This is a genomic window from Pedobacter sp. (genome assembly GCF_037719805.1).
Lineage (GTDB): Bacteria > Bacteroidota > Bacteroidia > Sphingobacteriales > Sphingobacteriaceae > Pedobacter.
The window spans coordinates 807,403-865,073 of the sequence record NZ_JBBJLZ010000002.1 but is presented as its reverse complement, the minus strand read 5'-3'; the positions used below and the strand labels follow the sequence as shown (position 1 = coordinate 865,073).

The window sequence follows — 57,671 nt, the reverse complement described above, 5'->3', positions numbered from 1 at the left end:
AAACAATAACCCTTTGGTTGTAAATATGTATTACGAAAAGGAACTGTTTGAAAGAAGAGGGAAAATAGGACTCCAGGTATTCGACGTTTTTAACCAGAACAATTACATCAATCGTGATCAAAGTACCGATGGAGGTTATACTGATACGAAGTCGAACGCTTTAAGCCGATATTTCATGGTAAGACTTAGCATGAGACTCCAAAAATGGTCGGGCGCAAGAGGACGTAACGGTGGAGATGTTCGAAGAAGAGGTGACGGAAGTTTCCAATAAAATTTCTAAATTGTAGTCCTGTTTTTAACTTGACTAAACACATGCATGGATTTAAGCGCCTGATAGTAATTCTAACCGCTATTGGGTTGTTGGTAGTACTATTTTCCCGCTGTCTCGACACTAGCACTGACGAAGGCTACAAACTGGTGGCTACTGACAGTACAAAAGCAGGCTCGGCAACTTGCATACAATGCCATAAGGCGGTCTATGACAACTACCTGGCTAGTCCGCATCAGAAGACATCCAGACTTATTGAAGGCCATGATCTCTTACAGGCAGACAGTGCAAGGTCCAACCGGTTTTCTTTCGATGATCATCTATCAATCGCTATTGAACGCAGGGATAGTGGATCCTATCAAGTTGCCTATGTGGACGGTGAGGAACAGTTGTCAAGAAGGTTTGATGTTGCTTTTGGATCTGGTAAAGACGCCATTACTTTTGCTACCTGGCGCGGCACAAAGTTGAATCAAATGCAGCTTACTTACTTTAGCAGGATCAAGAGTTGGGCGAATAGCCCGGGTTACCGCGATAAGCAACTTTATTTTTCCAGGCAGATAGATATGAGGTGCTTAGAATGCCACACTTCTTATGCGGAACAAAAGGTGGAATCAAGCGGAACTCTTGTGACCTCCCAGGAATTGGTGAGGAGCTCGGTCGCTTATGGTATTGATTGTGAGCGATGCCACGGGCCAGCTGGAAAGCATGCCGAATTTCAACTTAAGCACCCGGAACAGAAGACTGCCAAATTTATGACCGTCTATAAATCCCTTACCAGAAAACAGAGAACTGATGCTTGTTCCGCTTGTCACTCAGGTAGCGATCGTAAATCGATTAAATCCACCTTTGCGTTCAAAGCGGGGGACAACTTAGATGAATTTATTGATAAAAGCTCTGAAACGGTTCCTGATCCTGACGTTCATGGTCAGCAAATGCAAATGCTGGCTGCGAGTGCCTGTTATATTCAAAGCAAAACGTTGGATTGTAATACTTGCCATACGATTCATGGGGATCAAACTCAGGGCCTAACGGCATATTCGAAGCAGTGTGTTAACTGCCACCAATCAGTGAAGCATTCAGCAAAGACCTTAACAAGTCAAATGGTGGAAACGAATTGTATCGACTGTCATATGCCCCTGAAACCCTCAAAAGCGATTAGTTTCAAACTTCAGGGACAATCAAAAATTGCGGCCTATCTGCTTAGGTCGCACAAAATAGCCGTATACTAAAAAACCCCATGTGACAATAGGGTTGTATAGGTATAGACTAGGAAGTCATTATCTAAAAAGTGAAATCCTCATTTTGAGCTCTTGACACAACCTCTTGGTTCTCTGAGTATTCATAACGTTTTTCAACTACTTCCTGGTGGTTCTTAATATATTCAACAGTTTCATTTAAGCCTTCTGCGAACTTTTCAAAGTCTTCTTTGTAAAGGAAAATCTTATGTTTTACAAATACGCCGTCTTCCAGTCTTTTCTTACTTTCGGTTAAGGTTAGGTAGTAGTCTCCTGATCTTGTCGCTTTTACATCGAAAAAATAAGTTCTTTTTCCGGCCCTTACTTTCTTAGAAAAAACCTCTTCTCTCTCTTTGTTGTCAAATTCTCCCATGGTTGCTATAGCTCTTTGTTATTGGTTTTGGTAAATATAAAGCAATAATTATTAAAGTTCAAAATAGAAATTACACAGAATGGTTTTCCTCTTCCAGTAGTTGATTTTGATACATTTCTGCGTAAGCACCGTCTAACTTTAACAGTTGATCATGAGTTCCTTGCTCTACTAAAGTTCCATTGTCAAGAACAAGGATTTTGTCTGCGTTTTTAATAGTTGAAATCCTATGGGCTATTAGAATACTGGTCTTTCCGTTCATCACTTTACCAAGATTTGTCAAAATCTCTTCCTCAGTTCTAGTGTCTACTGCAGAAAGACAATCGTCGAAGATCAATATTGCAGGTTCCTTAATCAAAGCACGGGCAATCGATACCCTTTGTTTTTGTCCCCCTGAAAGCGTAATTCCCCGTTCGCCTAACATCGTCTCAAACTTGAGCTCGAAATCGATAATGTTGCTATAAACAGCGGCATTTTTAGCTGCCTGTTCCACTTCCTCGTCTTTTACCTGCTCCAATCCAAAGGCGATATTATTCCTGATCGTATCTGAAAAAAGAAATACTTCTTGCGGAACAAAGCCGATTTGGTTTCTAAAACCTTGCAGATTGATCGCTTTAATAGGGGTATCATCGATTAAGATGTCACCGCCATCTACGTCATACATACGCATGATAAGGTTGGCTAAAGTAGACTTTCCAGATCCGGTACGACCGATGATTGCAACAAATTGTCCTGCTTCAATCTGGAAACTTATGTTTTTTAACGCTTGGATACCGGTATCCGGATAGGTGAAACTCACATCTTTAAACTCGACATTTCCCTCAATTTTAATAATGTCATCAGTTGAAGAAACGATATCGGGCTGCAGCTCTAGAAATTCATTGATTCTTTTTTGCGATGCTGATGCGCGTTGTATTAAAGTGGTTACCCAACCGAGCATGGATACGGGGAACGTTAACTGATTCACATACACTATAAACTCTGCTATATTTCCTGGAGTGATGGACCCTTTCATAACTTGTATTCCACCAACATATATAGTAAGTATGGTGCTCAACCCTACAAGTAACAGCATCGTTGGGTAAAAGAGGGCTTGAACCTTTACCAGATTCATCGCGTTCTTTTTATAGGCCTCGCTTTCAGAAGCGAATACAGTTTTAGTATGATCTTCTCTGACATACGATTTTATGACCCGAATGCCAGAAAAACGCTCCTGAACAAAGCTAGACAGTCTGGACAATTGCTCCTGAATCTGCTCGCTCTTGTGATTGATCATGGTATTTACATAGTAGATAATGACTACAAGTATGGGCAATGGCAGTAAGCAAAAAATTGCCAGTGTAACATTGACAGAAAGCATCGCATATATTACCAACAGAAACAGCACTGCGGTATTGATGGCATACATGATCGCAGGGCCCACATACATTCTTACCCTGTTGACATCTTCGGTCGCCCTGTTCATTAAATCTCCGGTGTTGTTCCGGCGATAAAAACCAAGACTTAACTTTTGATAGTGGCCATAGATTTCATTTTTCATGTCATACTCTATATGGCGTGACATCAGAATTATCGTCTGACGCATGAAAAAGAGGAACAAGCCTCTAAGGAGATACAGAAACAGCACTAAAACACCGAAATATAACAGGCTGTAACTAAAAATATCATAGACCACCTCCCGACGGTCAAATCCTTCAAATAAACTATATATAAGGATGTTCTCCGATATTAAATTGAATGCATGGCCGATTACCTGCGCGGGTATGACACCGAAGATGTTTGAAATGACTACGAAGAAGACCCCCGGTATCAACCACCACTTATATTTATAAAAGTATTTGTTTAATATTTTTAGGTGTTTCATGAGTCTGTAAAGTTAGCCAATTGAAACATTAAATTTTTAAAGACTTAAGTTTATGCAATGTAAATATTGTTTTTTTGAGTAGTTTTGCGCAATAGCTGATAACAATCATCATATGTCTGATAATAGTTCTAGTGTACATTCTGTTTTAGATCAAATTGGTGCCTCAGGGCATAAGAAAGTGGTTTATTGTAACGACGCAGATACAGGATTAAGAGCTATAATTGCTATTCACGACACTACATTAGGTCCTGCTCTGGGTGGTACACGTATGTGGAGCTACGCAACAGAAGCCGAAGCCCTTGAAGATGTATTAAGATTATCTAGAGCTATGACTTATAAAGCTGCAATTACCGGTCTTAATCTAGGCGGCGGAAATGCAGTGATCATCGGAGATTCCAGAAAGGGAAAGTCGGAAGCAATGATGAGAAGTTATGGCCGCTTCATCAAAAATCTAAACGGAGAGTTTATTACTGCAGAAGATGTGGGTACCAATACGAGAGATATGGAATATATCCGTATGGAGACTACACATGTTACAGGCGTTCCAGAATCAATGGGCGGTGCAGGTGATCCAGCGCCTACTACTGCAAAAGGAGTCTTCTTAGGTATTAAAGCTTGTGTTAAGGAAGTTTTCGGTACAGATATGCTGGCTGGAAGATCTGTAGTTGTACAAGGAATTGGAAATGTTGGAGCTCACCTGGTAGAGCTGTTAAGAGCTGAAAACGTTGAGGTCTACGTAAGTGATATCGATGAGGAGCGTTTACAGCATGTAGCACGTACCTTTAAAGCCAAGCCAATTGCTGCGGACAAGATCTTTGCACTAAACGCCGATATATATGCTCCATGTGCGCTGGGGGCGACGTTGAACGACAAAACCATCAGTAAGATGAACTTCGCAATTATTGCGGGTTCTGCAAACAACCAGCTTGCTAATGAACAGGTTCACGGTCAACTTTTGCTTGATAAAGGTATTTTGTTTGCACCTGACTATCTGATCAACGCAGGCGGTTTAATCAGCTGTTATTCTGAGCTTACTGGTTACGGTAAAAAGCGTACCATTCAGCTTACAGAGAATATATATAACGCTACACGTGATGTGATCAAAATGTCGAAAAAGGAGAACATCCCTACAGTTTTGGCAGCTAACCGGATCGCAGAACAAAGAATTATTGATATCAAAAAAATAAAATCATCATTTTAAATAACAAGGTAATTTACCACTCGTTCTTACATTCATGTTAAATAGAAGGCACTTAAGAATTAAAGCTTTGCAAAGCATTTTTGCATGGCACATGACCGACAAAAGAGACACTACTTCTTCAAAGAAGCAGTTAATGCAGAACATCGACAATGTATATGAAATGTACATATGGATGCTTTCTCTTTTGGTTGAAGTTACAGAATACACAGAAATAGACGCTGCCGAACGCGCTAACAAACATCTTCCGACAGCTGAAGACTTGAATCCTAATCTTAAACTACTGAACAACAACTTTGCAGTAGTACTCAAGAAAAACCCAGAATTTATCTCTGCTGTTAGCAAATACAAGATTAACTGGATGTCTGATCCAGAATTTGTAAAAGCTATATTCAATACTTTAAAAGTTACTCCGGAATATCTCGCTTACCTTGCAGAGGACAAAGATGGTCTTGAAGATTCTAAAAGCATCATTAAGTTTGTTTTTAGAAAAGTTATTTTGAAGAGCCACAATATCATTCAGGCCTTTGAAGATAAATTCATAAGCTGGTCTGTAGACAAAGAAGTGATGCAGGGTATGGTTGCCAAAACCATTAAAAACTTTACTTCAGAAGATCCCTCTGCTAACAAACTGACTCCTATCAGTCCGGATTGGGAGGAAGATGGAAAGTTTGTTGAAGACCTTTTTGTTTACACCCTAAGAAATGATAAAGAATATCAGGCTTATATTGCAGAGAGAACGAAGAACTGGGAATCTGAGAGGATTGCTTTGATGGATACTATCTTAATGAAAATGGCCATCTGTGAGCTGCTAAACTTCCCCTCGATACCTGTTAAGGTAACGATCAATGAGTATCTTGATCTTTCAAAAGATTACAGTACACCGAAAAGTAATTCTTTCATTAACGGTATCTTAGATAAGATTATGGGAGATCTTAAAAGAAACAACAGTATTAAAAAACTCGGTCGCGGACTTATAGAAGAATAAACATGAAAAAAACCCTGTTATTGGCATTCGCAGCATTATCTCTTGCATCATGTCAACCAAGCACAAAAACTGCTGAAACAATTTCATCAGACAGTACCAGCACTGCTGCTACAGCAACTCCTGCTGTAAAAGCAAGCACTGCAGAGATCTTATTTACTAACGATATTTACAACTTCGGTGAGATAAAAAAAGGTGAAATTGTAACCTACGATTTTAAGTTCAAGAACACCGGTAAAGAACCATTGATCATTAAAGATGCCTTGGCGACCTGCGGTTGTACCGTTCCTGAAATTCCAAAAGAGCCGATTCTTCCTGGAGCTGAAGGCGTACTTAAAGTGGTGTTCAATAGCGCGGGCAAACCTGCTGGGCCATTAAGAAAACAAGTTACAGTAAGTTCAAATGCCCTCAATAGTCCAGTTGCCATTCAGCTTTTAGGTACAATTAAAGAATAACTAATTTATAAACACAATATGATATCAACAATAATCTTGCAAGTGGGTGGCGGTAACATGATTAGTACTTTAGTACCAATGGTGCTAATTATGATCGTTTTCTACTTCTTTATGATCAGACCTCAGGTTAAAAAAGCTAAAGACCACAAAAAGTTGGTTGCAGATCTTAAAAAAGGCGATAAAATAGTAACAACGGCAGGTATTCACGGCCGGATCGTAGACATGAACGAACTTACTTTCTTAATCGAAGTTGAAAGTGGTACTAAGATTCGTTTCGATAAATCTGCTATTTCTTTAGACGCTACAAAAGCTGCAGTTCCTAAAATAGATACCGTTAAAGCATAAGCTTCTTTCAGAATTACAAAGCCGCTTCAATATTTGGAGCGGCTTTTTAGTTTTGTTATTTTTCACTACTTTACAGCCATGCCCCTGATACGACTTACAAAGATCGAGCGAAAGCGTTTTCTGGTAGTAATAACCTGTTTGTTACTGGCAATAGGAGCATGGCTATTCATGGCCCTGAGTAAAAAATACCTTTATACCGCCAAAACGGTACTTTACTATAAAAACTTTCCGTTAAAGAAGGCCTTCCATCCTTTGCAATCGGACACAGTGGATTTGCAGGTGGAAGGCACGGGCTGGCAATTGTTATTTGCAAGGCTAAGGGTCAAGCCACAATCTATATCTATCGACCTCGATAAACTCAATTCAAGGAATTACGTCTTATTCGCTGAACAGCTTGCTAATGTCAATCGTCAGCTGGAAACCTCACAGAAGATTATATCAGTAATCCCTGACACCTTATACTTTGACTTCACTTTGCGGACTGTTAAACGTGTGCCCGTGAAACTGGTTTCTAACATTTCGTTTGTAAAGCAATACGGTATTTCGGGCGATATCTCCATTATTCCGGAGTATGTTACCCTCTCCGGCCCGAATGATAAGTTAGAGAAAATTAGTGAGTGGCCAACTGATACGCTTCAGTTAAAGGATGTCCGCACAACGCGGGTAACACGCGTTGCCATCGCTCAGAATAAAATGAAGAACGTGAGCGTCTTTCCCACTAGTGCTGAAGTAACCGTTCCTGTAGATGAGTTCACAGAGAAAACAATCGAAATACCTGTCAAGGTGATCAATAACAGGCAGTACTACGACGTAAAACTTTATCCTAAAAAAGTAAAGGTTACATTCATGGTTGCGCTTTCTAAGTATCAGCAGATTAATGAAACGTATATTGATGCCGTAGCGGACCTTAATGAATGGAAAATCTCTAATCATAATAAGCTTCGTGTGATTTTAAGCAGGGTTCCTGACTTTTGTAAAGTGGTAAGTATTGTACCTGCTAAAGTTGATTTTATAATTGAGAAGTAATGCTTAAAATAGGAATTACGGGTGGTATAGGAAGTGGTAAAACCACGGTGTGCAAGGTGTTTGAGACCTTAGGTATTCCTGTATTCTATGCAGATACGGTCGCGAAAAGTATTATGGTGGTTGACCCAATGCTTATTACTGGTGTCAAGGAGGCATTCGGTCCCCTAAGCTACTTCGATGACGGTCGTCTTAACAATAAGCATATAGCAAGCATAGTTTTTTCAAACCCTGCAGAACTTGCGAAGTTGAACAACCTGGTCCATCCCGCCGTATTTAGGGCATTTGACAGTTGGGTAGCAGAAGTAGATAGTAAAGCCCCATATATACTAAAGGAGGCGGCACTGTTATTTGAAAGTGAATCTTACAAAATGTGTGACCAAAGTATTTTGGTGATTGCACCACATGAGCTAAAACTGGAACGCGTTGTTGCCCGGGATTCAGTCAGCGCTGATCAGGTTATCGCCAGGATGGATAAGCAGTTTTCTGACGAACAGAAAATAGAATTGGCCGATCATGTCCTATACAACAATGAATCACAATCCGTCATCACCCAGGTAATGGAGCTGCACAAGCTTTTCCTTAACTAATAAACCTTTAATGATTTTAGAAGATTTTATCATCATAGACAAAACAGGTCTGTATTGCCGTTATGGCAACTTTTATTTGGATCCAAAAGAACCGACCATTGATGCTGTTATTTCACATGCGCATGGTGACCATGCAATAGGTGGGCACCAAGCCGTTTACTGTACGGAAGCGACGTCGCTTTTTATGAAGCATAGGTATAAAAAGAATGCCGGAGCAACGTTTAATCTCTCTCCATACCGTGAAAGTTTTAACATCAGAGGCGTCAGCATTACTTTCATACCCGCAGGTCATATGCTAGGTTCCGCAATGATATTAATGGAGTATCAGGGTATAAAATATCTTTATACTGGTGATTATAAATTGCAACCTGATGCGACATGTGAGCCGATTGAGTTCGTCAAGGCGCATGTTTTGATCACAGAAACTACATTTGCAGATTCAAATACTCAACACCCTGACGCAGAAAGCGAGATTCTTAAATTGAACTCCACGCAAAGTAACATCATGCTCGGTGCCTATGTATTGGGGAAGAGTCAGCGGCTTATTGATCTGATGACTAAACACTGCCCGCAAAAGCGCATACTCGTCCATTATAGCATGATGCCTTTTCTAAAGATTTACGAACAAATGGGAATCAACCCCGGGAAGTACGAGATCTACGATAGAAAGGTGATGAAAGCAAACCAGACAAATTTGGTGTATATGGTACCGCCAATGGTGTATAACAGCTACTCGAGAGCAGTAAATGTTGTTCGCGTATTCGCAACTGGTTGGAAGCATCTACAAAAAGGCAACGAAATCCAATTGCTCGTGTCTGACCATGCCGACTGGAATGATATTCTCAAGTCCGTTGAGAATATTGAACCGTTAGAGGTTTGGACCAACCATGGGGATGGGAAGGAACTGAAGTCTCATTTTGAAAACAGGTTAATTGTTAAGTCACTGAACTGATGATTGAGGGTGATGACTATTATCTAAACGAAGAGGGATTTATGGTTTTTACAGAAACATATCACAAAAAACGTGGTTATTGCTGTAAGAATAAGTGTAAGCACTGTCCATGGGATTACGGGAAGATTAAACCCGACAAACCGGAAGGCAATAAGGATCAGGACTAAAGATGAATATACATCAACAGGCAATTGGAAAGCTATTTTTAACGTACAACTGGTATAGTGACAGGCTGAAGAAATCAGTAGCTCCTTATGATATTACTACACAGCAATTCAATGTACTGCGTATTTTACAAGGGCAGTATCCGCGACCGTCTACCGTTAGTTTTGTTAAAGAGACCATGCTGGATAAAATGTGTGATGCTTCTAGAATCGTAGACAGGCTTGTGCAAAAAAAGCTGATCATAAAAGATAACAATTCCCGGGACAAGCGTGCGGTAGACATCATCATCAGCGAAAAAGGATTGTCCCTTTTAGAAAGAATCGATCATGAAGTAAGCATTCCAGACATTATCTCTAAAAACTTAACCTTAAAGGAGGCGCAAGAGCTAAATCAGCTTCTGGATAAGGTCCGCGGCTAAAAGGCGTGCGTGTGGCCTGAACTAAAATAACCGATCAAGGCGATCGAGATCCCCAACAAAACAGCAACCATCTTTCTCTTACTCACTTTGTGTTCAACACTTGACTCGAATAGAATCGTTGTAGAGATATGTAGAAATATACCAATCACTATTCCCATTATTCTGTTGAAGTAATTTTCCACTCCTCCAATGCTGCCGTTGCTGATTCCATTACTAACATAAAACCCAAGAGGTGCCATCACCGCGAAAACGCTGATGTACATAATAATCTTTGTTTTATTGAAATGATTCTGCATTAGAATACTCGCTAATGCAAACGCAGCAGGAATATGGTGTAGCGCAATTCCATAGATTAGCGCGTTATGTTGGTCTTTTGCCAAGGGCATACCTTCTAAAAAAGCATGTAAACATAAACTGATCATTATGCCCCAGGGGAACACCTGGTTTTCATGGTGCTTATGGATGTGTCCGTGTTCCACTCCTTCAGAAAACTGCTCCAGGAACACCTGCAATAGAAAGCCGATCAATATGAAAATGCCGATATCTTCATGTTCACCACCATGGTAAGCATCGGGGATCAGGTGCAAGACGGTGATGGCGAAAAGATAGGCACCACTAAAGGAGAGGATTAGTTTCAGCAACTGCGATTTATCGCTTTTGACAAGAAAGATAGCGGTACCACCAAAAAACGCGCACAGAAAAAGAGTAAGTAACTTCCAGATCTCCATTATATTTTCGTTTGTAGCTTGTTGTATAGTTTAGTCGTTAGCAGGCCAATCATTGTGCCCAGAATAGCGCCAGAGATGACATCTATGGGGTAATGTACACCAACGTAAATCTGAGAAAACGATATTAGGAATGCCCATGCCAAAGCTAAAGGTAAAATTGGTTTCCATCTCCGATAAAAAAGAAAAATCAGAAACACAGCAATTGCAAAATGGTTGGTAGCATGAGCCGAGGGAAAGCTGTAGCCGCTCCCACAGGGAACACGGTGAATTATTTCGTCGGTTAGATTTATGGCGTTACATGGCCTGATCCGACCAACGCTGTATTTAATCAACCTGGAAGCCGTTATATCGCTAATTGCGAAGGAGAGCAAAAGCATTGCAATCATTAACCAGCCTTTTCTTTGATACTCCTTAACGCAAAAAACTATTATAAAAAGATAAAGGGGAGCCCAGAAGTACCTGTTCCGCATCAGTGGTGCCAACCAATCTAAAAAAGGATTTGAAAGCCCCTTGTGGATCATTAAGAATAGATCCACATCAAACTGTTGCAAGCTCTCGATCATTCCTTGGTACAAACTAAGACTAAGCGGTCTGATTTAACCTCATCATAGGGATCAAGTCCATAACTTCCAAACACGTGCTTAATATACAAACCGCTCTTTACACACATCCTTTCAAAATCTGCTAATGTAAAGGCTTGAACTCTCTCTTCAAAGGCATAAGCCTTGCTTTTATGTTCAAAATTTATGTGCTTAATGATCTTACCCTCAGAGACAAACTTATGAAGGTGAAACTCGATACCCTCAACGGTCTTAATCTCCTGATTAGTAAGGTTCTTAAGGATCTTTTGTGTGTTAAAATAATCGATAACTAACGTTCCATCCGACTTAATTCCTTTTCTGAAAGACTTTAAAGCATTGACATGTTCTTTTTCTGTTTCGAAATAACCAAAGCTTGTAAAAAGATTCATTGCAATATCGAAATAGTTAATGAAAGCAAGCTTACGCATATCATGAACAAAAAAGTGTAGATTCTTCTGCTCAAACTGCTGCGCATACTTGATGCTTTGCTCTGAAAGATCAATTCCGGTTACATCATATCCTTTTTTGTTAAGATAAATGGAGTGTCGTCCACGACCACAGGCGATATCGAGAATCTTAGACTGTGCTGGTGGTTTTAAGAATGCAGATAGGTTATCAATCAGGTATTCTGCTTCTTCATCGTTTCGCTGACTATAAAGTATGTGATAAAATGGAGAGTTGAACCAGTACTGAAACCACTTACGCTGCATAGAGCCTTCTTTGAGTATTTTTTAGAAAGCACAAATATAGTATTTGTAACGCATTTGACAGGATTATGCGCCTCTATATGTTATAATCCCTAGGTTTGCTCTTTTTTTGCTAATTTTGAAAAAACTGAATACATTGACTTTAATAAAATCTATCTCTGGCATTAGGGGAACCATAGGCGGCATTGCCGGAAATGGCCTCACTCCAATCGACATCGTAAAATTTACAGCTGCTTATGGTTTCTGGGTAATTAGTAAGACAAATAATCGAAAGATTGTTTTAGGTCGTGATGCCAGGATTTCTGGTGATATGGTAAACAATCTCGTTACTGGCACTTTACAAGGTCTTGGTATCGAGGTTATTGATCTTGGCTTGTCTACAACTCCTACTGTCGAAATTGCTGTTCCGATGGAGCAGGCCGGTGGAGGTATTATTCTGACAGCCAGCCATAATCCTAAACAATGGAATGCTTTAAAACTATTAAACCAGGACGGCGAATTTATAAGTGATGCAGACGGCAAAGAAGTGCTTGATCTGGCGGAGAAGGCCGATTTCAATTTCGCCGAGGTAGATAAGCTTGGTAAAGTGACATTTAATGACAGTTACCTCCAAAAGCATATAGACATCATCTTAAACTTGCCACTTGTAGATGTTGCCGCTATTAAGGCCGCCAATTTTAAGATAGTAATCGATTGTGTGAACTCCACTGGAGGAATATTCGTTCCTGTGTTGTTGAGCGCGTTAGGCGTAGAAACCGTTCATGAGCTGTATTGCGAGCCGAACGGACAATTTCCACATAATCCTGAGCCACTTCCAGAGAATCTAACGGAGATAGCTAAAGTAGTACAAAGCAAAAATGCAGACCTTGGAATAGTCGTGGATCCGGATGTTGACAGACTATGTTTCGTATGTGAAGATGGTTCCATGTTCGGTGAGGAATATACCTTGGTTGCTGTTGCAGACTATATATTGCGCAACACTCCTGGTAATTCAGTCTCGAATCTTTCCTCCACAAGAGCGCTAAGAGATGTAACTGAAAAGGCTGGAGGTAGCTACAATGCAGCCGCAGTAGGGGAGGTGAACGTGGTGAACAAGATGAAAGAGACCAATGCAGTTATTGGTGGAGAAGGCAATGGTGGAATTATCTACCCTGAACTCCATTATGGACGTGATGCCCTCGTTGGTATTGCACTCTTTTTAACTCATCTGGCCAAGTTTGGAAAACAAATTTCTCTTCTGCGCAAAACCTATCCTGAATATTATATCTCTAAAAACAAGATCACATTAACGCCTGAAATGGATATCGATGCCTTGTTGCTAAAGGTGCAAGAGAAGTATAAGAATCAGCCAAATAGTACGATAGATGGGCTAAAGATCGAATTTGAGAAAGAATGGGTTCATTTAAGGCGTTCAAATACGGAGCCTATCATCCGGATTTATAGCGAGGCAGGCAGTGAGACTGTAGCTGAAGCGTTGGCCCGGAAGATCATTTCCGACATAAAAGAAATTCTAAAACTGAGCTAAAATGAATCGAATATATTTAGATAATGCCGCAACTACACCACTCGATCCAATTGTGATTGCCGAGATGGTGAACGTGATGAATACTTACTACGGAAATCCATCGTCGATACATGCACAGGGCCGGGAAGTCCGGACATTGATAGAAAACGCAAGAAAATCTGTTTCCGCGACGTTAAACGCGACGCCTGCAGAAATCTTTTTTACTTCTGGAGGTACTGAGGCCGATAATACGGCAATTCGTTGTGGAATAGCTGCTTTCAACATCAAACATGCAATTACTTCCAAAATTGAACACCATGCTGTGGAGCAGACATTAAAAATGTTGCTAAAAGATGGGACTATAGATAAGCTCAGCTTCGTGAACGTTGATGCTAAGGGCAATATTGATTATGAGCATCTCGAAGAGCTTCTTCAAAACAATGAACGCTCATTTGTATCCTTAATGCAAGCTAATAATGAGCTGGGTACGCTGACTGATATTGACCGCATCGGTGATATTTGTGAGCAATACAACGCGATATACCACTGTGATACCGTGCAAACAATGGGACATTACAAACATGATGTAAGAAAATTGAAAGCTCATTTTATCGTTTGTGCGGCTCATAAATTGCATGGCCCTAAGGGAGTAGGCTTTTTATACGTAAACCATACCGTTAAGATTAGTCCAATGATCTTCGGCGGCGCACAGGAACGTAATATGCGTGGCGGAACGGAAAATGTGTATGGTATTGTAGGTTTAGCCAAAGCTCTTGAAATCGCTTATCGGGAGATGGACAGCCACCAGGCGCATATTCAGGGCTTGAAGGACTACATGAAAGAGAAATTAACGAGGGAAATTTCTGACTTGTTTTTCAATGGAGAAACAGATGCCGATAAAAGCTTGTATACCGTATTAAATGTTTCTTTTCCTGCAATGGATATGTCAGACATGTTGCTTTTCAACCTTGACATAAACGGAATTTCCGCATCAGGAGGCAGTGCATGCTCTTCAGGGTCAAACATTGGTTCTCATGTGCTTACTGGGATAGGCGCAGATCCCAACCGCCCATCTGTCAGGTTTTCTTTCAGCAAGTACAACACCCGGGAAGAGATAGATTTTGTTGTGGAGAAGGTAAAGGAGATTGTTGAGCAGAATGTCGCAGTTTAGTTTTAAAACAATCAGTTAGCTGAGATTGTTATCCCTGTATAATCCATTTATAACTAAACTTTGAATTATGAATACTACAGAGAACGAAGACGACAAAAAGAATATAGCAAGAACGGATATTGATGAAACGCTAGGTGAAACAAATGAGGAATCTACTGGCGAAACTTCAACGGTGAAGGGTACAGAAAGAACATCTTTCTCCGGCGCCCCTAAACGTAAAAGTACATCTTTAGGATCAAGCCATGAGCCAGGTACTACGCCAGGCAGAGAATTTTAAACTATTTATACCATTTTTGAAACACAGTCTTGAAACAAGGCTGTGTTTTTTTGTTTTTGATACCCTATGTGAAAATCTTATATTGCAACTGCATTGTAACACATAGATGATTCAAATAACATGATTAAAAAACTTTTAACCGCTGCAGCACTTGTGGCATCCTTCAGTGTTTCAGCACAGACGGTAGGTAAGATTACCAATCCTGAAGAATGGATTAATCCATTAATGGGTACACTGAGTAAACCTTCTCTTTCAAACGGAAACACGTATCCTTCGATCGCAGTGCCATGGGGGATGAATTTTTGGACACCACAAACAGGTAAAATGGGCGATGGTTGGGCATATACGTATGATGCCGATAAGATCAGAGGTTTCAAGCAAACTCACCAACCTTCACCATGGATGAACGATTATGGACAGTTCTCGATCATGCCAGTAACCGGCAAGAAAAGATTTGTTCAGGATGAAAGAGCCAGTTGGTATTCCCACAAAGCAGAAGTTGTTAAACCATATTACTATAGTGTTTATCTGGCTGATGCTGATGTTACCACAGAGATCACACCAACTGAAAGAGCTGCACAATTCCGCTTCACTTTCCCTAAAGCAGATACATCGTTTGTAGTTGTTGATGCTTTTGACAAAGGATCATACATTAAGATCATTCCTGGAGAGCGCAAAATCGTTGGTTACAGCACCAGACACGCGCATAAAGTTCCTGCAAACTTCAAGAATTACTTCGTTATTTACTTTGACAAACCGTTCCTCTCCGCTGATGGCTGGAAAGGTGCAGAGCTTTTAAAAGGAGAAATGGAAGTCAAAGCCGATCACTCGGGCGCTATTATCGGTTTCAAAACCGCAAAAGGTGAGCAGGTGAACATGAAAGTTGCTTCTTCGTTTATCAGCATTGAGCAGGCAGACATCTCTTTGAAGCGCGAATTGGCTAATGACAGCTTTGACGCTACAAAAGCAAAAGCAAAAGCAATCTGGAATAAGACGTTGAGTAGAGTGAGTGTTGAAGGCGGTACTATAGATCAGACCCGTACTTTCTACTCTTGTTTGTACCGTACTTTGTTCTTCCCGAACAAGTTGTATGAAATGGATGCTAACAATAAAATAATGCACTGGAGCCCATATAACGGCAAAGTTCTACCAGGCTATATGTTTGCTGGTACAGGATTCTGGGATACCTTCAGAGCTTTGTATCCTTTCTTAAACTTAATGTATCCATCCATCAATAAAGAGATGCAAGAAGGTTTAGCCAATGACTATAAAGAAGGTGGTTTCCTTCCAGAATGGTCTAGTCCTGGTTACTCGAACATCATGGTTGGTAACAACAGTGCTTCAGTAGTTTCAGACGCATATATTAAAGGAATGCGTGGTTACGACATTAACACTTTATGGTCTGCTCTTAAAAACGGTGCGAATAACGAAGGACCTGAAGGTACTGGTCGTACAGGTGTTAAGTACTACAATGATTTAGGTTACGTACCTTATGATGTAAAAATCAATGAGAATGCTGCAAGAACATTGGAGTATTCTTACGATGACTTTGCTATCTATCAATTGGGTAGAGCGTTAGGTAAGCCAGCTTCGGAGATTGAGATCTTCAAAACCCGTGCGATGAACTACAAAAAACTATTTGATCCTGCTTCCGGATTAATGCGTGGTAAAAATGCAGATGGAAAGTTCCAGTCTCCATTTAACCCATTCAAATGGGGTGATGCATTTACTGAAGGTAACAGCTGGCACTATTCCTGGTCGGTATTTCAGGATATTGATGGCTTATCTAAGTTAATGGGTGGTAAAGATAAGTTTGTTCAGAAGTTAGATTCTGTATTCTCCTTGCCTCCTGTATTTGATGATAGCTATTATGGTGGTGTTATTCACGAGATCCGTGAGATGCAGATTGCCAACATGGGTCAGTATGCTCATGGTAATCAGCCGATTCAGCACATGATTTATTTATACAACTATGGCGGTGCGCCTTGGAAAACTCAGTATTGGGTTCGCGAAACGATGAACAGGATGTATAAAGCTACACCTGATGGCTATTGTGGAGATGAAGATAATGGTCAGACTTCTGCATGGTATGTCTTCTCTGCTTTAGGATTCTATCCGGTAACACCTGCTACAGATCAATACGTACTGGGAGCACCCTTGTTCAAAAAGGTGACCATCAGTTTGGAGAACGGTAAGCAAATTGTGATAAATGCACCAAAGAATAGCGATGAGAACAGATATGTAAACGCGTTGAAGTACAATGGCAGCGTGCAGAGCAAAAGCTGGTTGAGCCACGCTAACTTGTTAAAAGGGGCAGTGCTTGACTTTGACATGATTGGTACGCCAAACAAAACAAGAGGTGCTAAGGAAACAGATTTCCCGTACTCTTTGTCTACGGAGAAATAATACGGTTTGTTATCAACATGATAACGGATCGTCATATTATAACCTCGTCATCCTGAATTTATTTCAGGACCTCGACCTTGCTAATCTGAGGTACCGGCCTTCGCCGGCATGACGTATGGCAAAACCGCATGACGTGCTTTATAAAGCCCCTTTCAAAGTTGAAAGGGGCTTTTTTTACAACCTAAACGCTCAACCAAACCTCATTTTCCACCATACCATGAACAGACTGCTACTCCTAATCACTCTGACGTTTGTCGCTCTAACCACCAAAGCGCAACAGGTCGACACACTTATTCGGATGGCCGCTTACAAATCCTACTATTCTTACCAGGTGAAAAGTCCTTTATACGTCACCTATACCCTCTCAAAAGGTGGAGGCGACTGTAACCGTGCCAAGTTTAGCTTCAAGAAATGTGGCATAAAAACAGCGGATGATGATGACTACTCTGAAACTGGCTACGATAAAGGCCATCTCGCGAACGCGGAAGACTTTGCCTACAACTGCAGCCTCGATAAAGAGACTTTTTGCTACTACAACTGCGTACCGCAAACCACAAAACTAAACAGAGGGATCTGGAAAACATGGGAAACAAAAGTCAGGAAACTTTCACAGTCTAAGCCCGTATTCGTTATTGCCGGCGCAATCTACACTAACAAACTTTTAAAGAAAGGTCATTCTGTAGTAACGCCAGATTATTGCTACAAGATCATTGTAGATCCACCCACTGGAAATATTATCCATTGCCTGTTGTTTCCAAACGACAACAGTGGGAGGGTGGAAGCACTTAGCTTAACCGCTTTAAAGGCGAAGCTGAAATATCCATTAGTGCCTTGAAAGGCTAGTTCTTAACCATTCTCAAAAAAGAAGTCAACTTCGCCTTCATCTCTCTACGGTCCACAATAAAGTCCAGGAAGCCGTGCTCTAATACAAACTCTGCAGTCTGAAAGCCTTTAGGCAAATCCTTTTTAATGGTTTCCTTGATTACCCTCGGACCGGCAAACCCGATCAAAGCACCCGGCTCAGCAACATTGATATCGCCCAGCATTGCATAAGATGCAGTGACGCCACCAGTTGTAGGATCGGTTAATAATGAAATGTATGGTATTTTAGCCTGACTTAACAGCGCTAATTTTGCTGATGTCTTTGCCATTTGCATTAACGAAAACGCCGCTTCCATCATTCTTGCGCCACCTGATTTTGAGATCATCAGGAAGGGTATGTTATGTTTTATTGAATAGTCAATTGAACGTGCAATTTTCTCACCTACAACGGAGCCCATTGAACCACCTATGAAGTTAAAATCCATACAGGCGATCACAAGGTCTTCGCCATCAACCTTTCCGTGTCCGGCTCTGATCGCATCTTTTAAACCTGTTTTAGCTTGACTTTCGAGCAGTCTATCAGCATAAGGCTTGGTATCTGTAAACTGTAAAGGATCACCTGATGTCAAGTTCGCGAAGAGCTCAGTAAACTGGTTGTCGTCAAAAAGGACCTGAAAATACTCTTTACTGCCAACCCTTAAATGGTAATCACAATACTGGCAAACGTATTTATTTTCCAAAAGGTCTGCAGTGTGAAGTGCTTTTTTACAATTCGGACACTTGTTCCATAAACCGTCTGGAGCTTCCTTTTTCTCTTCGGTAGATGTACTGATACCTTTCTTTTCTCTCTTAAACCAAGCCATGTTATTTCCTGAAAAATGCGAGTACAAAGAAACAAAAAAAATCAATAGTAAATGGCCGGACTTATCGTGTTTGTCAGATGCGTTCTAAATGACAGAAATAATGACGTTTACACTTGTCCAAAGTGATATTTTTCCTAACTTCGGCTTATATATAAATTATTAAAGATGAGTTTAAAAGGCTATAAAGGCGTAATTTACGGAGATGCTGTTCAAGAGTTATTTGAGCAGGCTAAAAAACACCAGTTTGCATTACCTGCGGTTAACGTTACAGGAACCAATACCATCAATGCGGTAATGGAAACTGCTAAGGCAGTTAATTCGCCAGTAATTATTCAGTTGTCTAACGGTGGAGCGCAGTTCTACGCTGGTAAAACCTTAAACAACGATAACCTTAATGCATGTGTATTAGGAGCGGTTTCTGCTGCTAAACATGTTCATTTATTGGCTGAGCACTATGGTGTTGCCGTTATTTTGCATACTGACCACGCTGCTAAAAAACTGTTACCATGGATTGACGGATTGTTAGATCATGGAGAAAAGTTCTTTGCTGAAACAGGGAAACCATTGTTTTCATCTCACATGTTAGACCTGTCTGAAGAGTCTATCGAAGAGAATATGGAGATCTGTGTGAAGTACTTTGAGCGCATGGCGAAGATAGGTATGACCATTGAAATTGAACTTGGTGTTACAGGTGGAGAAGAAGATGGCGTTGATAACAGCGATGTTGACAGCTCTAAATTATACACTCAACCATCTGAAGTTGCATATGCTTACGAAGAATTGAGTAAAGTAAGTGACAAGTTTACTGTTGCTGCGGCATTCGGTAACGTTCACGGTGTTTACAAACCAGGCAATGTTAAGTTACAACCGGTTATTCTAAAGAATTCTCAGGACTACCTTAAAGAGAAGCTGAATTTAACTGCTGAGAAGCCGATCAATTTTGTATTCCATGGTGGTTCAGGTTCTTCTCAGGAAGAGATCAGAGAGGCTATTTCTTATGGAGCAATCAAAATGAACATCGATACGGATATGCAATGGGCATTCTGGGAAGGTATCTTAGATTACTATAAAGCAAACGAAGGTTATCTTCAAGCGCAAATCGGTAATGTTGATGGAGATGATAAGCCAAACAAAAAATACTATGATCCTCGCGTATGGTTGCGTAAAGGTGAAGAGCAATTCGTTGCACGTTTAAAACAAGCATTCGAAGATCTTAACTGTAAAGACGCCAGCGATAAAATATAATCGTTTCTATTGAAAAAGCGTCGTAGAAGAACTCTACGACGCTTTTTCTATTAATGCACGAGTCATCAATTGCCATCATCAACCGTCATTATCGTCATCCTGAATTTATTTCAGGACCTCAGACTTGCTCTTCCGAGATTCTGAAATAAATTCAGGATGACGGCTTTAGCCTAAACCAATCTAAATGCAACTCATCCAAATCTCTAAAATCGGAAGTCAAACTGCCCTCGAACAAGCGTTCCTGATACGCAGAACGGTGTTTGTCGAGGAACAGGGCTGCCCACCAGAGCTGGAACTAGCGAACGAAGAAGAGTCTACGCATTTCCTGGCTACGATAAAAGACCAACCTTGCGGTGCCTGCAGGTGGAGAAAAACAGATAAGGGTTATAAATTAGAACGGTTCGCTGTGCTTAAAGACTTTAGGGGAAAAGGAGTCGGACAAGCCCTGGTCGCTGCCGTCCTTGCAGATTTACCTGAAGAAGCGCATCACATTTACCTTAACTCGCAACTGGACGCTATTGGCCTTTACGCTAAATTTGGTTTCCAAAAAGAAGGTGACCAATTTGAAGAAGCTGGCATTCAACACTTTAAAATGGTGAAAACACCCGCTGGGATAAAGCCATAGCCTCATTCCATTTGCCCATATCCAAACCCAAAGCTTCCCCTTTAGATTCCAAAAATAAGATGAGTTCTTCTGTCGCCAAATTGCCAGTAAGTTCATCGCTTGCCATAGGGCATCCCCCGTATCCTTTCAAAGCGCTGTCAAAGCGCCTGCAGCCCGCGCCATAAGCGGCTTCCAGCTTCTCCAGACGAGTATCAGGTGTACTGTGCAGATGGACCCCAATTTCTACCTCCGAAAAGTCACTTAGGAGAGGAGTAAGCAACAAATCGATCTTTTCAGGCGTAGAAACGCCCGTAGTATCCGACAACGACAATATAGAAGCCCCTGCCTGAACCAACCTCGATGACCAATAGGCAACTATGGCTTCATCCCAGGGATCACCGTAAGGGTTGCCGAAACCCATCGACAAATAGATCACTGCCTCCTTACCAGAGACGGCGCAGAGCTCCAGCATGCGCTCTACCGTTTCCATAGACTCTTCGATGCTCGAATTAGTATTGCGCTGCTGAAAGGTCTCAGAGATTGAAAAAGGGAAACCCAGGTAACTAATCTCTTCATTTAGAATAGCTGCTTCAGCGCCTCTTATATTAGCAACTATCGCTAACAACTTCGACTTAGATACAGACAAATCTAAAAGCGATAAAACCTCTGCTGTGTCTTTCAACTGAGGTATCGCTTTTTCAGAGACAAAGCTTCCGAAATCGATGGTGTCAAAGCCCACCTCTAAAAGCAAATTAATGTATTCTGCCTTTAACGAAGTGTCTATGAAATGATGAATGCCTTGCATGGCATCGCGTGGACATTCAATAAGTTTGATCGCACTCATAAAACTAAAGCTAACAAATAAACCCCTAAAACAGAAAAAGGCATCCCATAAATGGAATGCCTTAGCTATATTTTTATAAGCAATAGTTACTTTTTGCTGCTTCCTAAGTCAATTACAACAGGAGTAGAGATACATAATGATGAGTACGTACCGATGATACGACCGATCAACAGCGCAAAGATAAACCCGCGAATACTGTCTCCACCAAAGATGAAGATAACTAACAATACGAAGAACACAGTTAATGAAGTCAGGATAGTACGACTCAATGTGCTGTTCAAAGCAAAGTTGATTAATGTATTGCGTTCTTCGCCATGCAGATCTTCTTTACCTGATTCTTTTAAACGCTCACGGATTCTATCAAACACAACTACCGTTTCCGTCATGGTGTAACCCATTACCGTTAAAATCGCTGCGATGAAATCCTGACCGATCTCCAATGAGAATGGCATAATACCATCTAGAATCGTATAGAATGATAATACCATTAACACATCATGGAACAGGGCGATAACCGCTCCTAAACCATATTGCCATTTCTTAAACCTGATCACGATATAGATAAACATGAACAGACAGGATACCAATACCGCATAGAAGGCACCGTTAACGATGTCACTCGCAATAATAGGAGTCACCTTCTGCGAGCTCATGATTTCAAACTTGTTGTTCAATGGAGTCAAACCTTTCTTCAACGCATCTTCAACCACTTTATCCGTCTTAGGATCCTGATCTTCAATATGGAAAGTAGTAGTGATCTTCACCTGACTATCTTCACCTGCAGTCTTAACCTCTGGAGTTTCGTTTCCGAATGCCGGGTTTAACTGTGTTTTAAGATCTTCCGTGTTTACCCCTTTATCAAAGTGAACTAAATACGTTCTACCACCTTTAAAATCAACACCTAGGTTCAATCCACCATTTTTAAAGTAGAAGATGAAACCTAGAACGATAACAACTGTAGAGATGATATAGTAGATCTTACGACGGCCTACAAAGTTGAACGCAACGTTTTTGAAGGCGTTACGAGTCATGCTATTATCAAACGTGATCTCCGCTTTGCGATTTAACATAGAATCAAATACCACTCTTGAGATCGCTACAGCAGCGAACAATGAAGAAAGGATACCGATACACAAAGTAGTTGCGAAACCTTGAACAGGTCCGCTACCGAATACATAAAGAATAGCACCTAATATAAACAGGGTAACGTTGGAGTCAATAATTGACGGCATCGCGTGTTTGAAACCTTCTTTAATCGCTAGTGCAGTCGTTTTCCCCTGAGCAAGTTCCTCACGGATCCGCTCAAAGATCAGGATGTTCGCATCTACCGCTAAACCAATTGTTAATACGATACCAGCGATACCAGGAAGCGTCAATACAGCTCCAAGAGAGATCAGCGTACCGATAATGAAAAACAAGTTCAGTAATAACGCAAAGTTAGCAACCCATCCTGCACGGTTATAATAAAATGCCATGAAGATCAGGATCACAATAAACGCAATTACAAAGGAGATTAAACCGTCATGAATCGCCTGAGCACCTAGCGTTGGACCAACCACATAACTACCTGCAATACGAGCAGGAGCGGGCAATTTACCAGCTTTTAATATGTTCGCTAAATCCTGCGTATCCTCAACAGTGAAGTTACCTGTGATAGAAGAGTTACCACCAGAGATCTCATCCTGTACAGTAGGAGCAGAGTAAACTGTGTTATCTAATACGATAGCAATTGCTTGTTTTTCCTGACCAGATGATGCTTCAGCAGTGATCTTTTTCCATTTTTCAGCACCTTCACCAGTCATCCTCATGGTAACCTCTGGTTTATTTCCATCCTGGAAGTCAGCACGTGCATCAGCAATCGCTTCACCACCTAAATCTGGCTTGCCATCCGTAGAGGTAACTTTGATTGCATATAAGTCGTAGATCTTTACAGAAGAACCAGGGCCAGTATTCACGCCCATATCAGTAGGCTTAACGCTCCACATGAATTTCATGCTCTGAGGGATAATAGCAGCTACTTCTGGTCTTTTGAAGTATGCATTTACTTTAGCTGTATCTTTTCTGGCAACCCAACCTACCACTGCTCCCGGACGCAATTGCTGCTGACCGTTTTCACCTGGATATGTTGGAACATTTAATACTGCAAATAATGGGTTGTTAGCCATAGACTCCGCTCTTAAAGCTGAAGTATCAGTAACAGATTTATTTTTAGCAAGACCTGCTAGTTTACCACCGGCAGCAGCGGTATCGCCTGCTTTTTTAGTAGTATCAGAAGATTTTAATGTAGATGCAAGGGTAGTATTGATGTTTTGAAGGATTGGATAGACTTCCTGATTGTTGTAAACTTTCCAGAATTGCAACTCGGCTGATCCTTGAAGTAAACGCGAAACACGTTCTTGATCCTGAACTCCTGGCATTTCAATAAGGATACGGTTCGTACCTTCTTGTTTCTGCATATTCGGACTAACTACACCAAAACCGTCAATACGACTTCTTATGATGTCGAACGAACGATCGATAGCACTTGTAGCTTCCCTTGATAAATACTTCTTAACGTCTGAGTTAGATGCATCAGCTTTTAAAGTGGTTGCATTATCCTGATTGGAAAAGAAATCAGCTAACTTAACATTTGGGGAAAGTCTTTCGAATTCATTGATAAATAAGCCGATGTAATCTTTACCACCAGCGTTCAATTGAACCTGAGCAGTTTTCAATGCCTGATTAAAGTTAGCATCATCGGTATTGTTAGCCAGTGATTTAACCAACTCAGATAACGATATCTCCATCGTTACGTTCATACCACCTTTAAGGTCTAGCCCAAGGTTAATTTCTTTTGATTTACAAAACTGATAGTCAAATCCAAACAAAGGATAGACTTCTACTGTTGCCATAGAATCTAAATAAGCTTTCTCCTTACTTAAATCACCTTTGGCGTATGCTTTAGCGTCATTTTCAACTTTCGAAGTCACGAAGTTAAATGAGAGAGAATACACACAGACAATCCCTAAAAGGATTGCCATAAATTTAATAAAACCTTTACCCTGCATTTGTTTGTAATTATTAGTCTATATCAGCTATATATTTTTTTAACAAGTCGGCAAATCTAATTATTTTTTTAATTAATAGACCACGTTGTCAGATTTTTATTCGAGTGGTACTTTATTTGCGCTCGAGTGTGGAAAAAGTGAAGCTAAGGTTGTTTTTCTCGTCTGGAAGGTGCTTTTCGGAAGCCGTTTCTACCCACAGATTCTTGTCTATTTCGGGGAAAAAAGCATCTGCTTCAAAGGTCTCATGAACCACCGTTAAAAAGATCTTATCCGTGTGTTTCATGGCCATTTTATAGATCTCGGCGCCGCCGATGATAAACACTTCGCCATCTTCCTTAGCCAATTCCAAAGCATCTTCAATGGTATGAACCACTTCAGTACCTTCAATTTGTAGGTCTGTATTGCGGGTGATGATGATGTTTCTTCTGTTTCGCAACGGTTTCCCGACAGATTCAAAGGTTTTGCGGCCCATGATCACAGTGTGACCGTTGGTGATCGTTTTAAAATGCCTTAAGTCCTTTGGCAGATACCAAAGCAGTTCGTTATCCTTGCCAATGGCGTTGTTCTCGCCGATTGCTACTACCATTGTTACCGTCATACCGCTACTACTCCTTTAATATGAGGGTGCGCTTCATAATCCTTTAACGTAAAGTCTTCGAATTTAAAGTTGAAGATATCTTTTACCTCGGGATTAAGCTCCATGGTCGGTAATTTTTTCGGATCTCTGCTCAACTGAAGTTTTGCCTGTTCGATGTGGTTATTATATAGATGTGCATCGCCGAGCGTATGAATGAACTCACCATATTCCAACCCGCAAACTTGCGCTACCATCATCGTTAGGAGCGCATAGGAAGCAATATTAAATGGTACGCCTAAAAAAATATCGGCACTGCGTTGGTACAGCTGGCAACTCAATTTACCGTCCGCCACGTAAAACTGGAACAGCGCGTGGCATGCCGGCAAAGCCATATGCTCAATTTCAGCAACGTTCCATGCGGAGACAATAATTCTTCTGGAATCAGGATTTGTCTTGATCGTATTGATGATCTGACTGATCTGGTCTATTTTGCCACCATCTGGTTTAGGCCATGAACGCCATTGAGAACCGTACACTGGTCCGAGCTCACCATTTTCGTCTGCCCATTCGTCCCAGATTCGGACGCCGTTATCTTTTAAATATTTAATGTTGGTATCACCGCTTAAAAACCAGATCAGCTCGTGTATGATAGACTTAAGATGTAGCTTTTTGGTAGTAACCATAGGAAAGCCCTCCTGAAGGTTAAACCGCATCTGATAGCCAAAAACGCTGATAGTCCCAGTGCCGGTACGATCGTGTTTTTGTGCGCCGTGATCCAGCACATGTTGCATTAAATCTAGATATTGCTTCATTAAAACTTTTATAGGGTTATTACCAGCTGCAAAAGTAAGAATTATAACTTTACTTTTGAAAGGTAAGTCCACTGATTAGTCGCGAAGATGTGATGTCTTCTATCCGAAAAAAGCCGGCCTTTTACAAAAGCCGGCTGTATAGGTCTCTTAAAACTTAAAGAGTGATTGGCACCTTCCCTTCGGCAATCCTACACAGGTCTGCTATCGTAAAATGCTTATTGCTTCTATATGGTTCCCAACATGGCAAACAGGGTTTCCAGAATGGGTTTTGGTTTAAGAACGAAGTATTGTCACCCTCCAGCAACCCCACAAACACTTCCGTTACAATTCTTGCACCCACATCACCTAGCTTTAAGCCCATTTGTTGCACCTCGGCTTCTTTAAGGATGTAAAACCAAAGTGGGGTACTATGCTCAAAACCAACCTTGTACGCTTTAAGATCATCGAAGACTTCTGCATCCAATGGTTTAAAGCGCATTGCATGGGCTACCCTTTGACCGGAAGGAAGACTAAAGGTTAGGCTTCTGAGCAGGTTTCGAGAAGCCAATGAAATCACATCTGCGGAAGCGAAACCTGGCAGCTGGAAGAGGGGTGAAGACAGCTTGGTGTCTATCAACTTGTTTGGTCGCACGCTCCCGTCACCGAGGTTGAAAAAGGTGTGCCAGTCCAGGAATCTTCGTTCAGCACGTTTTCCTCCACGGAGATCATTTGGGTCGGCATGCATTGGATCAGCAGCAAAATCAAAGATGTCGGCAAAGAAAGGCGTAGGGTTTGGCTGGTTTGATATACCAAAGTTGGCTCTGTAAGATGGCCTAATCTGGCTGTGACCGAATCTATAGGCGGCAACCGAGAATTCGACAGGAATAAATGGATCGTTATTCCAGCCATAAAACTTCCTGCCATTGTTGATTACGTCATCCACTACCTCCTGGCCACAGAGTAGGGGCAGGAATTCATGTAGTAAAATCCATTGATAATGCCATCGTACTTGTTCCTGAGCTTCTCTAAAAATCACAGATGGAGATTTTGTGGGATATTTAGTCCTTATAGCATCGACAACCACATTGTGAAAGCGAAGGAAAAGGACCTGCAGCTGGGAAACAATTAAGTTTTCATCGTTTCTTGGATCCCCAATCAGTGCCGTATTCTGAGAATTTCTGGGTAGGTCACATTTTTCTATATCCTCTTTGCCCTTGACTCCTAAGGAGTGCAAAAGCATTTTTATACCCATGCCGTCTGACTGGTCGTACAGGTGAGGCGAAGCGCCTGGCCCGCTTCCATAGACATTGTCAAGGGCAAGGCTGGGTGTGCGGAAGTTTTCGATGAACTCCGGATCACTCTGACGCTCCAGGCTGGAGGTCGGATCAAAGGTGATGTCGTGGTCAAGAAACTGCCCCAGAAACGTCATTCCTGCGGTCATGGTTGGTGAGTTGGGATTATTGACCTGTAGTGAGGCGTTGACAATAAGATCAACAGGATTCTGGGTAAGGTCATCCTTGGCATCCATAATGCCGCCTTTTCTTCCAATGTCTGTAAGGGCTTCCCTCACCTTTTTGGTGTCCTGTGCAAATGCTGGAAGTGAGGGAAAGATCCTTCCGAATTTTCCTTTGTCATAAAAGCGGGAAGTGAAAGGAACGATGTCCTGGTAAAGTGCGCCGTGTCTACTCATGATTTTTATATTTGGTTACTTAAATATAAAGATTAAAATATATAGCACGAAGAAATATTATACACAACAAACTGAGGGATTGAATATTACGACAAGATGAGTCTCTGAGTTGCTGAATAACTAGAAGCGCGCTCGGCACATTTACTTTCTGAACTTATTTACTTTCTGAACTCATTTAATTCTTCAGGAAACCAGGGCTTCATAGCCCTAACGTTTTGTTGTGCCTGTGCGGAAACAGGGATCTGCCAGACTTTGAAAAAGTCAGTCAGGTTTCGATCGGTGGTTTTACAAATAGTGTTGAACCATAGATCGCACTTCTCCTGGTTGGTTTGGGGATACTCGCTCGTTGGCAAGTTGCGGTAAATCTTGTTTGCGTCTAATATCGACTGCCATCCGAATTTATCTATGATCTGGATGTACATGCTCAGTGCGAGAAAAGGATTCTCCTGCCACTTCTCATAGGAAGGCTTATCTTTTATAAACTCTTTAATTTTAGTGATGGCAGTCGCCCGGTCCGGGATGTTTTCATGGTTGTAAAGGCCCTTGTTGAGCACTTTGTCGTAGATATAGGCAGTGAAAAGGTTTACTGTCACTTCTATTGTACCTTCAAGTTCGAGATCAACGAATTGATGGCGATGCCCCAGTTCATGAAAGGTACCCCAAGAACCATTTTTACGCATGAAGTCAGCATCCAGCATCCATTCGCAACTTTGATCATCCGGTACAACTATTCTTCCCCGGGTGGTATACATATATCCATGGGCAACATCCCGATCTACAATTATCCTTTCGTTATGAGTCCTTTTCCGCGAAATCACTGCCAGGTCTGCATCTGCATCCATTACTTCGTCCCAAAATTGCATGAGTTTGACTGGATTGTTTAAGTGTCGAATGCGGTAGGAGGGCACAGTAAGCACTATTTTATCTGTTGCCAATTCCGCCCAGGGCGCAGGATTGTTGCGAACTTTGGTAACCCATTCTTCTTCGGTAGTTTCGCCAAGTTTAAAGTAAGGCGCTTCTACTGCACCTTCTACTTTCACATCAAGCACTTTGATGGATGTCGTATCGGCAATATTAATCATGAGTAGTCCGCCATAAGGAGAGTAAATCTCCGTTGTACCTTGCTTTAACCCAAACTTTTTAATAAGGCTGGGGCCGATACGTGTAATTTGGTCGAGATCTGTTACATCATCAATGTGCAAGCCAATTTGTGCCTCCATAAACTGATTTAAATCTGGTATGGTTATCTTAATGGTTTCGCCAGCAGTTACATAAAGGCCTGTGGTATGCGGTCTTAAAAAGACATCATTATATTCAGGCAGGCCTTGTTTACCCGATTGTACAGGAATGCGAACAGTTTTAACGACTCTTTTAGCATCTGTGGGAACAGAGCCGGGAAAAGACTCATGACCCGGATATTTCGCTTTTGGATCCGTCTCTAGATGATGTTCCAGGTCGTACAGCCAATAGCCCATCTTCATCCCGTTTTTCTTTTCCTCATTTTGCAGGGATACCGGATGTTCCAGCGAGGGAATCGGCAAAGGTTCCGGAACCTTGTAATCAGATTTGAGTTTATCTATTACCGGGTAGCTATATTCTTTGTATTTAAACACAAACTCCATTGTTGGCCTGGTCAGCGATTCATCAATATATAGCTCTCGAAGTGTTTTCGGTTTGATAAAGCCTGGTTGCATCGTATTTATCTTTAGGTATTCAGGTATAGTATCCGTAATCATTGTTTGGCTCTCGCTTGACGTGGCGATTAGGAGGTTCGCATTTGTTATTCCTGCCTTTGCAAACAAATTATTGATACCAAGAAAAGCAGGTTTAGCAGTACTTTTTGGCAGACGGTCCCTATTCATGGTATAATACGGTGATCCGAATATCAGCGTGCCTCCATTAGAAATAAATGCCTCTATATCTTTTAGCGCTTCCGGACTAATTACATCTTCAGTAAGGAATAAAATGTCTGTGTTATTTTTGAACTTAAAGTCTTTGAGTGTATAGACTTCAGTGGAAAGCCCCCGAATAAAAGTATTCAGTTCTTTAGCTGCACCTGCTGCGATCGCTATTTTTGGATTTGATTTTCCCGGTCTAGCCCATTTTATACTATTTTCAATGAAAGTTTGTACCTCCGTTTTCTGTAGGAGTGGTGCTCTGTAATAGGCGTTTGTTCCGGTTAGTAGTAATTTGCCTTTGCCAATTGTTGAAGTCACGACAACAGCAGCTTTCATTTCTACTTCCACAGATACTTTTGCTACAGCTTCGATCTCCGGTTGTAGCCCGATGATATAGAAAACAGAAGTTTGCTCACCTGCTGGAAGTGGCATTCCGGACAAATTTAGGTCAGGTTTGACAGTTTGGGCTTGCAAAGCGCCAAATAGAAACAGGATAAAGGAGGATAGAACTAAAATTTTTAAGCGCATTTGAAAGAGGTTATTGAATGACTAATATAGTCGCAATAACGGCTCTGCTGAAAAATTTAACATTTAAGTTTTATTGACAATATCTCTTAGCACCAGATCAAGCTCATTGGCCGCATTGGCAAGGTAGTTTGTTAATTCTTTTGCTTCTGGATTGAGCAGTTCTCCTTCATTCAGAAGAGTAGTCAATCCGAGAATGCTTGAAAGCGGCCCACGTACTTTATGTGCCTGTATCCAGGAGATTTCCTTGAGTTTGGCGTTTTGGTCTTCTATCGCCTTAATGTGAGTCATCCGCTCAGTAATGTCCTGCATAGAGCCGATGATGCGAATAGGTTTGCCATCATTATTGAACAATATAAAGGCACGGTCCAGTACACAACAGTAGGACCCATCTGCCCGCTGGAACCTGTATTCAACACTTAGCCGTGTCCGTTGTCGTTCTACAAGCCGGCTCAGTTTATGAACTACCCGTTCCAGGTCTTCCGGATGTACCCGGCTTTGCCACCAGCTTTCATCAAAACTGGTGGTTTGATAGCCGAATATATCTTTGATTCCCTGATTCCAGATCATTTGACCTGTAAGCATGTCCCAATCCCATATGGCGTCGCTGGTAGCCTTAGACACGATATTGAACCGGGCAATACTATCTTCCATAGCCTGAGTGGCCCTTAGTTCTACCGTACGGTCTATGACCATTACGAGTCTTGCATTTTTGCCTTCAAAGCAGACCGTATTCCCTTCAACGAAGACTTCAATTATTTCGCCATTCTTTTTTAGGTGCTTAACACTGCTCTTGCTCGGTATGCCGACCGTGATGCATGTCTTTAGATTTTCAACAAAGCAGGAGAAGTCATTAACCGGCCGAATATCGGCGATAGTCATCGCTAAAAATTCTTGTCTGGTATAACCATAATGATTAATAGCTGCTTCGTTGACGTCGAGGAATTTCAGGCTATCTATGTCGTAAACCCATTGGGGAAGGGGACTTAGACTAAATAGGTCGCTATATTTTTTTTTCTCCTGTTCAAGCTCCATGGTGGAATATTTTCTGGCTGTGATATCTTTAAAATATATTGATAGGCCATTACCCGAAGGGAATGCTGCTACTTCCAACCAAACTTTCCTCGGCTCATAGTATTCCTCAAACCTCACGGAGATGTTATTTTCCATTGCACAATGATATTCTTTGAAAAACTTAAGATCAATAGCGTTATCATAAGCTTGCCATAGGTTCTTTCCTACAATCTCATCTCGCGGCATCAATAATAGCCGCTCAGCTTCTTTATTCCAATAAGTCACAATCCAATTGGAATTCACTTCGAAAAATGCATCTGTGAAACTTTCGAGGATGTTTGATATCCGCTGCTGATATTCCTGTAATATCACACGATAATCCTGCTGATCGCTACTAACGGAGGGTAAGGTGTCTGTCAATTTGTTCATACGGTGTGGTCATGATATCAAGGTAGAAAAAATGTTGGGTAAAGCGCTTAAGATCAACAAGAAAAAACTTGTGGCAGAGGAGCCAATTAGTTGCGAACGTTGAAGCATTTTTATCCTTATACAAGGATGCTTAAAGCTTTCATACAAAATCTCCGAACATTATTCTAAAAGGCGTCTTAAGAAACGTTTTGTACCTATTTTTTTATAAGTTTGTCTATAGGGGGAGTGAATGTATAATGTTAGTTTAGATAGTGCTGAGGATTCTGTGCTTTTAACTCGTTTGAGTGAAGGTAGTAAGCCTGCATTTGATGCAATCTACAATAGGTATTGGAAGCTTGTCTATCAGTTAGCACTAAAAAGACTTAACGATTCGGAAAAAGCTCAGGATGTTGCTCAGGATGTATTCGTTCAGCTTTGGACGCGGGGAAGCAAGTCAGTCATTGAAAACTTACCAGCGTATTTATTGATTTCCTCCAGAAATGGAGTCTTTAAAGTAATGGAGAAAGAAGCGCGGCTAGTCGCTGTTCCTGTGGAGGCTTCGCAAGATTTTGAGAGCCCATTCGATAGGGCGGATTCAGCTATGCTTCACAGAGAATTTTTAGATGCATTTAACAAATTAGTGGAGGCTCTGCCTGATCAGCAACGATTGATATTTAAAATGCGCTTTGAAGAGGACTTAAGTAGTCAACAAATAGCAGATGCCCTAAATATATCACCTAAAACAGTAAGAAATCAGATTGGGAAGGTGCTTTCTACGTTAAGGCAAAGCTTATTGGTGCTAAATATTCTAATTATTGCCTATTCTTTTCATTAAAAGGGAAGAATTATAGATTATAATCTGCGTCTTGTGCCCATAATGGCTATAAACTTGAGCGCTATCTCATTTTTATTAAATATATTTTTAATCTGCATGGGCTATCTGAGTTTTTTTGACTCATATAGTTAGGAATAGCACCATGACCAGCCAATACAAACAACTTTTTCTTAAGATTTTAGAACGTTATCGACTTGGTAAAGCAAGTTATGATGAAATCACCTTTTTAGAAAAGTACTACAATCTCTTTGAAACAGATGAAGATGTCGTCCTTACTGTGGAAGAGTATTCATTGATAAAAAATGCTATTAAAGCGAAGGTCGACCGCAAGATTGCCTTGCTTTCAAAGCACAAACCGGCTAGACGACTTTGGCCTTCCTGGGCGAAGTATTCGGCCGTGGCAGCAGTGTTCTTAGTGATTTCTACTTCTATTTTAGTTTTCAGAAACCACCAGCTCAATGGAAAGTATGCGTTGACGGCCGCTGATGATCTCGAACCAGGTGGACATCGGGCAATTCTAACACTCGCTAATGGCAAGAAGATAATATTGGATACTGCGGGTACAGGTGAAATCGCCAGTGAGTCTGGTATTACTGTTACCAAAACAAAAGATGGACAGTTGGTTTATACTGTTGCTAATGTTAGCGGCGATGATGGTGGTATAGTTAGCAATACGATTACTACGCCCAATGGTGGAAACTATCAGGTCATTCTACCCGATGGAACAGATGTGATATTAAACGCAGCTTCATCATTAACTTTTCCTACGAGCTTCAAAGGAGCAGAGCGGGCGGTAACTCTTGATGGAGAGGCTTATTTTGAAGTGACTAAAAATGAGGCTTTCCCTTTTAAAGTAGAGTCGGGGAAGCAGACAGTTGAAGTTCTGGGGACCCACTTCAATATCAATGCTTATCATGACGAACCGATTGTTAAGACTACGCTTTTAGAAGGATCGGTTAAGGTGCATTCTGGAACTGCCCATGCATTGATCAAACCGGGACAACAGACCTTAGTTACATGGACTGATGTTAACCACATAAATACCCGTGAGGCCGATTTGGACAAAGAAATGGCATGGAAGAATGGGGCATTTTCTTTTGACAACGATGACTTGAAGTCTGTGATGCGACAAATTGCCCGCTGGTATGATGCAGAGGTTATTTACGAAGGTGAGTTTCCGAACGATACTTTTATTGGAGGGATATCCAGAAACAGTAAGTTATCTCAAGTTGCTCAAATCTTAGCGTTAAATAATATCAATCTCAAAATAATTGGCAAGACCATCAGGGTTTCTTACAAGACCCCTGCGCCATAATTAAATAAGCAATTAACTAAATAAATCACAACTAAACCACCAACAAGCTTATGAAAACACGACTACTTCAGATTTAGAGCCAGATAGTACAAGAGACTAGAAAGCCGAAAGTGTCTCACCACTTCCGGCTGTAAAAAAAGGTCGGCAGCAAGCGTCTAAACCAGCTGCATTTATTTAACCCTTATCTTATTCAAAAGTATGAAATTAACTTTTCTTTACAACCCTGCATTTGACATGCGGAAGGTAAAGTACAAATTCCTAATAGTGATGAAGTTAACCGCTATTTTGTTACTCCTCGGCACGCTGCACTTATCAGCAGCGAGCTATTCTCAAAGCATCACGATTTCTAAGCGGAACACCACTTTAAGCGCACTTTTTAAAGATGTAAAAAAGCAGACCGGTTATCTTTTCTTTTACAATGGAAAGGTAAAGATCAGTAACCAGCCGGTTGATATAGAGCTTAAAAATGTACCACTGGAGGACGCGCTAACTGCTGTTCTTAAAAACTTTCCATTAAATTTCAATATTGTAGACAAGACAATAGTTATCACGAACAAACTGCCTGAGAAAGCGGGCTTTGCGAGTTCTGCTAATTTCATTGAAGTCACTGGAAAGGTCATTGACAGTAAGACCCAGTTACCTATTCCGGGAGTTAATATCTATGTAAAGGGCAAAAAGGCTACCAGAACCTCTACCAATGATAAGGGGGAATTTAAGATCAATAGCAATCCTGATGATGTATTGGTTTTCGTTTATGTTGGCTTTAAAGAAAAAGAAGTCAAAGTTGGTGACGAAAAATACCTTACAATAAGTCTGGAAGATCAGGTAAACCAGATGGAAGATGTTGTCATCACCGGTTATCAAACTATCAAAAAAGAAAGTTATACGGGTAACGCGATTGTGATCAAGGGAGAGGATTTGAAGAGAACTAATCCTCAAAACCTGCTTAAGGCGATTCAGTCATTTGATCCTTCATTTAGAATTGCAACAAACAACCTTGCAGGTTCTGATCCAAATGCTCTGCCCCGAATTAATGTTAGGGGAGTAACAGCGTTACCAGGCATTCCAACCAACAAAGATGATGTGTTAGACAGAAATAATATCGCTGCTTCATTTAATCTGCCAGCCTTTATTTTGGATGGATTTGAAGTGAATGTGCAAAAGGTAATAGATCTTGATATTAATCGTATTGAATCAGTTACGTTGCTAAAAGATGCTGCGGCTTCTGCAGTATATGGTTCCAGAGCAGCAAATGGTGTAATGGTTATTACCACTAAAGCACCTGTGGCAGGAAAACTCCAGTTGTTTTATAACTACGAGATGAACTTCACAGCTCCTGATCTTTCAGACTATCATGTTTTGAATGCAGAACAGAAGGTTCAGTATGAGCAACTAGCTGGTCTTTACACTTATGGAGCTGGAGCAAACGGTCCTACTCAACAGGATGTTTTAGATGCTCAATTGTTTTCGAGATTAAAGAATGTAGCAGGTGGTGTTAATACTTATTGGTTGTCACAACCTTTAAGAAATACCTACGGTCAGAAGCATTCCTTGAACGCACAAGGTGGAGACCAAACCTTCCGTTATGGAGTAGATGCACGTTACCAAACAAGGCCTGGAGTAATGAAAGGAACTACCCGCGATCAATATAGTGGTGGCATGAACTTCATTTACAGTCCTAATTCCCGGTTAATCATAAGGAACGATTTAAGCATCGCTCAAAATAACGGAGCTAATTCTCCATATGGAAGCTTTTCAACTTACGCTAAAATGAATCCTTACTATCCTAAGACAGATAGCACTGGCAGAATAATACAAGAGCTAGGACGATGGAGTGTAAATACTTTCCAGAATGAAGATGGTAAACAGTATGTAAGTGAAAATGTATTTAATCCATTGTTTGAATCTAGTCTAAGCAACTTTTCAAAAGATGCGTCTACCGAAATTTTGAACGCCTTTACTGCAGATTATAAGCTATCGCCAAGCTTCCGCTTGAGAGCATTGTTGAGTTACACTAAAACTGATTACAAGTTTGATGAATTCAAATCTCCATTGAGTAATGAATTTTTCAATTATGAAACGCAGAACTTAAACAACCGCGGAAGCTATAATTTCAACAGCAGAGCAACAGATAAACTTGATGCAAACTCTACGCTTAGCTATTTTAAGCAGGTGAATGATCATTCCTTCAATTTGGTTGTAGGAGTGAACGTATTGTCAAGTACAGAAAATTACAAAGCATTTAGCGCACAAGGCTTTTCAAACGATCGGTTTAGCAATGTTGGATTTGCAAGAATTTACAAAGAGAACTCGAGGCCAGATGGAAATGTATTGATCAAACGAACCTTAAGTTCATTTTTCTCAGGTAATTATTCTTATAAAAACAAATACTTATTTGATGGATCATTTAGAATGGACGGTTCGTCCAGCTTTGGTTCCAATAAGCGCTTTGCGCCATTCGGTTCTGTTGGTATAGGTTGGAACATGCACAATGAAGATTTCCTGAAGGACTCAGAAGTGATCAGTCAGATAAGATTGAAAGGTAGTGTTGGGTTATTAGGCTCCATTGCATTTGATCCCTATCTATCCAGGTCTATCTACACCTATCAAAATGACAACTGGTATTCTACAGGTGTAGGTGCTACTGCAATGGGTTATGGAAATAGTAATCTGGAATGGCAAAAGACACAGACGTTTGATATAGGCGCTGATTTAGGCTTTTTCAAAGACAGAGTGATCATTTCTCCACGGTACTATAACAAGCTTACCAAGGGTTTGATTACTGACATCAACCTTGTTCCATCCACAGGTTTCACCAGTTATAAAGAAAACCTGGGTGACATGGAGAATAAGGGATATGAGGTGTATTTGCAAGCAAATGTTCTCAGAGCAAACGATTTGAATATCAATATTACGGGTAATGCTGCCCATAACACGAATACGTTGGTTAAGATCTCTAATTCTTTAAAGGCCTTTAATAGTAAGATTGATGATTTGCAGAGTGATGATGACAACGAGCTATATACCATTCCTTTGGTAAGATACAATGAGGGTCAGTCTATGAATACAATCTATGCCGTCAGATCTCTTGGTATTGATCCTGAGAATGGTAAAGAAATTTACGTAAAAAATGATGGGTCGCTTACTTACGATTATGACATCAAGGACACAAGAGCTGTTGGGAATACTACACCGACACTGGATGGAAATATTGGTGGGAACATTTTATATAAGGGTTTTACGATGAGTTTCAGCCTTTATTTCAAATTTGGGGGTCAGTTGTATAATCAGACATTAATTGACAGGATTGAAAACGCTAATCCCAGAGAAAATGTGGATAGCAGAGCATTGTCTCAGCGATGGATTAAGCCAGGAGATAATGCGCTTTATAAGAACATTCAGGATCTAACATTAACTCGTGCCAGCTCCCGGTTTGTGCAGAAAGACAATCTGATTGATCTGCAGTCGGTATACCTGTCTTATGATTTTAAAAGGGACCTGATTAAAAAAGCAGGCTTTCAGAATCTCCGTGCGGCAATCTCTATGAATGATATCTATCGCCTATCTAGCGTAGACATTGAGAGGGGTATAGATTATCCATTTGCACGCAGCTTTACATTTTCACTACAAGCATCATTTTAATCTCTAGCAATATGAAAAAATACTTATATATCATCGCGATTTCTCTGCTAGTCTGCTCGTCCTGCAAGAAGTTTCTTGATGTGCAGCCTGAATCTGATATCACTAAAGAGCAACTATTCAATTCTGAAGATGGGTTTAAGGAGGCATTAAATGGCGTCTATAACTACTGTGCTGGCAAAGATTTGTACGGTGATGTTTTAACCTTTAAGAACTTGGAGCTTATGGCTCAGAACTATGCGCCTTCAAATGTCAGTTATAATAACATTCAATCGTTCTCATATGCTGATGGAGGTGTTATTGGCGACAATGATGGCATCTGGATTCATGGGTATAGAGCAATCGGATACTGTAATGCAATTCTAGAGGCAATTGATGCTAAGAAGGACGTCTTTGCTGGTAATAACTATGACTTAGTCAAGGGGGAAGCATTGACGCTTAGAGCTTATCTGCATTTCGATATGTTGAGGTTATTTGCTCCATCCTTTAAAAACAATCCGGCAGCAAAGGCCATACCTTATGTTACTACGGTTTCTATAAATTCTACTCCGTTCTCTACAACTACAGAAATACTAGACAAGATTGTTGCAGATCTTTCAGCAGCAAAAATATTGTTAAAGTCAGACCCAATCATCACCTCCGGATACGTAGTTGGCTATCCAAATAAGACTTATGCAGGTACGGTTGCTGAGAAAGACAAAGCTACTGAAATCAGTAGTGGAAGTATGTTTCTTCAAAACAGGAGGCATCGTATGAATTACTATGCTGCCTGTGGTGAGTTGGCCAGAGTTTATTTATATAAAGAAGATTTTGCCAAAAGTTTGGAGAATGCAAATGAAGTGATCAACGCTAAGAAATTTCCATGGACTACGAAAGAGGACTTTTTTAGTAATTTTTCAAATCAAAGGGACAAGATTTTCTATCCGGAATTAATTGCTGGCTGGTACATTCCAGACTCAAAAAAGATGTTGGAAGGGTACTTCACAAATATAAATGCTGCTTTTTCTCCGCTTGTTTCTCAGAAGGATATCATTTTTGAAAAAGGAACAGTTGGAGCAGATGACTGGCGTTGGATGCTATGGTTTACAGATGTGTTATCTTCGAATTCTCCAAGTCGCGCTTACCTAAGAAAATATGATGTGTACCCAGACGAAATTGGAAATGCACATCCGCTAATGGCACCGGCAATCAGGCTTTCTGAAATGTACTATATCGCTGCAGAAGCCAGCTTCGATACCGATAAAGCAAAGGCGATCACTTATTTCAATACCGTAAGGGAGCATCGTGGAATTGGTGATGGATTGCCTGCGAGCATTGACAAAACTGAGTTCCTTAACAAATTGGTTGCGGAATGTCGCAAGGAATTCTTCGCAGAAGGACAGATATTCTACATGTACAAACGCTTAAACAGAGATATTACGAACGCGAACGGCCAGGTTTATCCGGCAACCGATCGAATCTTCGTATTGCCTCTGCCATTAGATGAACAGGCTTACAGAAACTAAACAGACACCTCATGAAAAGAACAATATTTTATACTTTACTTATTAGTATGCTCTTTGTTGCCTGCAAGAAAGATGTAGACTTTGCATATGATTCACCGGATAATATCTATCTTAATTATCTAAACGATGATGGAACTCAAGACACACTGCCAGTTACCTATTCATTTGCTTATAGTCCGGGATTAGCAAAAGACACCCTTTGGGTTCCGGTTAAGATTGCTGGTAAGCGGGTAAACCGCGAACGAAAATTCAAGATTGCTGTCGTGGCCTCGTTAACTAATGCACAGCAAGAGCTGCACTATGAGCCTTTGAAAGCAGAATATATTATGCCTGCAGATTCAGGTACGATTAAGATTCCGGTCATTATAAAGAACATTGATCCGTTATTGGCGGAGAAATCAGTTGTTTTGACTATTGGTACAGCAGCAACTGCTGATTTTGGAGAATCGCTACCTATAAAGCTACGTTGGAGAACTTTGATCTTTTCTAACAGATTAGAAGAGCCTTCATGGTGGAAGTATTGGCAAGGAAACCTTGGCGGTCCTTACAATAGGGTTGTCCATCAGTTATTTCTGATTTCAGGAGGGAAAGACTTGATTAATCCAGGGGCACCAAATGGCTATCTGGAGATTCCACGAACTCTATATTACATTGAGAATTTAAGGAACCTTACAAACGATCCTTTTACCTGGGTAACAAGAAATCCTGAGAAAGGCTACATACTTACAAAAAGAACTGATGGTACAAATGACTATGATTTCTATAATGCGAATTCGCCGACAATCAAGTTTACTGTGAAGTTTTTCCCTCAGGTGAATAGATACTTCTTTGTAAATGAGAAAGGAACCCAGATTGTATTATAAACTTAAAGCTAAGACAATGAGATTTAAATATATATTAATGCTGGTTATGATAACCAGCTTTTGCACCTCTTGCAAGAAGGATCTTGGAAACTACAACTATCATCCCGTATCAGAACCTTTGATAAGTGGAATAACTGATGTAAATTTTTCTGCACTAATTGGAGACTCGTTAATTATAAAACCAACGGTTACTTTTGAGGGAGCAGATCCAATTAAGGACCTTGACTTTGAATGGCGAATATTAATTCTGGAAGACCTAAGAGAAGCAGTTTACACAGGCTATCCGCTAAAGCTACTTTATAACTTAGGGACAGGTGAACGTGCTTCTACGCTGACCGTAACTGATAAGCGGAATGGCTTGAAATATAAATATAAATTTAAGGTAACAGGTACCACTCAGTTTTCTAAAGGTACATTAGTGCTGAGTTCGGTCAATGGCTCCTCAAAGTTATCGTTTATTAAACCTGACGATGTTACAGTGTTGGCAGACATTTATCAATCCCTTAATGGTAAGGCTTTGCCATCAAATCCTGTTCAATTGTATTATTCTAAACCACTGCCCTATCAGGTATTGACGAAAGAGGAATACTGGCTGTTGTGTAACGACCCGGCAAATCAAAGTGTGGTTGTGGATGCAAATACTTTTTTGAAGAAGACAAATTTTAGTGATCAGTTCTTTCTGCCGCCTGCGACTATTGTTCCTGGTTACCTTGAACCTTATTTAGGGCAGATTCAGATGGGCACCGTTCCTACTGGTGTAATTAACTCTAAACTTTACGTTGGTGTACAGACGACTGCTCCATTTGCGCCCGACTATGGCAAATTTGGTAATGAGCAAAATGGGGATTATTTGTTGTCAAAATACTTCACACATGGAAGTAACTTCTTTTTTGGCTTTGATACTAAAGCAAAAGGATTTGTTGTGTTTGGGGGTGATGGGACTTATTTAGGTACTAAGTACCAATCACCAACTGTCCCCGTATTCGATCCGAGGAATGTTGGAATGAGCAATCTGATCTTTATGAAGACGGGTGAAGATGGTGGTAATTATGCATTCTTTCAGCAGCCCGATGGTGTAGTTTATGAACTAGGATTTAATTACGATTTGAATGGAAATGATAAATGGTTTGAACCCGCCTTTAAGAGGGTGTTTGTTGGCTCTGCATTAATTAATGCAGATAGCAAGTGGGTTAAGAACAACTTAAATGTTTTCTACTTCTCTTCTAATGATAAAATCTACCGCTATAATCCAATTAATCAGGACTTACGAGTACTTGATGCTGCGCTTGCAGGTAAGAAAGTGTCCATGCTCAAGATCAGCAGTGATGATAATAGTTTAACCGTAGGTGTGGATGGGGCTATACTGACCCTGGATGTTACGGTAGGTAAAAACGGAAATATTACAAAAACAATTAATGGCATACCGGGAGCTCCGGTTGACATCATATTTAGAAAGTAAAAATTATGAAACTAAGATTATTTATTCTAGCAGCGCTTTTTGCGCCAGTCGCTTCCTTTGCGCAAGCTAACAACTTCACGATTACTGGCCATATTGGCAAGCTTACTAAGCCGGCTATGGCTTATCTTGATTATTCTGATCAAGGTAGTGGTGGTGGCAATACCGATTCTGTTTACTTAGTTGATGGTACCTTCAAATTTACAGGAAAAGTATCTGGCTATACAACAGCGAGAATGGCACTTTCTCATGAGGGTAAAGGAAAGGGTCATGCAATATATGCTCCCGGTGCCGATGTGGTATACATTTACTTTGGAAAAGAGAATGTTGTCTTCACTTCCAACGATTCATTAGATAACGCTGTGGTAACTGGTTCGAAAGTTTATAATGAGCAGGCTGCTTATAACAAGTTTATTGGAGGTTCTATTATGGCTTTGACAAAAGCTGTAAACATTGATTTTAATAGTGGCACTGAGGAACAGAAGAAGGATACTCTTTATATGAAGAAGGTAGATTTGAAATATCGTAAGAATCTTGCGGCGCGTACGGAGAAGCAATGGGAGTTTGCTAAGGCTAATCCCAAATCGTTCTTCGGTTTAGTAGCGCTTTCCGAAGCTGCGAATGTTAAAGATGCTGTTCGTGCACAGCCTATTTTAAATACCTTTAGCAAAGAGCTGCTTGCAACCGATATGGGTAAAGAGCTTCAACAGCGTTTAAATGCTTCGAATTTAACTGCGATTGGTGCAGTAGCTCCAGTGTTTACTCAAAACGATGTCTCTGGAAAAGCGGTATCACTAGCTGATTACAAAGGAAAATTAGTATTGGTAGAATTCTGGGCAAGCTGGTGCTCGCCATGTAGGGCAGAAAATCCGAACCTGGTAAAACAATATAACACTTACAAGGACAAAGGATTTGAAATATTGTCTGTTTCTCTGGATAGCGACAAAAAGCTTTGGCTTGGCGCAATCGAGAAAGATGGCTTACCATGGACTCATGTTTCTGATCTTAAAGGCTGGAACAATGAAGTAGGAAGGCTTTATGGCGTTAGAGCTGTTCCTGCAAGTTATCTGGTAGGTAAAGATGGCAAGATTGTAGGTGCCGGATTACGAGGCGATGCCTTGAATAAAAAGCTTGCAGAGATGTTAGATTAGTTTTAAGTTAGTAGTCTGAGAGGGGCGATGCAAAGGCATTTGCCCCTTTTTGCTTTAAGCCACTTTTTCGTACGTTTGCTTTTCAAAAAACGTCGCATGCTTGCTTTTGCTAATGCTAAAATAAATCTTGGGTTACAGGTAGTTGAGAAGAGGGTAGATGGTTACCATAATCTTGAAACGGTATTTTATCCGGTCAGGATTAACGATGTTATAGAGATTAGTGATGCTGCTGTTACATCTTTCGTTTCGTTAGGTATGGAGATACCAGGAAATTCTTCAGATAACCTCTGTTTAAAGGCTTATAATGCGTTAAGGAATGACTTTGATCTTCCTCCGCAGAAGATCACACTATTAAAAAATATTCCAATAGGTGCGGGCTTAGGAGGAGGCTCGTCTGATGCAGCTTTTCTGGTCAAGTTACTTAATGAGAAGTTCGCGTTAGGATTGTCGATATTGGAGTTGGAGGATTATGTTAGGCACTTGGGTGCTGATTGTGCGTTTTTTATAGAAAATAAGCCGGTTTATGCAGCAGGTAAAGGAGATGAGTTTTCTCCGCTCGAGCTTGACCTTTCTTCATATGAAATAGTTGTGGTAAAGCCTGAAGTTCATGTGTCTACGGCGGATGCCTATGGAGGAATTCTGCCTACGGTTCCTGAAAGTTCGGTGAAAGATTTGATACATTTGCCGGTGCGGGAGTGGAGATCTTGTATTTTCAATGATTTTGAAAAGAACGTATTTAAGAAATATTCCCAGATAGAGCGGCTGAAGGATGAGTTGTATCATGCAGGGGCAATATTTGCGCTCATGAGTGGCAGTGGTTCATCGGTTTTCGGGATATTTGAGGGGAAGGTAAAGCTGGAGCAACTGGAGAAGGAATGTGAGGTTTTTTACGGGTGTTAGGTTGGAAGGGTGTAGGGAGCGCCCGCATGGTGAACTTCTGTTATGGTGACCTTTCGTCATGTCGGCGAAGGCCGGTAACTCGGACCAGCAAGGCCGGGGTCCTGAAATAAATTCAGGATTACGAAGGAGTGAAAGACATGACTAAGCATGAGAAAATAAATTTTGAATAAGCAATAAAATGGAAATAAATCTGATACGTAAAAGCGGTAAATTCAATTTCGAGGCAGAGAACGGAACAGGGTTCAAAGTTGAACTGGATGCTAAAGAAGCAATTGGTGGTGAAGGAAAAGGATTCCGTCCTATGGAAATGCTGTTGGTTGGACTTGGTGGTTGCAGTGGTATTGACATGGTGAATGTCCTCAGCAAACAGAAGGAGCCCTTAAATGACGTTAAAATAAAGATCAATGCAACTAGAAAAGATGAAGAGATGCCGCCGATTTTCGACGTTATAGATGTCCATTTCGATCTTTATGGAGCCTTGAACGTTCAGAAAGTAGAACGTGCGCTTGCGCTGACTTTTGATAAGTACTGCTCTGTATCCAATATACTTGGTCGTTCTGCAACCTTAAATTTTACTTATACCATTCATAACTAATAAAGCAATAATAATAGCGTTACCCATCATGCAAGAAGATAATTTTGAAACCCTAGCCATACGTTTACAAATTGAAAGAAGTCAGTATAAAGAGCATTCTGTGCCACTTTATTTAACTTCTAGTTATAAATTCGATGACGCGGAGGAGATGCGTGCCCTTTTTGCTAATGAGAAAGAGGGGAACGTCTATAGTCGTTATGCAAATCCAAATACGGACGAGCTTATTAATAAAATGTCTGTTCTGGAAGGTGCTGAAAACGGTTGGGCAACCTCCAGCGGTATGGCCGCTATTTTTACAACCTTCATGACTTTCCTGGGATCAGGCGATCATGTATTGTCTAGTCGATCTGTTTTCGGGTCTACGCACCAGCTACTTAACAATATTTTTCCGAAATGGGGTATCACTTATTCCTACGCAGATCTTGATAAGCCTGAGCAGTGGGAAAGTGGCATCAAAGAAAACACAAAAATGATCTTTGTTGAAACGCCTTCAAATCCAGGAATCGATATCATTGATTTAGAATGGTTAGTTAAACTGGCAAAGACTCGCAATATTTTAGTGGTTGTGGACAATTGTTTCGCGACGCCATACTTACAACAGCCGATTAAGTTGGGTGCCGATATCTCTATACACTCTGCCACCAAATTCATTGATGGGCAAGGTCGTACGCTAGGTGGTATTATTTTAGGATCTAACAAGCTGATTAAAGATATTGAAGGGTTTGCAAGGCATAGTGGACCGGCGATGTCGCCATTTAACGCCTGGCTGCTCTCTAAGAGTTTGGAGACCTTAGCCGTACGGATGGACAGGCATTGTGAAAATGCTTTAAAAGTAGCGGAATATTTGGAGGCACAACCATCCGTCAAAAAGGTAATGTATCCCTTTCTAAAATCTCATCCTCAATATGAAATCGCTAAAAAGCAAATGAAATTGGGTGGAGGTATAGTGACCCTGGTCATTCATGGAGGTGTTGAAGCAGCAAGTGCATTTATGGATAAGCTAAAAATGTTCTCTATTTCTGCAAATCTTGGCGATACGCGGTCAATAGCAACGCATCCCGCTACAAGTACGCATTCAAAACTTACAGAAGAGCAACGCCTTGAGGTTGGTATTGAGCAGGGTACAATCCGTTTATCTATTGGTCTGGAGCATGTTGATGATATCCTAAAAGATATTTCTCAAGCACTAGCTAACTAATATAATCGCGGTCTTCATCGCTTAAGTCATTTTTACGGTCTGCAGGATTAGCTTGTGGACCGTCTTTGTCATAACTGGTGACTGTGGTCTTTGGTTTAGCGGCCCAGTATCCGACTATAAAACCAATGAACGTACAGACGCCCACAATAACCAGCTTGGAGACGTCTGCTTTACCGAAGATAAAGTTGAACTCGACAGCTTCTGTATTAAGCATCAGGAAAATGATAATGATAGCGGTAATGGCGATGATGGAGATGGTTTTTGCGCTCATGTGTTTAATTTAGAAGCTGTAGTTTAAAATTAGTTCTAATATAGGTTTCTGATTATAGATTTTATTAACAAAAACGACTCTTCCACCCAACTCAACGTTAGGCTGGTAACGTAATACGTTCATGTTACTACGCAATTCAAAGCCATATGTTTTAGGTTCTGAAACATTTGTTTCGGTACCTATGTTCTCATAATGGCAAAATAAACTTGCTCGTAGCGTTCGTACATAGGCCAATGGCCCAATTTCCGCATCGGGAAATGCAATGGGAAAACGGTAGTTGAACAGCAAAGTATTTCTTAGCTGACTTTTTGCGAGAATATTGTTGTAACCATACACCGAATTGATCTCTCTGTCAAACCGTCTGATCCCCCAGGAGTTTTGCCAATTGAAATTAGCGAGGAAAGAGTGATTTCTTGCGAATCCTGGGAAATACAAAAATCCTTCTGCTGAGAAAAGACCACCTGCTAGTTTATTGTCGAAGGGCTGGTGGAGATAAGCTACTCTTAAGATCTGCGCCCACCTGGGTGCAATATCCCGCTCCGCCTGCCTGCTGCTGTGTGTAAAGGAAACATTATACTCCATCGGGAAGTTTAACGTCTTCACAAAGCTCGATGGGAGGTTTTCGAGTTGATAGCGTTGCGTATAACTTGTAAGTGTGTTTAAGGAGAGGCTATACGAATCGTTAAAGGAATTTACCGTTAGCGGAAGGGACGCCTGAAGTTGCACATTATTTTCCCTCCAATCGCCTTGCTTGCTTATCCTATTCTGGGTATAAAAAGTTCTTCTCGGCCGGTTTCTGTAAGTGGCGGATAAGATTGGGTAAAACGCCTTCAGCGAGAACCCAGTGCTATACTCAAGGCGGTTTAAGTCGCGGTGATACTCAACACCTCCAAAGGAATCGAAGGTGTTGAGCAGGTTGTTTGAAACCAGTTGAAGACCGCCTTTGTATTCATTTTCTATGGTAGGATTCAGGCTGTGCAGGTTAAACAGGTTCCCTAACGCATGATAAGGCTTAGATTCAAAAGTTTGAGTTGGAACATCAGAGAAAACATTAGCGGAGGATTCCTGTCGCTGTGTTGTTGCGCCAAAATTCACGAAAGAGTTGGTAGCTGGATTACTAGAAGATATCGTGTCGATGTTAGTTTGCGCGATCTGATATCCGGTTACCTGATAGTTGTTAAACACCATTTCCTTAGCGTTTATAGGGGAAGCATTAAAAGCGCCGTATTTAGAGGCGCTGAGAGCGCTTACATTCCTTGAGATGGTGTCTATGCTGTAAATGTTATCGATGCCGCTGTAGTGGGCGTTAAAAACTATCCCCTGATTGAAGAATATCGGCCTGCTTAGCTGTTGCTGAGATTCGGGGATAAGCTTATCGGATTTAGTACCGTTTGTCACCCACAGTGCCTTCCCACTTTCGGATACGCTGACGTACGTTATGATATTCCCTGTGGCGTCGTAAGAAGGCGTCTGAAGGATCAGATTTTCCTGGTTGGGTAAAGTTCTTAGCATCTTCCCGGTAGTTGCGTCCAGTTCAATCAAATTGGATTGGTTGCTTAAATCGATCTGAACTGCTACAATCTTTTTAGCGTCCGCAGACAGGGAAGGGGAGAAAAGTCTAGTTCTTTTGGTTAGACTGGTTATTCTCTTTGTTTGAAAGTTGTAGGTGCAGATGACGCTGTAACTTCTTTGGCGATAACGGGGATCATACCTGATCTCATCCCAGGTGATGGTATTATTGGCGTAGCTAAACCAGGGCTGTTCTTGGTAAGCGATGCTAAACATTCTCTTTTCAGTTTTGTCTGAATCGATGAGGACAAAGTGGGAGGTCTCCGACTTGCTTTGTTTGAGGGTCAAAGTTTTGCTATTAGGTAATCTAACCGGCAGGAAGTAATTTGTAGCGAAAGTAGAGGCCTTGTTTAGTGACGTGTAATTCTTAATGTTTGAACTGTCCGCCTGATTTCTCCAATTAGTCTTTAGGATTGCGGTGGTTTGCCTGAACCATTTCTTAGTTCCTGAGCCGGTGTATTTCTTAAGGCTATTTGAAAAAGGGTATAGTCTTAATGGCCGGTGCCGAAGGTCGGTCAGTACAGTGTCGAAAATGTCTTTCCCAAAGTGCTTTTTTATGTTTGAAACATTGAGGTAGCCATATTGGTAATAGCCGGGCGTGATGTCTTTTGATGAACCGAAATTGATCTTGCTATAAGAGAAGTTTTTACCTTCTAAAAGGTTCGCCCGGTAAGGCATAATCCAGGAAGGCTGGCGACCTCTTCCGGCCCGGCTTAAGGCGGTCTCAATGGTTACTGCATCACCTTCAAAAAACCATAGTGGAACGCTGGCCCCGAACCATGCAAAGTACACATCTTCGGGGAAGGGGCGGGCTTTTCCTCCGGTCAGTTTGTCGAACTGTGCGATGTGCCTGAGTTCATGAACCGCGAGGTTGTTTAGCCAGTCCTGACTATCGAACTGTTGAGGTGGCGTTGTAAAGAACTCTGACTTCTTTGGGGCCAGCTGCACAAAGCCATTTGCAATGACTCCCCGGTTTTGAAGTAGGAGTGGAATAACTGTTCTGTCTCTCCTAAGGCTGGCGCCGACATGGGGATAGATATAACCGAGTGTGTTCGCCATGCGCTGTGCTTCTTTCTCTAGTTCTGTCGGATAAATAATCTGAAACCCGCTCGCCGAGATTTGGCGCCATTTTACACTAAGGGGGTTTTGATCTCTATTAAATATCTGTGCATTTGTGCTATGTGCTGATAAGGTTAAAGTTAGTATGGATAACATACTGAATTTCAATAAGTAATAACATGGTTTATGAGGCATAATGAGTTAATGCTAATATATTTAGTATATTTATAAGTTGGAAATGCATTTAGTAAAAATATTAAATTTAGGTATGTTATTATAAATGTCTGAAAATGTGTAGGATATAACTTACATTCAAAGTGAGTAAAATTGAGAATTATATAAAATAAACTAGTATTATGCCACTCAGTAGCTCGTTATATCAAAACAATAACGCTAGTTAGTTTTACTCTGTTAAGATACACTAATTAAGGAAATTTTTAGATGACTTTTGGACTAACTGCGCGGCTATCCTACCCCCGTTATTGCGGCGTATGCCACAACCTCGGATTAGGTGGCATCGCTATGCCGAGGTCCTGAAATGAATTCAGGATGACGATGCCTAAATATTTAAGTGCTCCCATTGTTTTGCAAAACACTAACATTTTCAGATCGGGCCGTATTCATTTCACTGCCATCATCTGCTAGAATTTAAGGGCAACAGTCGGTTTTACCGGTCGGATACTACGCTAAACCCTTGCGTTTTTTATAGATTGGATACAGGAAAATAGAGCCTAAAATGAGGGTTGCTCCAAGGTAGAATCCGATGGACATGGTCTCTCTATTTCCAAAAAACAAGAAAGCTAGAATGATACCATAGACGGGTTCCAAATTGGTAATCAGTGCCACCCTAAATGCAGACAATGTACGCATGACGGAGACTCCAGCAACGTAGGCAAGAGCGGTGCAAATGGTGCCTAAAACAAGTAGGTAAAACCAGTCGGACGAGCTTAGATTGAAGGTCTCATTTTGCAGCTCATTCGTTGCAAATCTATATACAGTTATCCAGAAACATGCGCCCGTGAGCTCATAAAAACCAATCAATTTTGGGTCACTTTTTTGGACTAAGGTTGAGTTAACTGTTGCAAATAGACTCGAGGCAAGTGCAGAAGACAGCCCTAAAATAATGCCCTTTGTGTACTGAGATTCGAACTTAAAAATCAGATATATACCGAGGATAATTACCATACCAATAACTATATCGGAAGCAAGAATCGACTGTCTTTTGATCAGCGGTTCCAGTATTGCGGTAAATAGAGTGGAAGATGATAGACACACCAAAGTGACAGAGACTGTCGATACCTTAATCGCATGAAAGAATAATATCCAATGTATTGCGACGATGCTCCCTGTAAAGAAAAATTGAAGAAACTGCTTCCTGGAGACTCTGATGCTTGTTTTAGTCAGAAGAAAGTAGACCAGTAGCGTGATGCTGGCTATCATTACCCGATACCAAACCATCTGCACTGCACTTACAGAGATTAAATTACCTAGAATACCAGTAAATCCCCATATCAGCACTGTAAAATGTAGGATCAGAAGGTTTCTATTCGCTGTTGATGTGCCCATTATATTGTTGTAGAACTATTTTGGTGCTTTTCTAAGCAAATAGTACCCAAGGAGTCCGAAGATAATGGTTGGGGCTAAGACTGAAAAAAGAGGAGAAATCCCACCTTTAAGGGAAAACATTTTTGCAAATTGCCCAAGTACAATATATCCAAAACTTAAAAGAATGCCTATTCCAAGTGGTAAGCCCACTCCTCCGCGAACTTTACGCGAAGATAAGGCCACACCAATTAATGTCAGTACAAATGCAGATAAGGGGCTTAACCAGCGTTTATAGCGCTCGAAGAGCAAGTCGTTCCAAACGCCCGTACCTCTGATCTTTTCTTTCTTAATTTTATCGGCCAGTTCTCGGTTACTAAGGTTCTCAAAGACGTTATCATATGCAGAGAAGTCATCGGGTTGCATATCTAGAATAGTATCCTTTGTAGTGCCATAGGCGCCGCTTTTAAGAGATTCTTTAAGATCTTTGATATACCGTGTTGAGTAATTTTGTAATCGCCAGACGCGCTTCACCGAATCATAGCTGACACGTTCGGCTACTATCTTTTTAACCAATACGTCGCCCTTAAAATTGTCAAGATTGAACTTTGAACCTATTTTCGTTTTGTTATCGAAGTTGTCCATATAGATGAACGTGTGCTCATCTAACCTCATATGTATGTTGTTCTTTGACGAAGGATCATTCTTCTTTACATAGGTGTTCTCAAAGCTGTTTTTAAGGCGATTAGTATAAGGAAGAATATAGAGATTTGAAGCCAGATTGAAGGCGAAGATGATGAAAGCTGAAATAAAGTAGGGCAGAAGAAAGCGGTTAAAGCTTACGCCTCCGCTTAGAATAGGAACAATCTCAGTTTGATCAGCCATTTTTGCTGTAAAAAAGATGACGGCAATGAAGTTGATGAGTGGCGACAACATATTAACATAAAACGGGATAGAACCCGCATAATAGAGTGTGATCACCTGCCAAAACGTAAGCTTTGCACTCAGGAAATCATCCAGTTTTTCAGACAGATCAAAGATGATAATGATGACAATAAACAGGGTTAGGGTATATAAGAATGTTCCCAGATACTTGCTGATGATGTACCAATCAATGATCTTTATCCTGCTTTTGAAGATGTTCATTTATAATTTGTTTCCTAATATGGTTACCATTTTGTTTTTCCAGGCATAAAACTCCCCGCTAATGATCTTTTCACGGGCCTCTTTTACGAGCCAGGTATAGAAGTGAAGATTGTGTAAGGTAGCAATTTGCGCACCAAGCATCTCTTTTGAGTGCATTAGATGTCTTAAATATGCTTTAGAATAGGTGGTATCTGCGTAAAGGTCGCTATCTGCTTCGATCGGCGAGAAATCATCCGCCCATTTTTTGTTTCCAATGTTAATGATGCCATTCTTTGTAAACAACATACCATTTCTGGCATTTCTGGTAGGCATGACGCAATCGAACATGTCTATACCTAAAGCGATGTTTTCCAGTATATTAATTGGCGTACCAACTCCCATGAGGTATCTTGGCTTTTCCCAAGGTAGAATATCACATACAATCTCTGACATTGCGTACATTTCTTCTGCAGGTTCTCCTACGGATAAACCACCGATTGCATTGCCTTCCCGGTCCATTGAGGCGATGAACTCAGCTGACTTCACTCTTAAATCTTTATAAACAGAGCCCTGGACTATTGGGAAAAGCGTTTGATCAAAGCCATATTTGGACTCCGTTGTATCAAATCTTTTGCAACAACGTTTTAACCATCTGTGCGTCATGTTGATGGATGATGCAGCATAACTATAATCGCAAGGGTATGGTGTACACTCATCGAAGGCCATGATGATATCGGCACCAATGGTTCGCTGAATATCCATGGCATATTCTGGCGTGAAGAGGTGTTTAGAGCCGTCAATATGAGAGCGGAAGGTAACTCCTTCCTCTTTGATTTTTCTAACTTTACTTAGAGAATATACTTGATAACCACCACTGTCTGTAAGAATTGGTCGGTCCCAGCCAATAAACTTATGTAAACCGCCTGACTGTTCAATGATGTCTAATCCGGGTCTGAGATAAAGGTGATAAGTATTTCCGAGTATGATTTTGGCGTCAATGTCGTTTTTCAACTCGCGTTGGTGCACCGCTTTAACGGTCCCTGCCGTTCCAACAGGCATAAAAATAGGTGTTTGTATCTCCCCATGGTCCGTAGTAACAGTACCTGCTCTGGCCTTGGAATGTATATCCTTTGCCGCTAAACTAAATTTCATTTGTGTTTCCTTATGCGTTAATGTCGAAACAACGATTGATTGCATGACATTATTAAAATCTGCCAAAAGTAGCAAAAAACCAGCTATTTAAGGGCGTAAATTTTTATCAACATACAAGTTCATTGCAGATTTAAAATGAGAGATTTGCAAATTACCCGGAACGATTTGGAACTAACAATAACAGAGATTTACCTTTTAGGTGCATTAACTTTTTGCTTGATTATACAGCTGTATTATAGCCTGTTCGTTCATCTTAAATTGGCGGTTTATCCTGTGGTAGCGCTTCCTTCTGAAGCCCGAAAGCCTTTAAGTGTTATCATTTGTGCAAGAAATGAAATCGTGAATCTTAAGGAATACCTACATCTGGTACTCACTCAGAATTATCCTCATTATGAGGTGATCGTAGTGAATGATCGTTCCTGGGACGGAACAGGTGATCTGTTAGAAGAGTTTGGGAAGCAATATAAGCACCTTAAGATTGTAAGCATTGCTGATGGACAAAAGTTTATAGCTGGGAAAAAATTTGCTGTGACTATGGGAATTAAAGCAGCAGAACATGATTGGTTGGTATTTACGGACGCGGACTGTGCGCCTGCCTCATCGCAATGGCTGTTAGGAATGCAGCAACCGGAAGATGAGCAGATCGAAATTCTATTGGGGTATTCCCCATACCTGAAGCGAAAAGGTTTATTAAATGCATTGATTCGTTTTGAGACTTTTTTTACTGCTGTAAATTATCTTTCTTTTGCATTGAAAGGAATGCCCTACATGGGTGTTGGGAGGAATTTGGCTTATAAAAAGTCGCTTTTCTTCAAAAACAAGGGATTCGCTGCACATATGCACATCCCTTCCGGAGACGATGATTTGTTTGTAAATGCCCATGCGACGAGGTTTAATACTGCCATACAGATCAACCCGGATGCACAGGTATGGAGCAGTCCGAACGCCACTTTCGGTGCTTATTTGAGACAGAAAAAACGCCACTTTGGAGCTGGCAAGCTCTATAAAGGCAAGCATAAATTTGTTCTTACTTTCCAAATTGCCATACAATTTCTGTTTTATGCGCTGTTGGTCTCGCTGATGTTCTTTAAACCGGCTGTATATATTGCCTTAGGGACATTTGCTTTAAGTATTTTAGTCAGAAGCTTCGTTTATCCGCGGCTACTAAAACGACTAAGCTACAGTGGACTCCGCTGGTGGTTTCCTATTCTGGATATTCTGCTCTTCATTTTTCTGGTGTTTAACGCCATAGTCTCTATATTTGTTAAAAAAGTCCAGTGGAAATAAAATCGACATTAATTCAAGAGTACTTTCCGGGTCTTACCGAAGATCAAATTGAGAAGTTTGATAAGCTATATGAATTGTATAGTTTTTGGAATGCACAGATTAATGTTATTTCCAGGAAAGACATTGAGGAATTATACGAGCGTCATATTCTGCACTCCCTTGGTATTGCAAAATTCTGCAGCTTTAAGCCTGGAGAAAAGGTACTTGATGTTGGAACTGGAGGAGGATTTCCAGGTATTCCTTTGGCAATACTATTTCCAGAAACGCAGTTTCACCTGGTAGATTCGATCGGTAAAAAGATAAAGGTTGTTGTGGAAGTAGCGGCAGCACTGGGTATTTCCAACGTAAAGGCAAGCCATTTACGTGCTGAACAAGTGAGTGACAAATATGACTTTGTTGTTTCGAGGGCTGTTACCAGGTTGATTGATTTTTACCCCTGGATACAAGGCAAGTTCAATAAAGATTCTAAGAACGCAATAGCAAATGGCATTCTTTACCTGAAGGGGGGCGATTTAGCCGAAGAAATAGCCGAATCAAAGCTGAAAGCAGAATTATATCCACTCTCAGCGTATTTTAAGGAAGAGTTCTTCGAAACCAAATACGTGGTCTACATCCCTCAATAAGCCAACTTCATAGGCATAGTCCTGACACTTTTCTTCTATAGTGGTTTCTACAATATATATAGCAGAGATTGCTATATGAGTTTAGTACACAAGATTGCTCTAACACTGATAAAGAGTGTTGGGCATGTAACAGCTAAAAATTTGCTTGGCCACTTTGGTTCAGCGGAGCTTGTTTTTGGTGCCAGTTTGAAACAGTTAATGGAAATTCCCGGCGTAGGGCCAGTTACAGCTGCGGAAATTGTTAACAATGACGCCTTGAAACTCGCAGAAGAGCAGATCAGGTTCTTAAAGAAACATAAGATCGAGGTAATGTTTTTTGGTGATGAGAATTATCCCCGCAGACTAATAGAGTGTTTTGATGCACCTATACTTTTATATTTCAGAGGAAGTGTTGACGTAAATCACCCTCGGATTGTTAGTGTGGTGGGAACCAGAAAAGCAACGGATTATGGCCGCTATTTGTGTCGGCAGCTAGCAGAGGTTCTCTCTGCTTATGATGTGCTGATCATAAGTGGACTGGCATATGGAATTGATGTAACAGCCCATAAAGAGAGTCTTCAACATAACATTCCTACCATAGGGGTTCTTGCGCATGGGTTAGATCGAATCTATCCCCAATTACATCATTCTGTAGCGCAGAAAATGGTGTACAATGGGGGTCTTATCACCGAGTTTCCGCTTCAAACAAATCCGGATAAGGAAAACTTTCCAAAGAGGAACAGGATCATCGCCGGACTGGCTGATGCCACGATCGTTGTTGAAGCAACTTTGAAGGGTGGCGCATTGATCACTGCAGATATTGCCAATTCTTATGACAGAGATGTCTATGCTTTTCCAGGAAGGGTTAATGATGTGTATTCTGAAGGATGTAATTTCCTGATTAAAACCAGTCGTGCAGCTTTGATTAACCATGCAAAAGACTTTGTCTACTACATGGGGTGGGATTCTGCAATCCCCAAACCGGTTACAAAAGTTCAGTTGCCGCTGGGGCTTAGTCCGGAAGAACAGCAAATATTTGAGATCTTACAGCTATCGTCGGCACGAATAGACGAGCTGGGTGTTAAGTGTGGTATTACTCAAAGTAAACTCGCGATGCATCTCTTAAATCTTGAAATGCAAGGGTTGTTGATTTCTCTGCCCGGTAAAGTGTATAAACTCAACCAATAATATTAATTAAAAGCCCATATATAAGGTTGTTTTAATGTCTATTGACTAACTAGATTAAAATATAATTTTTTATTCTGCAGGCTCATAAAATAATATTTTGATTTTCTATTAGAAAATAGAATTGTGCAGCCTAATAGGTATTTTTGTATCATGTGGTATAACAATATTTTAGAAACAATAGGTAACACCCCTCTGGTGAGGCTAAATACTGTAACTAAGGAAATACCTGCTACAGTGCTTGCTAAAATTGAGACGACCAACCCTGGAAATTCTATTAAAGACAGGATGGCAATCAAAATGATTCAGGATGCGGAGCAGTCCGGCGTTCTGAAACCAGGTGGGACAATTATAGAAGGAACGTCAGGAAATACAGGTATGGGGCTTGCTATGGCCGCTATTGTAAAGGGGTACAAATGTATCTTCACAACCACGGATAAACAGTCGAAAGAGAAAGTAGATGCTTTACGCGCATTTGGCGCTGAGGTGATCGTTTGCCCAACGAATGTCGAGCCGGAGGATCCGCGATCTTATTATTCTGTTTCATCCCGTCTGGAGCGGGAAGTGCCTAATTCATGGAAGCCGAACCAGTATGATAATCTTGCCAATACGCAGGCACATTATGAGCAAACCGGGCCAGAGATATGGGAGCAAACTGAAGGCAAGATCACACACCTCGTCGTTGGTGTTGGAACGGGCGGTACCATCTCCGGAACTGGTAAGTATTTAAAAGAAAAGAACCCAAACATTAAGGTGTGGGGTATTGATACCTACGGTTCCGTATTTAAAAAATACAAGGAAACCGGTATTCTTGATAAAAATGAGATATATCCGTACATAACTGAGGGTATAGGGGAGGACTTCCTTCCGAAGAACGTTGATTTTGATGTGATTGATCTATTTGAGAAAGTAACTGACAAGGATGCAGCGCTTATGACAAGAGATATTGCCCGTAAGGAAGGTATCTTTGTTGGTAATTCGGCTGGGTCAGCAATAGCAGGATTGCTTCAGTTGAAAGATAAGCTCAAGCCTGAAGATGTAGTAGTCGTAATTTTTCATGATCATGGTAGCCGGTACATGGGTAAGATGTACAATGAAGATTGGCTGAGAGAGCGTGGATTTCTGACAGATGAAAAGCTGACCGCAAAAACAATCATTGCAAAGAAAGACAACACTGAGATTGTAACGATAGATTGTGAAAAGACTATTCTAGAAGCGATTAATACAATGCATATGCTCAATATATCTCAAATACCCGTTACCCAAAAACAGATGGTAGTTGGAAAATTGGCAGAAAGTGACATATTAAAAGCGTTAATGGTAAATCCCTCACTAAAGTCTGCGAAGGTTCAGGAGATCATGTCGGCAACGTTCCCTTTTGTTGATTTGAACACTTCGATAGATCGCATTTCTGCTTTGATTAACAAAGAAAACAGTGCTGTATTAGTGGAATCAGAAAGCGGTACGATTGAGATTATTACTCAGTATGACATCATAAATGCCATCTCTGCTTAGTAAATATTCTAATTAAAGGGCTATAAAAAATGCCCCTCTTCTGAGGGGCATTTTTTATTTAGTGGGAAGGAGCAGAAGCTTCGACACGTTTTATTTGCGCGCCTAAAGCCCTTAGGCGTATATCAATGTCCTGATATCCACGTTCGATCTGTTCAATATTAAATATGGTTGACTTACCTTCCGCTGATAAAGCGGCTATTAGTAAGGAGACACCTGCGCGGATATCAGGAGAGGTCATACTTATGCCTCTAAGTTTATACTGCTTGTCAATTCCATTTACCGTAGCTCTATGGGGATCACATAGGATGATTTGGGCACCCATATCAATAAGCTTGTCTACAAAAAACAACCTGCTTTCAAACATTTTCTGGTGAATTAAAACATTCCCTTTTGCTTGAGTAGCCACAACTAAAACAATGCTAAGTAAGTCAGGAGTAAATCCTGGCCATGGAGAATCTGCAATGGTAAGCATCGAACCGTCAATGAAAGACTCAATAACATAATGTTTCTGAGATGGGATATAAATATCGTCACCCCTCAATTCGAATTTGATACCAAGCTTACGGAACACATCTGGAATTACACCCAGCTCTGAATAGCAGACATTTTTTATGGTGATCTCCGACTCTGTCATAGCTGCAAGTCCGATAAATGAACCAATCTCGATCATATCAGGGAGCATTCTGTGTTCAGTACCTCCAAGTTTCTCAACTCCCTCAATGGTTAAGAGATTTGAACCAACACCGGTGATTTTTGCACCCATGCGGTTAAGCATCTTGCAAAGCTGTTGTAAATAGGGCTCGCAGGCGGCATTGTAAATTGTTGTGATTCCTTTTGCTAAGACAGCAGCCATCACAATGTTCGCTGTACCAGTTACTGAAGCCTCATCCAACAAGATATAAGCTCCTTTTAGATCAGTGGCATCAACGTTAAAAAACTCTTTTTTGCTATCATAAACAAACCTGGCACCTAGCTTTTCAAAGCCCAGGAAATGGGTGTCTAATCTTCTTCTTCCTATCTTATCGCCTCCTGGTTTAGGGATAGCAGCAGTACCAAAACGCCCTAATAGTGGTCCTACGATCATGATTGAGCCCCTTAACCCGCCACCTTTAGCCTTAAAGGTATCAGATAAGAAGAACTTTAAGTCTATGTTTTTCGCCTCGAAAGTATAGGTATCTTTTGAAAGACGCTCGATGTGAACGCCCATATCGCCAAGCAATTCTATAAGCTTATTTACGTCTTTAATGTCAGGAATATTACTGACTGTAATCTTTTGATCAGTTAACAGAACTGCAGCTATAATTTGTAATGCTTCGTTCTTTGCTCCCTGAGGGTGA

The 57,671-nt window shown here is 40.9% G+C and carries 51 protein-coding genes (2 of these 51 only partly in view); 32 read left to right on the top strand and 19 right to left on the bottom strand.

All coding sequences use genetic code 11. From position 1 onward, the window contains the following. Together WKF66_RS08785 and WKF66_RS08780 are read left to right on the top strand one after the other, a co-directional pair. Window positions 1-271: the 3' portion of an outer membrane beta-barrel protein gene (locus WKF66_RS08785; protein ID WP_489674057.1), read on the top strand. The gene continues 2,531 nt to the left of window position 1, outside the view; 271 of the gene's 2,802 nt are visible here — the last part of the coding sequence; its start codon lies off the left edge, out of view; the stop codon is at window positions 269-271. A gap of 41 nt (window positions 272-312) precedes the next feature. After that, entirely contained in the window at window positions 313-1,497 is a 1,185-nt protein-coding gene (locus WKF66_RS08780) for a multiheme c-type cytochrome (RefSeq protein WP_489674056.1), read from the top strand. 52 nt (window positions 1,498-1,549) lie between these two features. Here the strand turns inward: WKF66_RS08780 and WKF66_RS08775 are convergent, their stop codons facing one another. Together WKF66_RS08775 and WKF66_RS08770 are read right to left on the bottom strand one after the other, a co-directional pair. Continuing rightward, the gene (locus WKF66_RS08775) at window positions 1,550-1,876 is read right to left on the bottom strand and encodes a DUF3276 family protein (RefSeq protein WP_489674055.1); all 327 of its coding nucleotides are present in this window, start codon (window positions 1,874-1,876) and stop codon (window positions 1,550-1,552) included. Between the two features lie 70 nt (window positions 1,877-1,946). Continuing rightward, entirely contained in the window at window positions 1,947-3,737 is a 1,791-nt protein-coding gene (locus tag WKF66_RS08770) for an ABC transporter ATP-binding protein (RefSeq protein ID WP_489674054.1), read from the bottom strand. Between the two features lie 112 nt (window positions 3,738-3,849). On the opposite strand from WKF66_RS08770, the gene WKF66_RS08765 reads away from it, so the two are divergent. The 9 genes from WKF66_RS08765 (at window position 3,850) to WKF66_RS08725 (ending at window position 9,868) form a co-directional block, all read left to right on the top strand. Then, window positions 3,850-4,938 (top strand): Glu/Leu/Phe/Val family dehydrogenase, encoded by a 1,089-nt coding sequence (locus WKF66_RS08765; RefSeq protein ID WP_489674053.1) that lies wholly within the window; start codon window positions 3,850-3,852, stop codon window positions 4,936-4,938. A gap of 91 nt (window positions 4,939-5,029) precedes the next feature. Continuing rightward, window positions 5,030-5,923 (top strand): transcription antitermination factor NusB, encoded by an 894-nt coding sequence (gene nusB, locus WKF66_RS08760; protein ID WP_489674052.1) that lies wholly within the window; start codon window positions 5,030-5,032, stop codon window positions 5,921-5,923. Window positions 5,924-5,925: 2 nt separating this feature from the next. Next, window positions 5,926-6,375, top strand: coding sequence for a DUF1573 domain-containing protein (locus tag WKF66_RS08755; RefSeq protein WP_489674051.1), 450 nt, complete (start codon window positions 5,926-5,928; stop codon window positions 6,373-6,375). Window positions 6,376-6,393: 18 nt separating this feature from the next. Then, window positions 6,394-6,720, top strand: a complete 327-nt coding sequence (yajC, locus tag WKF66_RS08750; protein WP_489674050.1) for a preprotein translocase subunit YajC — start codon at window positions 6,394-6,396, stop codon at window positions 6,718-6,720. 78 nt (window positions 6,721-6,798) lie between these two features. Continuing rightward, window positions 6,799-7,746 (top strand): CdaR family protein, encoded by a 948-nt coding sequence (locus WKF66_RS08745; RefSeq protein WP_489674049.1) that lies wholly within the window; start codon window positions 6,799-6,801, stop codon window positions 7,744-7,746. Then, window positions 7,746-8,333 carry a dephospho-CoA kinase gene (gene coaE / locus WKF66_RS08740; protein ID WP_489674048.1) on the top strand — a complete coding sequence of 196 codons (588 nt, stop codon included), beginning with the start codon at window positions 7,746-7,748 and terminating at the stop codon, window positions 8,331-8,333. The genes WKF66_RS08745 and coaE overlap by 1 nt, the downstream gene beginning before the upstream one ends. 10 nt (window positions 8,334-8,343) lie before the next feature. Continuing rightward, complete coding sequence (locus tag WKF66_RS08735) at window positions 8,344-9,285, top strand: exonuclease (RefSeq protein WP_489674047.1); 942 nt, start codon at window positions 8,344-8,346, stop codon at window positions 9,283-9,285. Further along, window positions 9,285-9,452 carry a C1orf53 family protein gene (locus WKF66_RS08730; RefSeq protein ID WP_489674046.1) on the top strand — a complete coding sequence of 56 codons (168 nt, stop codon included), beginning with the start codon at window positions 9,285-9,287 and terminating at the stop codon, window positions 9,450-9,452. Before WKF66_RS08735 ends, WKF66_RS08730 begins: the two co-directional genes overlap by 1 nt. 2 nt (window positions 9,453-9,454) lie before the next feature. Then, window positions 9,455-9,868, top strand: a complete 414-nt coding sequence (locus tag WKF66_RS08725) for a MarR family winged helix-turn-helix transcriptional regulator (protein ID WP_489674045.1) — start codon at window positions 9,455-9,457, stop codon at window positions 9,866-9,868. Here the strand turns inward: WKF66_RS08725 and WKF66_RS08720 are convergent. The 3 genes from WKF66_RS08720 to WKF66_RS08710 are packed head-to-tail and all read right to left on the bottom strand — an operon-like array spanning window position 9,865 to window position 11,887. After that, window positions 9,865-10,596, bottom strand: coding sequence for a ZIP family metal transporter (locus WKF66_RS08720; RefSeq protein ID WP_489674044.1), 732 nt, complete (start codon window positions 10,594-10,596; stop codon window positions 9,865-9,867). The genes WKF66_RS08725 and WKF66_RS08720 overlap by 4 nt on opposite strands. Continuing rightward, window positions 10,596-11,159 carry a phosphatase PAP2 family protein gene (locus WKF66_RS08715; protein WP_489674043.1) on the bottom strand — a complete coding sequence of 188 codons (564 nt, stop codon included), beginning with the start codon at window positions 11,157-11,159 and terminating at the stop codon, window positions 10,596-10,598. Before WKF66_RS08715 ends, WKF66_RS08720 begins: the two co-directional genes overlap by 1 nt. After that, window positions 11,156-11,887 (bottom strand): class I SAM-dependent methyltransferase, encoded by a 732-nt coding sequence (locus tag WKF66_RS08710; RefSeq protein ID WP_489674042.1) that lies wholly within the window; start codon window positions 11,885-11,887, stop codon window positions 11,156-11,158. Before WKF66_RS08710 ends, WKF66_RS08715 begins: the two co-directional genes overlap by 4 nt. A gap of 133 nt (window positions 11,888-12,020) precedes the next feature. On the opposite strand from WKF66_RS08710, the gene glmM reads away from it, so the two are divergent. The 5 genes from glmM (at window position 12,021) to WKF66_RS08685 (ending at window position 18,077) form a co-directional block, all read left to right on the top strand. Further along, window positions 12,021-13,409, top strand: a complete 1,389-nt coding sequence (glmM, locus tag WKF66_RS08705) for a phosphoglucosamine mutase (protein ID WP_489674041.1) — start codon at window positions 12,021-12,023, stop codon at window positions 13,407-13,409. A 1-nt stretch (window position 13,410) separates the two neighbouring features. Continuing rightward, on the top strand, window positions 13,411-14,559 hold the full coding sequence (locus WKF66_RS08700; protein WP_489674040.1) for a cysteine desulfurase family protein: 1,149 nt from the start codon (window positions 13,411-13,413) through the stop codon (window positions 14,557-14,559). 67 nt (window positions 14,560-14,626) lie between these two features. After that, window positions 14,627-14,836, top strand: coding sequence for a hypothetical protein (locus tag WKF66_RS08695; protein ID WP_489674039.1), 210 nt, complete (start codon window positions 14,627-14,629; stop codon window positions 14,834-14,836). Window positions 14,837-14,956: 120 nt separating this feature from the next. After that, window positions 14,957-17,242, top strand: a complete 2,286-nt coding sequence (locus tag WKF66_RS08690) for a GH92 family glycosyl hydrolase (RefSeq protein ID WP_489674038.1) — start codon at window positions 14,957-14,959, stop codon at window positions 17,240-17,242. A gap of 115 nt (window positions 17,243-17,357) precedes the next feature. Then, window positions 17,358-18,077 (top strand): DNA/RNA non-specific endonuclease, encoded by a 720-nt coding sequence (locus WKF66_RS08685; protein ID WP_489674037.1) that lies wholly within the window; start codon window positions 17,358-17,360, stop codon window positions 18,075-18,077. 4 nt (window positions 18,078-18,081) lie between these two features. Here WKF66_RS08685 and accD read toward each other — a convergent pair whose 3' ends face one another. Next, entirely contained in the window at window positions 18,082-18,927 is an 846-nt protein-coding gene (gene accD, locus WKF66_RS08680) for an acetyl-CoA carboxylase, carboxyltransferase subunit beta (protein ID WP_489674036.1), read from the bottom strand. Between the two features lie 165 nt (window positions 18,928-19,092). Between accD and fbaA the strand changes: the two genes are divergently transcribed. Together fbaA and WKF66_RS08670 are read left to right on the top strand one after the other, a co-directional pair. After that, window positions 19,093-20,172, top strand: a complete 1,080-nt coding sequence (gene fbaA, locus WKF66_RS08675) for a class II fructose-bisphosphate aldolase (protein ID WP_489674035.1) — start codon at window positions 19,093-19,095, stop codon at window positions 20,170-20,172. A gap of 184 nt (window positions 20,173-20,356) precedes the next feature. Next, on the top strand, window positions 20,357-20,797 hold the full coding sequence (locus WKF66_RS08670; protein WP_489674034.1) for a GNAT family N-acetyltransferase: 441 nt from the start codon (window positions 20,357-20,359) through the stop codon (window positions 20,795-20,797). On the opposite strand, the gene WKF66_RS08665 is transcribed toward WKF66_RS08670, so the two are convergent. The 7 genes from WKF66_RS08665 to WKF66_RS08635 all read right to left on the bottom strand — a co-directional run bounded on the left by WKF66_RS08665 (window position 20,760) and on the right by WKF66_RS08635 (window position 31,591). Beyond that, window positions 20,760-21,620: a hydroxymethylglutaryl-CoA lyase gene (locus tag WKF66_RS08665; RefSeq protein ID WP_489674033.1), complete on the bottom strand. Its 861-nt coding sequence runs from the start codon at window positions 21,618-21,620 to the stop codon at window positions 20,760-20,762. The two genes, WKF66_RS08670 and WKF66_RS08665, sit on opposite strands and share 38 nt — an antisense overlap. Before the next feature lie 86 nt (window positions 21,621-21,706). Beyond that, on the bottom strand, window positions 21,707-24,667 hold the full coding sequence (gene secDF / locus WKF66_RS08660) for a protein translocase subunit SecDF (RefSeq protein WP_489674032.1): 2,961 nt from the start codon (window positions 24,665-24,667) through the stop codon (window positions 21,707-21,709). Between the two features lie 112 nt (window positions 24,668-24,779). After that, on the bottom strand, window positions 24,780-25,253 hold the full coding sequence (locus WKF66_RS08655; RefSeq protein WP_489674031.1) for a dihydrofolate reductase: 474 nt from the start codon (window positions 25,251-25,253) through the stop codon (window positions 24,780-24,782). Between the two features lie 8 nt (window positions 25,254-25,261). After that, window positions 25,262-26,056 carry a thymidylate synthase gene (locus tag WKF66_RS08650; RefSeq protein ID WP_489674030.1) on the bottom strand — a complete coding sequence of 265 codons (795 nt, stop codon included), beginning with the start codon at window positions 26,054-26,056 and terminating at the stop codon, window positions 25,262-25,264. Window positions 26,057-26,210: 154 nt separating this feature from the next. Next, complete coding sequence (locus WKF66_RS08645; RefSeq protein WP_489674029.1) at window positions 26,211-27,725, bottom strand: peroxidase family protein; 1,515 nt, start codon at window positions 27,723-27,725, stop codon at window positions 26,211-26,213. A 158-nt stretch (window positions 27,726-27,883) separates the two neighbouring features. Continuing rightward, complete coding sequence (locus tag WKF66_RS08640; RefSeq protein ID WP_489674028.1) at window positions 27,884-30,151, bottom strand: M60 family metallopeptidase; 2,268 nt, start codon at window positions 30,149-30,151, stop codon at window positions 27,884-27,886. Between the two features lie 63 nt (window positions 30,152-30,214). Beyond that, window positions 30,215-31,591 carry a PAS domain S-box protein gene (locus tag WKF66_RS08635; RefSeq protein ID WP_489674027.1) on the bottom strand — a complete coding sequence of 459 codons (1,377 nt, stop codon included), beginning with the start codon at window positions 31,589-31,591 and terminating at the stop codon, window positions 30,215-30,217. A 229-nt stretch (window positions 31,592-31,820) separates the two neighbouring features. Between WKF66_RS08635 and WKF66_RS08630 the strand changes: the two genes are divergently transcribed. The 10 genes from WKF66_RS08630 to WKF66_RS08585 all read left to right on the top strand — a co-directional run bounded on the left by WKF66_RS08630 (window position 31,821) and on the right by WKF66_RS08585 (window position 45,027). Beyond that, entirely contained in the window at window positions 31,821-32,405 is a 585-nt protein-coding gene (locus WKF66_RS08630) for an RNA polymerase sigma factor (protein ID WP_489674026.1), read from the top strand. Between the two features lie 142 nt (window positions 32,406-32,547). Continuing rightward, the gene (locus WKF66_RS08625; RefSeq protein ID WP_489674025.1) at window positions 32,548-33,720 is read left to right on the top strand and encodes a FecR family protein; all 1,173 of its coding nucleotides are present in this window, start codon (window positions 32,548-32,550) and stop codon (window positions 33,718-33,720) included. Window positions 33,721-33,918: 198 nt separating this feature from the next. After that, window positions 33,919-37,362, top strand: coding sequence for a SusC/RagA family TonB-linked outer membrane protein (locus WKF66_RS08620; protein WP_489674024.1), 3,444 nt, complete (start codon window positions 33,919-33,921; stop codon window positions 37,360-37,362). 11 nt (window positions 37,363-37,373) lie between these two features. Beyond that, complete coding sequence (locus WKF66_RS08615; RefSeq protein WP_489674023.1) at window positions 37,374-38,864, top strand: RagB/SusD family nutrient uptake outer membrane protein; 1,491 nt, start codon at window positions 37,374-37,376, stop codon at window positions 38,862-38,864. Window positions 38,865-38,875: 11 nt separating this feature from the next. Then, window positions 38,876-39,727 (top strand): DUF4843 domain-containing protein, encoded by an 852-nt coding sequence (locus tag WKF66_RS08610; RefSeq protein ID WP_489674022.1) that lies wholly within the window; start codon window positions 38,876-38,878, stop codon window positions 39,725-39,727. 16 nt (window positions 39,728-39,743) lie between these two features. Then, a complete protein-coding gene (locus tag WKF66_RS08605) occupies window positions 39,744-41,186 on the top strand; it encodes a PKD-like family lipoprotein (protein ID WP_489674021.1) in 1,443 nt (480 codons plus the stop codon). Window positions 41,187-41,191: 5 nt separating this feature from the next. Then, window positions 41,192-42,334, top strand: coding sequence for a redoxin domain-containing protein (locus tag WKF66_RS08600; RefSeq protein ID WP_489674020.1), 1,143 nt, complete (start codon window positions 41,192-41,194; stop codon window positions 42,332-42,334). Between the two features lie 96 nt (window positions 42,335-42,430). Next, window positions 42,431-43,234 (top strand): 4-(cytidine 5'-diphospho)-2-C-methyl-D-erythritol kinase, encoded by an 804-nt coding sequence (ispE, locus tag WKF66_RS08595; protein WP_489674019.1) that lies wholly within the window; start codon window positions 42,431-42,433, stop codon window positions 43,232-43,234. 178 nt (window positions 43,235-43,412) lie between these two features. Next, a complete protein-coding gene (locus WKF66_RS08590; RefSeq protein WP_489674018.1) occupies window positions 43,413-43,829 on the top strand; it encodes an OsmC family protein in 417 nt (138 codons plus the stop codon). A 28-nt stretch (window positions 43,830-43,857) separates the two neighbouring features. Continuing rightward, entirely contained in the window at window positions 43,858-45,027 is a 1,170-nt protein-coding gene (locus WKF66_RS08585; protein ID WP_489674017.1) for a trans-sulfuration enzyme family protein, read from the top strand. Here WKF66_RS08585 and WKF66_RS08580 read toward each other — a convergent pair. From WKF66_RS08580 to tgt, 5 genes are all read right to left on the bottom strand, one after another. After that, window positions 45,020-45,298 (bottom strand): LapA family protein, encoded by a 279-nt coding sequence (locus WKF66_RS08580; protein WP_489674016.1) that lies wholly within the window; start codon window positions 45,296-45,298, stop codon window positions 45,020-45,022. The genes WKF66_RS08585 and WKF66_RS08580 overlap by 8 nt on opposite strands. A gap of 9 nt (window positions 45,299-45,307) precedes the next feature. Continuing rightward, complete coding sequence (locus WKF66_RS08575; RefSeq protein WP_489674015.1) at window positions 45,308-48,082, bottom strand: TolB-like translocation protein; 2,775 nt, start codon at window positions 48,080-48,082, stop codon at window positions 45,308-45,310. A gap of 525 nt (window positions 48,083-48,607) precedes the next feature. After that, entirely contained in the window at window positions 48,608-49,492 is an 885-nt protein-coding gene (locus WKF66_RS08570) for a DMT family transporter (protein ID WP_489674014.1), read from the bottom strand. Window positions 49,493-49,507: 15 nt separating this feature from the next. Continuing rightward, the gene (locus WKF66_RS08565) at window positions 49,508-50,614 is read right to left on the bottom strand and encodes an LptF/LptG family permease (RefSeq protein ID WP_489674013.1); all 1,107 of its coding nucleotides are present in this window, start codon (window positions 50,612-50,614) and stop codon (window positions 49,508-49,510) included. Continuing rightward, complete coding sequence (gene tgt, locus WKF66_RS08560) at window positions 50,615-51,745, bottom strand: tRNA guanosine(34) transglycosylase Tgt (RefSeq protein WP_489674012.1); 1,131 nt, start codon at window positions 51,743-51,745, stop codon at window positions 50,615-50,617. Between the two features lie 165 nt (window positions 51,746-51,910). Between tgt and WKF66_RS08555 the strand changes: the two genes are divergently transcribed. The 4 genes from WKF66_RS08555 to WKF66_RS08540 all read left to right on the top strand — a co-directional run bounded on the left by WKF66_RS08555 (window position 51,911) and on the right by WKF66_RS08540 (window position 56,334). Beyond that, the gene (locus WKF66_RS08555; protein WP_489674011.1) at window positions 51,911-53,032 is read left to right on the top strand and encodes a glycosyltransferase; all 1,122 of its coding nucleotides are present in this window, start codon (window positions 51,911-51,913) and stop codon (window positions 53,030-53,032) included. Continuing rightward, window positions 53,023-53,655, top strand: a complete 633-nt coding sequence (rsmG, locus tag WKF66_RS08550) for a 16S rRNA (guanine(527)-N(7))-methyltransferase RsmG (RefSeq protein WP_489674010.1) — start codon at window positions 53,023-53,025, stop codon at window positions 53,653-53,655. Before WKF66_RS08555 ends, rsmG begins: the two co-directional genes overlap by 10 nt. 75 nt (window positions 53,656-53,730) lie before the next feature. Then, window positions 53,731-54,822, top strand: a complete 1,092-nt coding sequence (dprA, locus tag WKF66_RS08545) for a DNA-processing protein DprA (RefSeq protein WP_489674009.1) — start codon at window positions 53,731-53,733, stop codon at window positions 54,820-54,822. Between the two features lie 150 nt (window positions 54,823-54,972). Further along, a complete protein-coding gene (locus tag WKF66_RS08540) occupies window positions 54,973-56,334 on the top strand; it encodes a pyridoxal-phosphate dependent enzyme (RefSeq protein WP_489674008.1) in 1,362 nt (453 codons plus the stop codon). 58 nt (window positions 56,335-56,392) lie between these two features. Here the strand turns inward: WKF66_RS08540 and murA are convergent, their stop codons facing one another. Next, window positions 56,393-57,671, bottom strand: the 3' portion of a protein-coding gene (murA, locus tag WKF66_RS08535) for a UDP-N-acetylglucosamine 1-carboxyvinyltransferase (RefSeq protein WP_489674007.1). It continues 47 nt past the right edge of the window; only the last 1,279 of its 1,326 coding nucleotides appear in the window; its start codon lies off the right edge, out of view; the stop codon is at window positions 56,393-56,395.

Excerpts from the sequence above, each read along its gene's own strand:
- WKF66_RS08780 (WP_489674056.1), top strand. The coding sequence starts at position 313 with ATGCATGGATTTAAGCGCCTGATAGTAATTCTAACCGCTATTGGGTTG.
- WKF66_RS08775 (WP_489674055.1), bottom strand. The coding sequence starts at position 1,876 with ATGGGAGAATTTGACAACAAAGAGAGAGAAGAGGTTTTTTCTAAGAAA.
- WKF66_RS08770 (WP_489674054.1), bottom strand. The coding sequence starts at position 3,737 with ATGAAACACCTAAAAATATTAAACAAATACTTTTATAAATATAAGTGG.
- WKF66_RS08765 (WP_489674053.1), top strand. The coding sequence starts at position 3,850 with ATGTCTGATAATAGTTCTAGTGTACATTCTGTTTTAGATCAAATTGGT.
- nusB (WP_489674052.1), top strand. The coding sequence starts at position 5,030 with ATGACCGACAAAAGAGACACTACTTCTTCAAAGAAGCAGTTAATGCAG.
- WKF66_RS08755 (WP_489674051.1), top strand. The coding sequence starts at position 5,926 with ATGAAAAAAACCCTGTTATTGGCATTCGCAGCATTATCTCTTGCATCA.
- yajC (WP_489674050.1), top strand. The coding sequence starts at position 6,394 with ATGATATCAACAATAATCTTGCAAGTGGGTGGCGGTAACATGATTAGT.
- WKF66_RS08745 (WP_489674049.1), top strand. The coding sequence starts at position 6,799 with ATGCCCCTGATACGACTTACAAAGATCGAGCGAAAGCGTTTTCTGGTA.
- coaE (WP_489674048.1), top strand. The coding sequence starts at position 7,746 with ATGCTTAAAATAGGAATTACGGGTGGTATAGGAAGTGGTAAAACCACG.
- WKF66_RS08735 (WP_489674047.1), top strand. The coding sequence starts at position 8,344 with ATGATTTTAGAAGATTTTATCATCATAGACAAAACAGGTCTGTATTGC.
- WKF66_RS08730 (WP_489674046.1), top strand. The coding sequence starts at position 9,285 with ATGATTGAGGGTGATGACTATTATCTAAACGAAGAGGGATTTATGGTT.
- WKF66_RS08725 (WP_489674045.1), top strand. The coding sequence starts at position 9,455 with ATGAATATACATCAACAGGCAATTGGAAAGCTATTTTTAACGTACAAC.
- WKF66_RS08720 (WP_489674044.1), bottom strand. The coding sequence starts at position 10,596 with ATGGAGATCTGGAAGTTACTTACTCTTTTTCTGTGCGCGTTTTTTGGT.
- WKF66_RS08715 (WP_489674043.1), bottom strand. The coding sequence starts at position 11,159 with ATGATCGAGAGCTTGCAACAGTTTGATGTGGATCTATTCTTAATGATC.
- WKF66_RS08710 (WP_489674042.1), bottom strand. The coding sequence starts at position 11,887 with ATGCAGCGTAAGTGGTTTCAGTACTGGTTCAACTCTCCATTTTATCAC.
- WKF66_RS08700 (WP_489674040.1), top strand. The coding sequence starts at position 13,411 with ATGAATCGAATATATTTAGATAATGCCGCAACTACACCACTCGATCCA.
- WKF66_RS08695 (WP_489674039.1), top strand. The coding sequence starts at position 14,627 with ATGAATACTACAGAGAACGAAGACGACAAAAAGAATATAGCAAGAACG.
- WKF66_RS08690 (WP_489674038.1), top strand. The coding sequence starts at position 14,957 with ATGATTAAAAAACTTTTAACCGCTGCAGCACTTGTGGCATCCTTCAGT.
- WKF66_RS08685 (WP_489674037.1), top strand. The coding sequence starts at position 17,358 with ATGGCAAAACCGCATGACGTGCTTTATAAAGCCCCTTTCAAAGTTGAA.
- accD (WP_489674036.1), bottom strand. The coding sequence starts at position 18,927 with ATGGCTTGGTTTAAGAGAGAAAAGAAAGGTATCAGTACATCTACCGAA.
- fbaA (WP_489674035.1), top strand. The coding sequence starts at position 19,093 with ATGAGTTTAAAAGGCTATAAAGGCGTAATTTACGGAGATGCTGTTCAA.
- WKF66_RS08670 (WP_489674034.1), top strand. The coding sequence starts at position 20,357 with ATGCAACTCATCCAAATCTCTAAAATCGGAAGTCAAACTGCCCTCGAA.
- WKF66_RS08665 (WP_489674033.1), bottom strand. The coding sequence starts at position 21,620 with ATGAGTGCGATCAAACTTATTGAATGTCCACGCGATGCCATGCAAGGC.
- secDF (WP_489674032.1), bottom strand. The coding sequence starts at position 24,667 with ATGCAGGGTAAAGGTTTTATTAAATTTATGGCAATCCTTTTAGGGATT.
- WKF66_RS08655 (WP_489674031.1), bottom strand. The coding sequence starts at position 25,253 with ATGGTAGTAGCAATCGGCGAGAACAACGCCATTGGCAAGGATAACGAA.
- WKF66_RS08650 (WP_489674030.1), bottom strand. The coding sequence starts at position 26,056 with ATGAAGCAATATCTAGATTTAATGCAACATGTGCTGGATCACGGCGCA.
- WKF66_RS08645 (WP_489674029.1), bottom strand. The coding sequence starts at position 27,725 with ATGAGTAGACACGGCGCACTTTACCAGGACATCGTTCCTTTCACTTCC.
- WKF66_RS08640 (WP_489674028.1), bottom strand. The coding sequence starts at position 30,151 with ATGCGCTTAAAAATTTTAGTTCTATCCTCCTTTATCCTGTTTCTATTT.
- WKF66_RS08635 (WP_489674027.1), bottom strand. The coding sequence starts at position 31,591 with ATGAACAAATTGACAGACACCTTACCCTCCGTTAGTAGCGATCAGCAG.
- WKF66_RS08630 (WP_489674026.1), top strand. The coding sequence starts at position 31,821 with ATGTATAATGTTAGTTTAGATAGTGCTGAGGATTCTGTGCTTTTAACT.
- WKF66_RS08625 (WP_489674025.1), top strand. The coding sequence starts at position 32,548 with ATGACCAGCCAATACAAACAACTTTTTCTTAAGATTTTAGAACGTTAT.
- WKF66_RS08620 (WP_489674024.1), top strand. The coding sequence starts at position 33,919 with ATGAAATTAACTTTTCTTTACAACCCTGCATTTGACATGCGGAAGGTA.
- WKF66_RS08615 (WP_489674023.1), top strand. The coding sequence starts at position 37,374 with ATGAAAAAATACTTATATATCATCGCGATTTCTCTGCTAGTCTGCTCG.
- WKF66_RS08610 (WP_489674022.1), top strand. The coding sequence starts at position 38,876 with ATGAAAAGAACAATATTTTATACTTTACTTATTAGTATGCTCTTTGTT.
- WKF66_RS08605 (WP_489674021.1), top strand. The coding sequence starts at position 39,744 with ATGAGATTTAAATATATATTAATGCTGGTTATGATAACCAGCTTTTGC.
- WKF66_RS08600 (WP_489674020.1), top strand. The coding sequence starts at position 41,192 with ATGAAACTAAGATTATTTATTCTAGCAGCGCTTTTTGCGCCAGTCGCT.
- ispE (WP_489674019.1), top strand. The coding sequence starts at position 42,431 with ATGCTTGCTTTTGCTAATGCTAAAATAAATCTTGGGTTACAGGTAGTT.
- WKF66_RS08590 (WP_489674018.1), top strand. The coding sequence starts at position 43,413 with ATGGAAATAAATCTGATACGTAAAAGCGGTAAATTCAATTTCGAGGCA.
- WKF66_RS08585 (WP_489674017.1), top strand. The coding sequence starts at position 43,858 with ATGCAAGAAGATAATTTTGAAACCCTAGCCATACGTTTACAAATTGAA.
- WKF66_RS08580 (WP_489674016.1), bottom strand. The coding sequence starts at position 45,298 with ATGAGCGCAAAAACCATCTCCATCATCGCCATTACCGCTATCATTATC.
- WKF66_RS08575 (WP_489674015.1), bottom strand. The coding sequence starts at position 48,082 with ATGTTATCCATACTAACTTTAACCTTATCAGCACATAGCACAAATGCA.
- WKF66_RS08570 (WP_489674014.1), bottom strand. The coding sequence starts at position 49,492 with ATGGGCACATCAACAGCGAATAGAAACCTTCTGATCCTACATTTTACA.
- WKF66_RS08565 (WP_489674013.1), bottom strand. The coding sequence starts at position 50,614 with ATGAACATCTTCAAAAGCAGGATAAAGATCATTGATTGGTACATCATC.
- tgt (WP_489674012.1), bottom strand. The coding sequence starts at position 51,745 with ATGAAATTTAGTTTAGCGGCAAAGGATATACATTCCAAGGCCAGAGCA.
- dprA (WP_489674009.1), top strand. The coding sequence starts at position 53,731 with ATGAGTTTAGTACACAAGATTGCTCTAACACTGATAAAGAGTGTTGGG.
- WKF66_RS08540 (WP_489674008.1), top strand. The coding sequence starts at position 54,973 with ATGTGGTATAACAATATTTTAGAAACAATAGGTAACACCCCTCTGGTG.